General features: G+C 71.7%; 50 protein-coding genes and 4 pseudogenes. 35 read left to right on the forward strand and 19 right to left on the reverse strand.

The window, feature by feature from the left end; all coding sequences use genetic code 11:
* Window positions 1-411 precede the first annotated feature (411 nt).
* Window positions 412-618: pseudogene (locus tag ADK41_RS39915) on the forward strand (DnaB-like helicase C-terminal domain-containing protein); the annotation flags it as partial.
* Between the two features lie 21 nt (window positions 619-639).
* Here the strand turns inward: ADK41_RS39915 and ADK41_RS42575 are convergent.
* Both ADK41_RS42575 and ADK41_RS41825 read right to left on the reverse strand, forming a co-directional pair.
* Window positions 640-957 carry a hypothetical protein gene (locus ADK41_RS42575; RefSeq protein ID WP_030835603.1) on the reverse strand — a complete coding sequence of 106 codons (318 nt, stop codon included), beginning with the start codon at window positions 955-957 and terminating at the stop codon, window positions 640-642.
* 109 nt (window positions 958-1,066) lie between these two features.
* Window positions 1,067-1,243 (reverse strand): hypothetical protein, encoded by a 177-nt coding sequence (locus ADK41_RS41825; RefSeq protein ID WP_158717722.1) that lies wholly within the window; start codon window positions 1,241-1,243, stop codon window positions 1,067-1,069.
* Window positions 1,244-1,503: 260 nt separating this feature from the next.
* Here ADK41_RS41825 and ADK41_RS28160 point away from each other — a divergent pair, with 260 nt between their 5' ends.
* On the forward strand, window positions 1,504-1,695 hold the full coding sequence (locus ADK41_RS28160) for a hypothetical protein (RefSeq protein ID WP_030835600.1): 192 nt from the start codon (window positions 1,504-1,506) through the stop codon (window positions 1,693-1,695).
* Between the two features lie 15 nt (window positions 1,696-1,710).
* Here the strand turns inward: ADK41_RS28160 and ADK41_RS28165 are convergent, their stop codons facing one another.
* On the reverse strand, window positions 1,711-2,754 hold the full coding sequence (locus ADK41_RS28165) for a TIGR03571 family LLM class oxidoreductase (RefSeq protein WP_234319115.1): 1,044 nt from the start codon (window positions 2,752-2,754) through the stop codon (window positions 1,711-1,713).
* A 223-nt stretch (window positions 2,755-2,977) separates the two neighbouring features.
* Between ADK41_RS28165 and ADK41_RS28170 the strand changes: the two genes are divergently transcribed.
* From ADK41_RS28170 to ADK41_RS28230, 13 genes are all read left to right on the forward strand, one after another.
* Complete coding sequence (locus tag ADK41_RS28170) at window positions 2,978-4,198, forward strand: IS701 family transposase (protein ID WP_234319114.1); 1,221 nt, start codon at window positions 2,978-2,980, stop codon at window positions 4,196-4,198.
* Window positions 4,199-4,403: 205 nt separating this feature from the next.
* Window positions 4,404-6,038 (forward strand): carboxylesterase/lipase family protein, encoded by a 1,635-nt coding sequence (locus ADK41_RS28175; RefSeq protein ID WP_037805244.1) that lies wholly within the window; start codon window positions 4,404-4,406, stop codon window positions 6,036-6,038.
* Window positions 6,039-6,150: 112 nt separating this feature from the next.
* Window positions 6,151-7,320, forward strand: a complete 1,170-nt coding sequence (locus ADK41_RS28180) for a 3-deoxy-7-phosphoheptulonate synthase (protein WP_030835587.1) — start codon at window positions 6,151-6,153, stop codon at window positions 7,318-7,320.
* A 56-nt stretch (window positions 7,321-7,376) separates the two neighbouring features.
* Complete coding sequence (locus tag ADK41_RS28185) at window positions 7,377-8,159, forward strand: 2,3-dihydro-2,3-dihydroxybenzoate dehydrogenase (protein WP_030835585.1); 783 nt, start codon at window positions 7,377-7,379, stop codon at window positions 8,157-8,159.
* Window positions 8,160-8,284: 125 nt separating this feature from the next.
* Complete coding sequence (locus ADK41_RS28190) at window positions 8,285-8,908, forward strand: isochorismatase family protein (protein ID WP_030835582.1); 624 nt, start codon at window positions 8,285-8,287, stop codon at window positions 8,906-8,908.
* On the forward strand, window positions 8,905-10,827 hold the full coding sequence (locus ADK41_RS28195; RefSeq protein ID WP_030835579.1) for an anthranilate synthase family protein: 1,923 nt from the start codon (window positions 8,905-8,907) through the stop codon (window positions 10,825-10,827). Before ADK41_RS28190 ends, ADK41_RS28195 begins: the two co-directional genes overlap by 4 nt.
* A 163-nt stretch (window positions 10,828-10,990) precedes the next feature.
* Window positions 10,991-12,046, forward strand: a complete 1,056-nt coding sequence (locus ADK41_RS28200; RefSeq protein WP_234319113.1) for a 3-oxoacyl-ACP synthase III family protein — start codon at window positions 10,991-10,993, stop codon at window positions 12,044-12,046.
* A 10-nt stretch (window positions 12,047-12,056) separates the two neighbouring features.
* Entirely contained in the window at window positions 12,057-12,860 is an 804-nt protein-coding gene (locus ADK41_RS28205) for an arylamine N-acetyltransferase family protein (RefSeq protein WP_030835572.1), read from the forward strand.
* A 5-nt stretch (window positions 12,861-12,865) separates the two neighbouring features.
* Window positions 12,866-14,461 (forward strand): FAD-dependent oxidoreductase, encoded by a 1,596-nt coding sequence (locus ADK41_RS28210; protein ID WP_051843591.1) that lies wholly within the window; start codon window positions 12,866-12,868, stop codon window positions 14,459-14,461.
* Window positions 14,462-14,541: 80 nt separating this feature from the next.
* Entirely contained in the window at window positions 14,542-15,027 is a 486-nt protein-coding gene (locus ADK41_RS28215) for an RrF2 family transcriptional regulator (RefSeq protein ID WP_234319112.1), read from the forward strand.
* Between the two features lie 100 nt (window positions 15,028-15,127).
* Window positions 15,128-16,612, forward strand: coding sequence for an MFS transporter (locus ADK41_RS28220; protein WP_051843589.1), 1,485 nt, complete (start codon window positions 15,128-15,130; stop codon window positions 16,610-16,612).
* A gap of 230 nt (window positions 16,613-16,842) precedes the next feature.
* Window positions 16,843-17,211: a thioredoxin gene (gene trxA, locus ADK41_RS28225; protein ID WP_030835560.1), complete on the forward strand. Its 369-nt coding sequence runs from the start codon at window positions 16,843-16,845 to the stop codon at window positions 17,209-17,211.
* A 41-nt stretch (window positions 17,212-17,252) separates the two neighbouring features.
* Window positions 17,253-17,519, forward strand: a complete 267-nt coding sequence (locus tag ADK41_RS28230; protein ID WP_030835557.1) for a metal-sensitive transcriptional regulator — start codon at window positions 17,253-17,255, stop codon at window positions 17,517-17,519.
* 209 nt (window positions 17,520-17,728) lie between these two features.
* On the opposite strand, the gene ADK41_RS28235 is transcribed toward ADK41_RS28230, so the two are convergent.
* Window positions 17,729-18,124: a DUF302 domain-containing protein gene (locus tag ADK41_RS28235; protein WP_030835554.1), complete on the reverse strand. Its 396-nt coding sequence runs from the start codon at window positions 18,122-18,124 to the stop codon at window positions 17,729-17,731.
* Window positions 18,125-18,213: 89 nt separating this feature from the next.
* On the opposite strand from ADK41_RS28235, the gene ADK41_RS28240 reads away from it, so the two are divergent.
* A complete protein-coding gene (locus ADK41_RS28240; protein WP_051843587.1) occupies window positions 18,214-18,510 on the forward strand; it encodes a sulfite exporter TauE/SafE family protein in 297 nt (98 codons plus the stop codon).
* 34 nt (window positions 18,511-18,544) lie between these two features.
* On the opposite strand, the gene ADK41_RS28245 is transcribed toward ADK41_RS28240, so the two are convergent.
* A complete protein-coding gene (locus ADK41_RS28245) occupies window positions 18,545-18,823 on the reverse strand; it encodes a metal-sensitive transcriptional regulator (protein ID WP_030835551.1) in 279 nt (92 codons plus the stop codon).
* Window positions 18,824-19,292: 469 nt separating this feature from the next.
* Here ADK41_RS28245 and ADK41_RS43515 point away from each other — a divergent pair.
* Window positions 19,293-19,388, forward strand: a pseudogene (locus ADK41_RS43515) (DUF6192 family protein); the annotation flags it as partial.
* Between the two features lie 75 nt (window positions 19,389-19,463).
* On the opposite strand, the gene ADK41_RS28250 reads toward ADK41_RS43515, so the two are convergent.
* The 5 genes from ADK41_RS28250 to ADK41_RS28270 form a co-directional block, all read right to left on the reverse strand.
* Window positions 19,464-20,384: a nucleotidyl transferase AbiEii/AbiGii toxin family protein gene (locus tag ADK41_RS28250; RefSeq protein WP_030835548.1), complete on the reverse strand. Its 921-nt coding sequence runs from the start codon at window positions 20,382-20,384 to the stop codon at window positions 19,464-19,466.
* A gap of 40 nt (window positions 20,385-20,424) precedes the next feature.
* Window positions 20,425-21,495, reverse strand: coding sequence for a type IV toxin-antitoxin system AbiEi family antitoxin domain-containing protein (locus ADK41_RS28255; protein ID WP_051843585.1), 1,071 nt, complete (start codon window positions 21,493-21,495; stop codon window positions 20,425-20,427).
* Window positions 21,496-21,725: 230 nt separating this feature from the next.
* Window positions 21,726-22,949 carry a TolB family protein gene (locus ADK41_RS28260; protein WP_158717721.1) on the reverse strand — a complete coding sequence of 408 codons (1,224 nt, stop codon included), beginning with the start codon at window positions 22,947-22,949 and terminating at the stop codon, window positions 21,726-21,728.
* 172 nt (window positions 22,950-23,121) lie between these two features.
* Window positions 23,122-24,099, reverse strand: coding sequence for a serine hydrolase (locus ADK41_RS28265; protein WP_051843583.1), 978 nt, complete (start codon window positions 24,097-24,099; stop codon window positions 23,122-23,124).
* Window positions 24,096-24,998, reverse strand: a complete 903-nt coding sequence (locus tag ADK41_RS28270; protein WP_030835535.1) for a LysR family transcriptional regulator — start codon at window positions 24,996-24,998, stop codon at window positions 24,096-24,098. Before ADK41_RS28270 ends, ADK41_RS28265 begins: the two co-directional genes overlap by 4 nt.
* A 145-nt stretch (window positions 24,999-25,143) precedes the next feature.
* Between ADK41_RS28270 and bla the strand changes: the two genes are divergently transcribed.
* On the forward strand, window positions 25,144-26,085 hold the full coding sequence (gene bla / locus ADK41_RS28275) for a class A beta-lactamase (RefSeq protein ID WP_030835531.1): 942 nt from the start codon (window positions 25,144-25,146) through the stop codon (window positions 26,083-26,085).
* Window positions 26,086-26,184: 99 nt separating this feature from the next.
* Window positions 26,185-26,595 carry a VOC family protein gene (locus ADK41_RS28280; protein WP_030835528.1) on the forward strand — a complete coding sequence of 137 codons (411 nt, stop codon included), beginning with the start codon at window positions 26,185-26,187 and terminating at the stop codon, window positions 26,593-26,595.
* A 159-nt stretch (window positions 26,596-26,754) separates the two neighbouring features.
* Here the strand turns inward: ADK41_RS28280 and ADK41_RS28285 are convergent, their stop codons facing one another.
* Together ADK41_RS28285 and ADK41_RS28290 are read right to left on the reverse strand one after the other, a co-directional pair.
* On the reverse strand, window positions 26,755-27,393 hold the full coding sequence (locus ADK41_RS28285) for a response regulator transcription factor (RefSeq protein WP_037805247.1): 639 nt from the start codon (window positions 27,391-27,393) through the stop codon (window positions 26,755-26,757).
* Window positions 27,390-29,294: a sensor histidine kinase gene (locus ADK41_RS28290; RefSeq protein WP_234319116.1), complete on the reverse strand. Its 1,905-nt coding sequence runs from the start codon at window positions 29,292-29,294 to the stop codon at window positions 27,390-27,392. Before ADK41_RS28290 ends, ADK41_RS28285 begins: the two co-directional genes overlap by 4 nt.
* A gap of 344 nt (window positions 29,295-29,638) precedes the next feature.
* Between ADK41_RS28290 and ADK41_RS28295 the strand changes: the two genes are divergently transcribed.
* Window positions 29,639-30,100, forward strand: coding sequence for a hypothetical protein (locus ADK41_RS28295; RefSeq protein WP_158717720.1), 462 nt, complete (start codon window positions 29,639-29,641; stop codon window positions 30,098-30,100).
* 593 nt (window positions 30,101-30,693) lie between these two features.
* Here the strand turns inward: ADK41_RS28295 and ADK41_RS44120 are convergent.
* Window positions 30,694-30,984 (reverse strand): NUDIX hydrolase, encoded by a 291-nt coding sequence (locus ADK41_RS44120; protein ID WP_324604923.1) that lies wholly within the window; start codon window positions 30,982-30,984, stop codon window positions 30,694-30,696.
* 152 nt (window positions 30,985-31,136) lie between these two features.
* Between ADK41_RS44120 and ADK41_RS28305 the strand changes: the two genes are divergently transcribed.
* Window positions 31,137-31,520, forward strand: coding sequence for a hypothetical protein (locus ADK41_RS28305; RefSeq protein ID WP_234319109.1), 384 nt, complete (start codon window positions 31,137-31,139; stop codon window positions 31,518-31,520).
* Between the two features lie 146 nt (window positions 31,521-31,666).
* On the opposite strand, the gene ADK41_RS28310 is transcribed toward ADK41_RS28305, so the two are convergent.
* The gene (locus ADK41_RS28310; protein WP_030835511.1) at window positions 31,667-32,311 is read right to left on the reverse strand and encodes a dihydrofolate reductase family protein; all 645 of its coding nucleotides are present in this window, start codon (window positions 32,309-32,311) and stop codon (window positions 31,667-31,669) included.
* 396 nt (window positions 32,312-32,707) lie between these two features.
* On the opposite strand from ADK41_RS28310, the gene ADK41_RS28315 reads away from it, so the two are divergent.
* From ADK41_RS28315 to ADK41_RS42255, 6 genes are all read left to right on the forward strand, one after another.
* A complete protein-coding gene (locus tag ADK41_RS28315) occupies window positions 32,708-33,889 on the forward strand; it encodes an MFS transporter (protein ID WP_078662187.1) in 1,182 nt (393 codons plus the stop codon).
* Window positions 33,890-34,006: 117 nt separating this feature from the next.
* A complete protein-coding gene (locus tag ADK41_RS28320) occupies window positions 34,007-34,621 on the forward strand; it encodes an NAD(P)H-dependent oxidoreductase (RefSeq protein ID WP_030835505.1) in 615 nt (204 codons plus the stop codon).
* A 20-nt stretch (window positions 34,622-34,641) separates the two neighbouring features.
* On the forward strand, window positions 34,642-35,025 hold the full coding sequence (locus ADK41_RS28325; protein ID WP_037805242.1) for a YybH family protein: 384 nt from the start codon (window positions 34,642-34,644) through the stop codon (window positions 35,023-35,025).
* A 205-nt stretch (window positions 35,026-35,230) separates the two neighbouring features.
* Window positions 35,231-35,878, forward strand: coding sequence for an NAD(P)H-dependent oxidoreductase (locus ADK41_RS28330; RefSeq protein ID WP_030835502.1), 648 nt, complete (start codon window positions 35,231-35,233; stop codon window positions 35,876-35,878).
* 187 nt (window positions 35,879-36,065) lie between these two features.
* Window positions 36,066-37,694 carry a class I adenylate-forming enzyme family protein gene (locus ADK41_RS28335; protein ID WP_051843581.1) on the forward strand — a complete coding sequence of 543 codons (1,629 nt, stop codon included), beginning with the start codon at window positions 36,066-36,068 and terminating at the stop codon, window positions 37,692-37,694.
* 30 nt (window positions 37,695-37,724) lie between these two features.
* Entirely contained in the window at window positions 37,725-37,889 is a 165-nt protein-coding gene (locus ADK41_RS42255; protein WP_167353489.1) for a hypothetical protein, read from the forward strand.
* A gap of 225 nt (window positions 37,890-38,114) precedes the next feature.
* On the opposite strand, the gene ADK41_RS28340 is transcribed toward ADK41_RS42255, so the two are convergent.
* Window positions 38,115-38,612 (reverse strand): MarR family transcriptional regulator, encoded by a 498-nt coding sequence (locus tag ADK41_RS28340; RefSeq protein WP_030835495.1) that lies wholly within the window; start codon window positions 38,610-38,612, stop codon window positions 38,115-38,117.
* Window positions 38,609-39,253 (reverse strand): helix-turn-helix domain-containing protein, encoded by a 645-nt coding sequence (locus ADK41_RS28345; RefSeq protein ID WP_030835492.1) that lies wholly within the window; start codon window positions 39,251-39,253, stop codon window positions 38,609-38,611. The genes ADK41_RS28340 and ADK41_RS28345 overlap by 4 nt, the downstream gene beginning before the upstream one ends.
* Window positions 39,254-39,997: 744 nt before the next feature.
* On the opposite strand from ADK41_RS28345, the pseudogene ADK41_RS28350 reads away from it, so the two are divergent.
* From ADK41_RS28350 to ADK41_RS28370, 5 genes and pseudogenes are all read left to right on the forward strand, one after another.
* Window positions 39,998-40,670, forward strand: a pseudogene (locus ADK41_RS28350) (helix-turn-helix domain-containing protein).
* Window positions 40,667-42,004 (forward strand): MFS transporter, encoded by a 1,338-nt coding sequence (locus ADK41_RS28355; RefSeq protein ID WP_030835486.1) that lies wholly within the window; start codon window positions 40,667-40,669, stop codon window positions 42,002-42,004. The pseudogene ADK41_RS28350 and the gene ADK41_RS28355 overlap by 4 nt, the downstream one beginning before the upstream one ends.
* 213 nt (window positions 42,005-42,217) lie before the next feature.
* Window positions 42,218-42,802 carry an NADPH-dependent FMN reductase gene (locus tag ADK41_RS28360; RefSeq protein ID WP_030835483.1) on the forward strand — a complete coding sequence of 195 codons (585 nt, stop codon included), beginning with the start codon at window positions 42,218-42,220 and terminating at the stop codon, window positions 42,800-42,802.
* Between the two features lie 1,166 nt (window positions 42,803-43,968).
* Window positions 43,969-44,562, forward strand: coding sequence for an ArsR/SmtB family transcription factor (locus ADK41_RS28365; RefSeq protein WP_030835480.1), 594 nt, complete (start codon window positions 43,969-43,971; stop codon window positions 44,560-44,562).
* A 33-nt stretch (window positions 44,563-44,595) separates the two neighbouring features.
* Window positions 44,596-45,867, forward strand: a complete 1,272-nt coding sequence (locus ADK41_RS28370; protein ID WP_030835477.1) for an MFS transporter — start codon at window positions 44,596-44,598, stop codon at window positions 45,865-45,867.
* Between the two features lie 186 nt (window positions 45,868-46,053).
* Here ADK41_RS28370 and ADK41_RS28375 read toward each other — a convergent pair whose 3' ends face one another.
* The 3 genes from ADK41_RS28375 to ADK41_RS28385 form a co-directional block, all read right to left on the reverse strand.
* Complete coding sequence (locus tag ADK41_RS28375; protein WP_030835474.1) at window positions 46,054-47,121, reverse strand: alkene reductase; 1,068 nt, start codon at window positions 47,119-47,121, stop codon at window positions 46,054-46,056.
* A 73-nt stretch (window positions 47,122-47,194) separates the two neighbouring features.
* Window positions 47,195-47,845: a class I SAM-dependent methyltransferase gene (locus tag ADK41_RS28380; RefSeq protein WP_030835471.1), complete on the reverse strand. Its 651-nt coding sequence runs from the start codon at window positions 47,843-47,845 to the stop codon at window positions 47,195-47,197.
* 19 nt (window positions 47,846-47,864) lie between these two features.
* A complete protein-coding gene (locus ADK41_RS28385; RefSeq protein ID WP_037805239.1) occupies window positions 47,865-49,370 on the reverse strand; it encodes an MFS transporter in 1,506 nt (501 codons plus the stop codon).
* A 134-nt stretch (window positions 49,371-49,504) separates the two neighbouring features.
* Here ADK41_RS28385 and ADK41_RS28390 point away from each other — a divergent pair, with 134 nt between their 5' ends.
* The 3 genes and pseudogenes from ADK41_RS28390 to ADK41_RS28395 all read left to right on the forward strand — a co-directional run.
* Window positions 49,505-50,077 (forward strand): helix-turn-helix domain-containing protein, encoded by a 573-nt coding sequence (locus ADK41_RS28390; RefSeq protein ID WP_199821770.1) that lies wholly within the window; start codon window positions 49,505-49,507, stop codon window positions 50,075-50,077.
* 385 nt (window positions 50,078-50,462) lie between these two features.
* Window positions 50,463-50,591 (forward strand): annotated as a pseudogene (locus ADK41_RS44350) (endonuclease/exonuclease/phosphatase family protein); the annotation flags it as partial.
* A gap of 344 nt (window positions 50,592-50,935) precedes the next feature.
* Window positions 50,936-52,834: GDSL-type esterase/lipase family protein (locus tag ADK41_RS28395; protein ID WP_209438654.1), on the forward strand; the 1,899-nt coding region annotated here is incomplete at its 3' end.

The following is a 52,834-nucleotide window of genomic DNA, read 5'->3' on the forward strand; positions in this document are numbered from 1 at the left end:
AGAGCTGCCAGGTCAGCAGCCGCACGGCGTCGGAGGACAGCCGGGGGTGCCGGATCAGGTCGTGGGAGAACTGGGAGAAGCCGCGCGGGGGCGCGATATGGTGCCGGTACATCACGGTGGAGCTGGTGCCTTCCACTAGTGGTCCAGGCCCTCGCGAACGGGGTGCAAGCCGTCGCGGGGGCCGATTTGTTGCGACACTACCGCACGGAAAGTAGGCACACGTACGCGTTGAGTGAAGATCCCGCGGCTCACCCTTCGGCGGGCCGGAACCGGGTGAGGTGACGCTCCGTCCCGTGACCGGCGCCCTCGCCCTCTAGGCGGTGAGCCGTTTCCAACCTCAGCTTGACGTCGCGAGGTGAAGCGCGAGCACGGCCTTGACCAGGTCGGTGATGCGGGTGGTGCTGCGGCTAGCTGGACGACCTCCGCGAGTCCGGAGCCATCACGTTCGCCGCAGATACCATCCTGCTACTCCACCGGGAGGACGCCTGCACCCTGGACACCCCGCGGGCCGGCGAAGCCGATTTCTACGTGGCGAAACACCGACAGGGGCCCACGGCGGTGATCATCACCGCGTTCCAAGGCCACTACAGACGGTTCGTCGACATGCCGCAGACCTGACCTCCGCCTCTGTCCCAAGCCTCACCGGACGGGTTCGAGCAGATCCACCGTGGTCAGCCCGGTCTCGCCGTGGACGAGCTGGAGGGCGACTTCGGCGCGGGCAGCCAGGTCGAGGGGGTCAAGGTCCTCGGTGTAGGAGGCGTGGACGATGCGGTCGAGGCCAGCGCCGAGGAGCGGGGCGGCAGAGCGAAGGGACGCTTCGAGCGCGACACCGTGGGTGGCTCCGCCGTGGAGGATGATGTTGCGGGTCCGGTAGAGGCGGCGCATGGCGATGCGGAACGCCTTGGTGACGTCGTTGAGCTGGGATCGGCTAAGGTGGTTCCAGACTTGAAGGGGCACTCGCTTCGGCCACTGCCCCTCTTTTCTTTGGCTCGCACACCACCCGGTGGTGTGCGAGCCATTTTCTTTACACGCGATCAGCGCGCACGGCAGGGAAACGGCGGCACGGCTAGGCAACAGGGCAGGTGAGCGGGAGGACGCCTTCGGTCAGCCGACCGGCGAGGTGGGTGTGGGGGGCAGCGGCTTCCGTCAGCCAGTCCGCAGCGGTCAGGCCGTCGACCAGGGGACGCAGTTCGCCCTGGCCCACCGGCACCCAGATGACGAGGACTCCAGGGTCTGTCGTCAAATGATCTTCGTTTGGGGATCGTGGTCGGGTGATACGTCGCCATGAACTGTCCGGTACCGAGTGGGCAACAGCCTCCGTCCCCTGGTCCCGGGCTGGCGCATCGTATGTGACGACAGTTCCTGACAGGACGGCCGCCGCACGTTCCGCCGGACCAGGTCGTTGGCCGTGGCTTCACCGGGCCTGGACCGGACGGGTCCACTTTGGGCGAGGCGGTCCCGTCCGGACGCGCCGGTAAGGCACGGTCCAGGTGAGGAGGCGGAATGCGGCACGAAGAGCACGAGATGACACCGGCCCGCTGGCTGATGGTGCCCGCGGGGGTGGAGATCGACCTCGACCCGCCGTGCGGGTCCGCCCGGTCCGCGGGCCGGCACCCGGGCGAGGAGTACGCGGCACGGCACGCGGCCGTCTGCCGCCGCTGCGGCGCACCGCAGCCGTCGCGCAACGGGACCTGAGGCGGGGCCCGGGCCTCAGGCGGCGGAGACCGCCGGCGCCTGCGCGTACGTCGCGTGCGCGGGGAAGTGCGGCAGGACGTACTCGCCGAGCTCCCGCAGCACCTCGGCGGCCGGCCTGCGGCCGTGCCGGAGGTCGAGCACGACGTGGTGCACGCCGGTGTCCCGCAGCCCTTCGAGGTGGCTGCGCAGATAGCGCCGCCCGGTCCGGTAGCCGAGCGGGATGGCGCGGGGGCGGGCGTCGGGCCGGTCGACGAGGTCGAGGCGGAGCGTCTGCGCGAACGGTTTGCGGGGCTCGCCCGCGTCGTGGACCGCCTTCCGCCACAGCGCCGTGGTGCGGCACTGCTGGATCAGCGGGCGCGGCTCCATGAGCCAGCCGTCGGCGTGCTCGGCGATCCACGGCACGCTCTGCCGGCTGTGGCCCGTCACCAGGACCGGGACGCGGCCGCCGGACGGCTCGGACGGCCCGGGCGGCACGCCCGCGTCGCCGAAGGCGCCGTGGTGCGGGCCGGCGGCCGGGGAGTCCTCCGTCCACAGGCGGCGCAGGGTGGAGACGGCGGTGCGGAACAGCGCCCCGCTGTCGTCGCGGTCGGGCCCGTACGCGGGGAACTCCACGCTCCGGTCCCCGGCGGCCGCGCCGAGCACCAGGCGCCGTCCGCTGAGCAGGTCCAGGCGGGCGGCGGACTTCGCGGTGTCGACGGGACGGTGCGGCGGCAGCACGGTCGAGCCGGTGGCCAGGGCGATGCGCGAGGTGCGCGCCGCGATGTGGGTCAGCCAGGTCCAGGGGTCGTACGCCCGCCCGGTGTCGCCGAACGCCGGGGCCGGCGGCGGGATGTCACGCGCCCACAGGGCCGCGAACCCGGCGCGCTCGGCCTGGACGGCGCGTTCGGTCTGCCCGGCGGCGTCCATCCGGGCCGCCGGCCCGTCGTACGGCTCCAGGGGGAGGAACACGCCCAGGGTCAGGGCGCCGGGGCGGAACATGCGCGCGTATCCGGGGTGCGCCGCGAACCGTGAGTCGAAGCAGGACATACGGCCTCCGAGGAAGAATTCGCCCACTGCCACCGGTCTCCGTGCGTCAACGTAAGGGCCGCCTCCCTCCCCGCCTGCCGAAACCGCGCACCGTACCTGGCCGGTCCGCGCACCGCGCCGCCGTGCCCGCCCGCGCCCGCGTAGCCTCGAAACATCCTCTTGACCAGCACGTTTGCCACGCCTTGGTCTCGTCTTGGACGCCCCGTCCGAGGCTGCCTGAGCACGCAGTCGGGAACGAGTGGCGAGGTGGGACGGAATGCAGACCAGACTGCACAGGCGCACCATGCAGGACGAGCTGTTCCCCCCGGCACCGGGGGACTCCCCCGAGCGCGTCCTGGAGGAGCTGAGCACGGTGCTCTTCGAGTCCCTGCCGCGCAGCGACCAGCGGCGCCGGGGCGTGGAGTACGTACAGGGCCTGCTCGGTGTCGAGGGCCGCAAGTCGATACGGAACATCTCCTCGTTGTTCGGCGGTGAGGCGGCGGAGCAGAGCCTGCACCACTTCATCAGCGGTTCCACCTGGGACTGGAGTCCCGTGCGCCGCGCCCTCGCCCGTCATCTGGAGGAGCTCGTGCCGGCCCGTGCCTACGTGCTGCGGCCGATGGTGATCCCCAAGGCGGGCGACAGTTCGGTCGGTGTGGACCGTCGTTTCGACCCCGCCCGCGGCCAGATGACGAACGCGCAGCAGGCCGTCGGCGTGTGGGCGGTGTCGGACGAGCACAGCACTCCCGTCAACTGGCGTCTGCACCTGCCGGAGGCGTGGCTGGACGACGCCACCCGGCGCCGGCAGGCGTCGATCCCGGAGAGCGCCTCGGCCGAGACCATGGACCAGTGCTGTGTGGAGGCGTACTGCGGCACCGTCCGGGACTGGGGCCTGCCGGCCCGTCCGGCCGTCATGGACGCCCGCGAGGCCGACGTCGCGGGGGTCGTGGCCGGGCTGCGGGCCGTGGGGGCGCCGATGCTGCTGCGGGTCAGCGCCAACCTGCGGGTGGCCGCGGTCGACCCGGGTCTGCCCCGTACGACCGCCGAGACGGAGATGACGGCGCACCAGCTGATGCTGGTGGCGCGTCCGCTGCGCCAGCCGGTCATCCAGCGCGGGCCGGACGGCGGCGGTGTGCACGCGGGTCTGACCGCGGCCGTCAAGGTGCGGCTGCCCCAGCGCGCCTCCCGCCGGCCCTCCCGGCACGGCGGCCTGGTGCTCCTCGGCGTCGGCGAGAACGGCGGGCGCTGGCCGGGTGAGCTGTGGCTGACCAACATCACCGACCTGCATCCCGCCCAGTTGCTGCGGCTGATCCGGGCGACCCGGCGCGTGGAGCAGGACTTCGCGAGGATCGCCGAGCGGGTGGGCGTGAAGGACTTCTCCGGCCGCTCCTTCAACGGCTGGCACCGGCACGCCACCCTCGCCTCGGCCGCCCACGCCGTCGCGGTGCTGTCCGGTACGGCCGAGCCGGCGGCGGAGGTGGCCTCCGTGCCCGCGTGAGCGCGAGGAGCGGCGCAGTGTACGGACGGGTCAAGGCCCTGTCCGAAAATCATCGCCCGTTGTGTCAGCTCACCGACCGATCCGGCCGGTGAGCTGACGGACTCTGCGGGGCAGCTGACGGATTGCCGGAACGGCCTTTGGCGACCTCCGAAGCGGCGGAACAGGATCGGCGGACCGATCCGTCCGAGTGCCCGAGGAGTCCACCATGGCCAGCCAGTCGCAGGCCGCAGGCAAGCGTCCGGGTGTGTCCGCCGTCGTCGCGGGCCCGTCCCGCGCCGTGACCGGGAACCGGGTCGTGGTGCGCACGTCGGCCGGGCGGGTGGCCGGCGAACGCGCCGGCCGCGTCGCCGTCTTCCGCGGCGTCCCGTACGCCGCACCGCCGGTGGGCGCCCTGCGTTTCGCCTCCCCGCGGCCCCCCGTGCCCTGGTCCGGCGTGCGGGAGGCCGTGCGCTTCACCGACGTCTCCTTCCAGAGCGTCATCCCCAACCGGCCGGTGCCGCCCAGCGACGAGGACTCGCTGTACGCCAACGTCTGGACGCCCGACCCCGGCGGCAGCCGGCCGGTCCTGGTCTACGTCCACGGCGGCGGCTGGCAGGCCGGGGCCGGCAGTCTGCCCGCGTACGACGGGGCGCGGCTCGCGCACCGCGGCGACCTGGTCGTCGTCACCTTCAACTACCGCCTCGGCGTCCTCGGGTTCGGTCTGCACGAGGACCTGGCCGACCCGGAGACCGGGCACTTCGCCAACTGGGGGCTGCAGGACCAGGAGGCGCTGCTGCGCTGGGTGCACGCCAACGCCGCCGCCTTCGGCGGGGACCCGGGCAACATCACCGTGTGCGGCACCTCGGCGGGCGGCGCCACGGCCTGGCAGCTGGCGCTGCTGCCCGCTCTGCGCGGCCTGATCCGGCGCATCGTGTCGATCAGTCCCAGCCACGTCACGCCGCCCGCCACCGCCCTGACGCCCGAGGACTCCCGCACCGCCTACGAGGCCGTGGCCCGCCGTCTGGGCACCACCGTCGCCGGGTTGCGGGCCGTGCCGGCCGCCGCGCTCGTCGGGGCCTGGGACGAGGTCTTCGCCCCGCGGCCCGAGGACCGGATCGTGGGCAGCGGGCGCTGGTACCGCGGCCCGGTCGTGGACGGGCGCACCATGCCCGCCCACGACCACCGGATGCCGACGCCCGACGTGCCCGTGCTGTCGGTCCACACCAGCACCGAGGGCGCCTTCTACACCGGCCCGAGTTCCCCGCAGCCCGCGCCCGCCCCCCGTGACGACGCCGAGCTGGTGCGGGTCGTGCGCGAGGTGCTGGACCTGGGCCGGCCGGGCGCCGGTGACGACCTCGCGGCCGCCTGCGCCACCGCCTACCGGGCCGCGGCCCAGGACGCCGGTCTGCCGGCCGACCCGCTGTCCCTGTGGACCGAGGTCCTGGGGGACGCGTTCTTCCGGCACCAGATCGTCCGGTTCGCCGAGCGCCACGCCCGGCTCGGCACCAGCCCCCTGTACGCGATGGAGTTCGCCCACCCGGCGCTGCCGCCCCACTTCGGCACCCCGCACGAGGCGACCTCGCCGTTCCTGTTCGGCACCCACCGGCTGCCGCAGTTCGCCCCGGTCTTCGGCGACGGGCCCGTCGAGCGGCTGCTGTCCGACATCTTCGTCGACGCCGTGGCCGCCTTCGCCCGTACCTCCGCCCCCCACACCCCGAACACGGCCGACTGGCCGCCGTTCACCCCCGGAGCACCCAGCACGCTCGTCCTCGGCGGGCCCGGCATCGCCGAGGTCGCCCGCACCCCGAAGCTCGCCCAGCTCGGCTTCTGGGACACCGTCGGCTGGGAGCCCCGCCTCTGACCCGCCGTCACGCACGGCGCATGGACCGGTCTCTTTCCCGGGCCGGTCTCCCCACCACCCGCGCGCCCGTATGCGTGGGCGCACTGCCCACTTCTTGCGTCTGGAGAGATTCGTGGACAACTCGCTCGTCGATATCGAACTCAAGTTCGCTCCCCAGCAGCCGCCCTGGGACGACCCCGATCAGGTGCGCCGGGTCCGGTCGGACCTCGCGAGCCGTCCCCCGCTGGTGCGCGGTGACGACGTGCGCACCCTGCGCCGCCAGCTCGCCCGGGTCGCGGCCGGCGAGGCCCTGGTGGTGCAGGCCGGGGACTGTGCGGAGGACCCCAACGAGAGTTCCGCCGGGCACGTCGCCCGCAAGGCGGCCCTGCTCGACCTGCTGGCCGGCGCGCTCCGGCTGGTCGCCGGCAAGCCGGTGATCCGCGTGGGCCGCATCGCGGGACAGTTCACCAAGCCGCGTTCGCAGTCCACCGAGCAGGTCGGCGGTCTCGAACTGCCCGTCTACCGCGGCCACATGGTCAACGATCCCGATCCCACGCCCGAGGGCCGCCGGCCCGATCCGCTGCGCCTGCTGACCGGCTACATGGCGGCCGACGACATCATGAGCCACCTCGGCTGGAACGGATCGTCCGGGTCGGACCGCATCGACCCCGCGATGTGGACCAGCCACGAGGCCCTGCTGCTCGACTACGAGGTCCCGCTGCTGCGGAGCGAGGCGGACGGGACCCTGCTGGCCTCCACCCACTGGCCGTGGATCGGGGAGCGCACCCGGCAGCCGGACGGCGCGCACGTCGCCCTGCTGGCCGGCGTGACCAACCCCGTGGCCTGCAAGGTGGGCCCGCGCACCACCACGGACGAGGTGCTGGAGCTGTGCCGGCTGCTGGACCCGCGGCGCGAGGCGGGACGGCTCACCCTCATCGCCCGCATGGGCGCCGGCGCCGTCGCCGACGCCCTGCCCCCGCTGGTCGAGGCGGTGCGCGAGGCCGGTCACCCGGTGATCTGGCTGACCGACCCGCTGCACGCCAACACCGTGACCACCCCCGGCGGATTCAAGACCCGTTACGTGGAGGCGGCCGAGCGCGAGGTCGTCGCGTTCCACCAGGCGGTCGTGGACCACGGCGGCGTCGCCGGCGGTCTGCACCTGGAGGCGACCCCCGACGCCGTCCTGGAGTGCGCGGCGAACGAGACGGAGGCCGCCAGGATCGGCGACGCCTACGAGAGCTTCTGCGACCCGCGGCTCAACGCCGGCCAGGCCATCTCCGTCGTCTCCGCGTGGCACATATGAGCCGCCCCGGGCGTGGCGGTCCCCACCCGCACGGCAGTGAAGGAGGAAGGCACGACATGCAGCACACGAGCGAGAGCAGACTGGCCCTGGTCACCGGCGCCGCCGGCGGCATCGGCACGGCCGTGGCCCGCGTCCTGGGCGAACGGGGTGTCGCGGTGGCCGCGGTGGACCGCGACGCCGAGCAGCTCGACGAGGTGACCGAGAAGATGGGCGCGGACGGGCTGCCGGTGTCGCCCTTCGCCGCGGACGTCACCGACAGCGCCGCGGTCGAGACCGTCGTCGCGGAGATCGAACAGCGCCTCGGCCCGGTCGACTACCTCGTCAACGCCGCCGGAGTGCTGCGCCTCGGCGAGGTGAGCACCTTCAGCGACGACGACTGGAACAGCACCTTCGCCGTCAACACCACCGGCGTCTTCCACCTGTCGCGCTCCGTGGTGGGCCGCATGGTGGCGCGCGGCCGCGGAGCCGTCGTCACCGTCGCGTCCAACGCGGCCGTGACGCCCCGTTCGGGGATGGCGGCGTACGCGGCCTCCAAGGCGGCCGCGGAGATGTTCACCAAGAGCCTCGGCCTGGAGGTGGCCCGGCACGGCATCCGCTGCAACATCGTCGCGCCCGGCTCCACCGACACCCCGATGCTCAGCTCGATGTGGCAGGACGCGTCCGGTCCGCACGCCACCATCGCCGGGAGCCCGGAGGCGTTCCGGGTCGGCATCCCGCTGGGCAAGCTCGCCCGGCCCGCCGACGTCGCGCACGCCGTCGCCTTCCTGCTCTCCGACGAGGCCTCCCACATCACCCTGCACACCCTGACCGTCGACGGCGGGGCCGCCCTGGGCGCCTAGCGCCCGTCGCGCGCGGCCGGAGAAGGAACGCGGTCCGGTGGACCGCGGGCCCGCACCGGCCGCGCGGCTCCCCCGCGCCCCCTCGGGGCGCGGTCCGCACCGACGAGAAAGGACACCGAGCCCCGATGACCGGCCTCCCGCCCATCGAGTCCTACCCCCTGCCCACCTCGTCCGAGCTGCCGGCGAACACCGCCCCGTGGATCCCCGATCCCGCCCGCGCGGTGCTGCTCGTCCACGACATGCAGCGCTACTTCCTCCAGCCGTTCCCCGAGCCGCTGCGCGGCCAGCTCGTGCACAACGCCGCCCACCTGCGCGAACGCTGCGCCGACCTCGGCATCCCCGTCGCCTACACCGCCCAGCCCGGCGGCATGAGCACCCACCAGCGGGGCCTGCTCAAGGACTTCTGGGGGCCGGGCATGCGTCCGGCGCCCGCGGACCGCGCCGTGGTCGACGCCCTCGCCCCCCGCGACGGGGACTGGCTGGTCACCAAGTGGCGCTACAGCGCCTTCCACCACACCGACCTGCTCACCCGGATGCGTTTCCACCAGCGCGACCAGCTCATCGTCTGCGGGGTCTACGCCCACGTCGGCGTGCTGATCACCGCGGTGGAGGCGTTCAGCCACGACATCGAGACGTTCCTGGTCGCCGACGCCGTCGCCGACTTCGACGAGAGCCGCCACCGGATGGCCGTCGAGTACGCGGCCGCGCGCTGCGCGGTCGTCACCACCGCCAAGGAGGTCTTCGCATGACCGGCACCCGCGCCGGACGCCCCCACGAGGGCGGTCTGCTCGACGAGATCCTCGGCCCCACGCCACCGCCGTTCGCCCTGCTGCACCGCCCCGAGGCCACCGGCCCCGGCGTGCTCGACATCCTCGTCGGCGAGGTGTCGCACCCCGGGACCCTGGCCGGCATCCCGCTGCCCGAACCGTCCGGGGCCACCGGCGCCCCCCGGCACGAGGTGCTCGCCCTCGTCCCCTACCGGCAGATCGCCGAACGGGGCTTCACCGGCCACGACGACGGCACCCCGCTGGTGGCGCTGAGCGTCGCCCGGCAGGAGACCGCCCCGCTGGCCGCCGTACTGCAACGGCTGCCCGACGACCCCATCCGCACCACCGGAGCCCGCTTCGACGTCGACGACGACGCCTACGCCGAGACCGTCCGGCGGATCATCGCCGACGAGATCGGCACCGGCGAGGGCGCCAACTTCGTCATCAAGCGGACCTTCACCGTCGACATCTCCGACTACACCCCGCGCAGCGCCCTGACCTTCTTCAAACGGCTCCTGGAGAACGAGAAGAACGCGTACTGGACGTTCGTCGTGCACACCGGCGAGCGCACCCTGGTCGGCGCCACGCCCGAGCGGCACATCAGCGTGCACGACGGCACCGCGGTGATGAACCCGATCTCCGGCACCTACCGCTACCCGGCCACCGGCCCCACCCTCCCGGAGGTCATGGACTTCCTCGCCGACCGCAAGGAGGCCGACGAGCTGTACATGGTCGTCGACGAGGAACTGAAGATGATGGCCCGGATCTGCCCCGGGGGCGGCCGGGTGACGGGCCCCTTCCTCAAGGAGATGGCCCGGCTCGCGCACACCGAGTACTTCATCGAGGGCGAGACCGCCAGCGACCCGCGCGAGGTGCTGCGCGAGACCCTGTTCGCGCCGACGGTCACCGGCTCCCCGCTGGAGAGCGCCTGCCGGGTCATCGGCCGGTACGAGCAGCAGGGCCGCGGCTACTACAGCGGCGTCCTCGCCCTGATCGGCCGGGACGCCGAGGGCGGCTCGGCCCTGGACTCCGCGATCTGCATCCGCACCGCCGACATCGACGCGCGCGGCACGGTGCGCATCGGCGTCGGGGCCACCCTGGTGCGCCACTCCGACCCGCTGTCCGAGGTGGCCGAGACCCACGCCAAGGCCGCCGGGCTGCTCGCCGCCCTGGAGGGCGGGGGCGCGGCCCGCTTCGCGGCCCACCCCGAGGTGTGCCGGGCGCTCGAGGCCCGTAACGCGACCATCGCCGGGTTCTGGCTCGCGGACGGGGCGCGGCCCGCCGGGCGGGCGGCCCTGCCGGCGGGCCGCAGGGTCCTGGTGGTGGACGCCGAGGACACCTTCACCTCGATGATCGGGCACCAGCTGCGCTCCCTGGGCCTGGAGGTGACGGTCACGCGCTTCGACGAGCCGTACCGCGTCGAGGGCTACGACCTGGTGGTGATGGGCCCCGGCCCCGGTGACCCGCGCGACCTGGCCCACCCCAAGATCGCCCACCTGGACGGCACGATCGCGCGGCTGATCGAGGAACAACGGCCGTTCCTGGCCATCTGCCTCAGCCACCAGGTGCTCAGCCGCCGCCTCGGCCTGGACCTGGTGCGCCGGTCCGTGCCCAACCAGGGCGTCCAGCGGGACGTCGACCTGTTCGGGCGGCGCGAACGCGTCGGCTTCTACAACACGTTCGCGGCCTCGAGCGGCGAGGACAAGGTCGAGGCGGACGGGGTCGGCGTCGTCGAGATCGCCCGCGATCCCGACAGCAGGGAGGTCCACGCGATGCGCGGCACCCACTTCGCGTCGATGCAGTTCCACCCCGAGTCCGTGCTCACCCAGAACGGGGTCGCCATCACCGGCGAGCTGGTGCGCGGCCTGCTGAGCGGATCCCCGCTGGCGTCGGCCGCGTGACGCCCGGCGGCCGGCCCGGCGCGAGGGGCGCCGGGCCGGCCGCCATCTGACGTACTCCCCCGCGACCTGACGGGTTCGGCGCCCGGCCTTTGCCCGGGGCGGGGCGGGATCGGGAGCATCGGCCTGCGCGGAAAGGCCCGAACTCTGACGGAAGGGTCACACAATGATCACCACGGGCATGGCCCGGTCCGGCCGGACGAGCGCAGGCATCGCGATCCTGGGAACGGGGTCCTGCCTGCCCTCGCACGTCGTCGGCAACGACGAGGTGGGAGCCGCCGCCGGGGTCACCGACGAGTGGATCCGGCGCAAGACCGGGATACGCAACAGGCGCCGGGCCAAACCGGACGAGGCCACCTCGGACCTGGCGATCGCCGCGGGCCGGGCCGCGATGGAGGCCGCCGGCATCGTCGCCGCCGACCTCTCGCTGATCGTGGTCGCGACCTCCACCCCCGACCAGCCGCAGCCGCCGACCGCCAGCGTGGTCGCCGACGGCCTCGGCGCGGGCCACGGCGCCGCCGCGTTCGACGTCAACGCCGTCTGCAGCGGCTTCGTGTTCGCGCTGAACGCCGCCCAGCACGTCCTGGCGGGCTCCGACTCGCCGTACGCGCTGGTCATCGGCGCGGACGTGTACTCCCGCATCCTCGACCACGCCGACCGGCGCACCGCCATCCTCTTCGGCGACGGCGCCGGAGCGGTGGTGCTCGGCCCGGCCCGGCCCGGACGCGGCGTGCTGGCCGGACGGCTGGCCGGATTCGGCGCCGAACGCGACCTGATCGAGGTGCCGGCCGGGGGCAGCCGCCTGCCGGCGAGCGCCGAGACCCTCGCCGAGGGCCTGCACTACTTCACCATGAACGGGCGCGGGGTGCGCGACTTCGTGAACGCCACGGTCGCCCCGGCCATCACCGCCTTCGTCGAGGAGGCCGGCTTCACCACCCGCGACGTCGACCACTTCGTGCCGCACCAGGCCAACGGGCGGATGCTCGAGGACCTCTCGGCCACGATCGGCATCGTGGACGGCCACACCCGCTTCAGCTACGAGGACTTCGGCAACACCGGAGCCGCCTCGGTCCCCGTCACCCTCGACCGGGCGGCCCGCTCGGGAGAGCTCGACGACGGGGACCTCGTCCTGCTGGCCGCCTTCGGCGGCGGCATGGCGATGGGCCTGTCACTCCTGCGCTGGCAGCGCCCCCACCCCTCACTCAGCACCATGTACGCCTAAGGAGACGGTGATGTTGGACGGCATCATGGACGACTACCTGCGTCGGATCGGCGCGACGCGGCCCGAGCGCGCGGACCTCGAAGGGCTCCGCCACCTGATGGAGCGCCACCTCCTGTCGGTCCCCTTCGAGAACCTCGGCTACCACCTCGGCGAGGAGATCTTCATGGACGAACGCGTCCTGCAGAAGATCGTGCGCGACCACCGCGGCGGCGGCTGCTTCGAGGTGAACCCCGCCCTGTCGTTCCTGCTGACCTCGCTCGGCTACGAGGTCGACATCCTGCCGGGCTGGGTGCACCGCCCGGGCGGGGTCCTCGGCCCCTTCCTCGGCCACCTGGCGCTGCGCGTCAAGGCCGACGGCGAGGAGTGGCTGGTCGACGTCGGCTTCGGCCGCAACAGCCGCTTCCCGCTGAACCTGGCCTCGCGCGAGGTCCAGCACGACCCGCACGGCGACTACCAGCTGCACGACGTGAGCGACGGCGTCATCGACGTCCACCTCGCCGGCAAGCCCCTGTACCGGGTCGCCGACCGGCCGGTGACGATCGACGACTTCGCCCCCGCCCTGTGGTGGTACCGCACCTCGCCCGACTCGTCGTTCCTGCAGGGCCTGTTCTGCTCCATGCGCACCCCCGACGGCCTGATCACCCTCAAGGGCAACCGCCAGGTGAGCATGGTCGCCGGCGAGGAGCGCTCCAAGTTCGCCCTCGACGGCGGGCCGGAGACCCTGGAGGCCTACAAGAAGTACTTCGGCATCACCCTGGACCGCCTGCCCGACGAGCCCGCCGGGGGCGTCACCGCCGGCGTGCGGACGGATTGAGCACGATGACCGACAACACCACCCAAAATTCCGGGACCGCGGCCGGCACGTCCGACCTGGACGTGCTGGTCGTCGGCGCCGGACCCACCGGCCTGCTGACCGCCGTGGAACTGATGCGCCGCGGCATACGGGTGCGCGTCATCGACCGTGCCGAGAAGCCGTCGACCACCCCCAAGGCGCTGTCCGTGTGGCCCCGCGCCCTCGACATCCTGGAGGACGCGGGACTCGCCGACGGCGTCATGCGCGAGTCCGGCCTGGTCAACCGGCTCAGCTACTTCTCCGAACGCAAGCCGCTCGCCTCCTTCGCCCTGACCGAGGACACCGCCTGCCGGGTGCTGCCGCAGCACGTGACCGAGCGGCTGCTCGCCGAGCGCTTCGCCGGGCTCGGCGGCAAGGTGGAACGCGGGGTGCGGCTGCTGGCCCTGGAGGGCGTGGACTTCTCCGGCGACATCGGCGCGAGCGACGGCGTCACCGCCGTCGTGGAGCTGCCCGGCGGAGGCCTCGACCGCATCCGGGCGCCCTTCGTGGTCGGCGCCGACGGCGCCGGCAGTGCGGTGCGCGGCCAGCTCGGCATCGGCTTCCAGGGCAGCACGTACGAGATGTCCTTCGCGCTCGTGGACGCGCGGATCGAGGGCGAACTCCCGTCGGACGAGTGCCTGTTCTACCAGGCGCCCAGCGGCGCCCTGGTCGTCGTGCCGATGCCCGGCGGCGTCTACCGCTTCCTGTCCGTCATGCCGCAGGGCCGCCACGAGGTCTCCCTGGAGATGATGCGGGGGATCCTCGAGGAGCGCGGACCGCGCGGGGTGCGGCTGACCGAGGCCGTGTGGCAGGCGGTCTTCCGCGTGCACGCCCGGCACGCCTCCGACTTCAGCGTCGGACGCGTCTTCCTCGCCGGCGACGCCGCGCACGTGCACAGCCCGGCCGGCGGCCAGGGCATGAACAACGGCCTGCAGGACGCCCAGAACCTGGGCTGGAAGCTGGCCGCCGTGATCCGCGGCGAGTCACCGGCGTCGCTGCTCGCCGGCTACGGCGCCGAGCGCTCGGAGGCCACCCGCCAGATCGTGCGCGACACCGACCTGCAGACCCGTGCCTGGGTGGCGAACAGCCGGGCCAAGGTGCTCGCCCGGGACGCCGCCTTCAAACTGCTCGACCGCACCGGCGCCGTGTCGCGGTTCTACACCCCGGTGATGGCCGGACGGCGCCTGGCCTACCCGCCGGTGCGCGACACCCAGCTGCCCTCGGGGCTCGCCGGCTGCCGCGTGCGCAACCGGATACCGGGCGGGCTGAAGGACGGCGCCGTCTTCCCGCGGCGGCACGCCCTCGCGTACGGCATCAGCGGACCCGACGTCGACCCGCACGCCTGGACCCTGGTCCTCGCGCCGCCGTCGAAGGCCTGGCACGCGGAGGCCGGGCACGTCGTGGCCCGCCACGGCGAGGCGGTGCGCACCGTGGTGCTGCGGCGCCGCGAGAGCGCCTTCGCCACCGGCTGCCGCAGCGCCGGGTACTGGCTGGTGCGGCCGGACGGACACGTCGCGGCACACGGTCACGAGGCCGATCTCGGCCGTCTGGAGGCCGAGCTGAAACAGGTCCTGAACAGCTAGAACGGTTGTACGCGAGGCGACTTGACATTAAAAGAGGCGGGCCCTTCTGGCGGACATTGCCGATGCGTAATGTCCACAACATGAAGCTGCGAGAGGGCGTGGAGTGGGCGGTGCACTGCTGCATCAACCTGTCCTGGGTCTCGCCCGACAGGGCGGTGCCCGCCGCCCGGCTGGCCGAGTTCCACGGCCTGCCCGCCGCTTACCTGAACAAGCAGCTGAACGCACTGGGACGGGCCGGCCTCGTCTCGTCCCGCTCCGGACCCCGTGGCGGATTCCGTCTGGGCCGCGAACCGGAGGAGATCACCCTGATGGACGTGGCGGTGGCCATAGACGGTTCGGCACGGGCCTTCCTGTGCACGGGCATCCGCCACCAGGGCCCGGCCGGCGGCATCGCCGACCTGGCCGGCCACCGCACCCCCTGCACCGTGGCCCAGGCCTTCTCCCACGCAGAACTGGCCTGGCGGCACAACCTGGCGAGCCGGACGATCGCCGAGCTGGCGGACACGGTCCGGCGGGCCAACCCCGCGGCACCGGACCAGGTTCGCCGCTGGTTCGACCGGACCTGAACCGGAACCGAGAGCGCACCCCTGTAAGCGCCGGGGCCTCCCCGGCGGTGGCGCCCAGCGCGCCCGTCCCATCCATGACCCCGTAGTGAAAGGCACAGTCATGCCGTCTTCGGCCACAGGCGCCGCCACCGAGGCACCGCGTCGGCGCCCTGGACTCCTCCTGGCGCTGCTGGCGTTCGCCCAGCTGATCATCTCCATCGACTACAACATCGTCTACGTCGCCCTCCCCGAGATCGGCGACGGACTCGGCTTCTCCGCCCAGAACCTGCAGTGGGTGATCAGCGCCTACGCCGTCGCGTTCGGCGGGTTCCTGCTGCTCGGCGGCCGGGCCTGCGACCTGTGGGGCCCCCGCCGCATCTTCATCCTCGGCCTGTCCCTGTACGGCGTCTCCTCGATGCTCGGCGGTCTGGCCACCGACCCCTGGGTGCTGGTCGCGGCCCGCGCGGTGCAGGGCATCGGCGGCGCGTTCCTCTTCCCGGCCACGCTGACCCTGGTCTCCACCAAGTTCGCCGAGGGCAAGGAGCGCAACCGCGCCTTCGCCGTCTGGGGCACCGCCGGCGGTTCCGGCATGATCCTCGGCTCCCTCCTCGGCGGCGTCCTCACCGAGGCGTTCGGCTGGGAGTCCGTCTTCTACGTCAACGTCCCGCTGGCCGTCCTCGCCATCGCGGCCGCCCTCCCGCTGATCGCCCCCGACGCCAAGGGCGGCAGCCGCCGCTCCTTCGACCTGGCCGGTGCGCTGACCTCCACCGTCGGCACCACCTCCGTCGTCTTCGCCCTGGTCCAGGGTCCGGAGTCGGGCTGGGGCTCGGGTCTGATCATCGGCGCACTCGTCCTCGGCGCGGCCCTGCTGGCGGCCTTCGTCGTCATCGAGAAGCGCAGCAGCGACCCGCTGATGCCGCTGCGCCTGTTCCGCAACCGCAACCTGAGCACCGGCGCCGGCGTCACCTTCTTCTACATGGCGACCTTCGGCACCCTGCTCTACTTCCTGACCGTCTACTTCCAGGGCGTGCACGGCTACAGCGCGCTGGAGACGGGCCTGGCGTTCCTGGTCCCGATGGTCGCCATCGCCATCGGTGCCCAGACGGCCGGCCGCCTGGCCACGAAGTACGGCCTGCGCGCCATCATGATCGCCAGCCTGCTGGTGGGCCTCGTCGGCACCGTGATCCTGGGCCTGACCCTGGCCACCGACGGCTCCTACGTCGCGCTGATCCCCGGCATGGTCGTCATGGGTCTCGGCCAGGGCGCCGGCTACACGCTGATGTTCGGCGCCGCCACGGTCGGCATCGACCCGATGGAGCAGGGCATCGCCTCCGGCTGGGCCTCCACCACGCAGCAGATCGGTGGCGCGGTCGGCCTCGCCGTCCTGGTGGCCGTCGCCAACTCCGGCCTCGAGGGCCTCACCGGCGAGGCGCTGCGCTCCGCCACCACCGACGGCCTGCGCACCGCGGTGTACATCGCCGCAGCCGGCATCGCGCTGACCGTACTGGTCGCCCTCGGCCTGGAGAAGCCGAAGAAGCGGACCGTCTCCCAGGGCGGCGAGGCCACGGCCGCCGTCCCCGAGAAGCCGCAGGCCGCCCAGGTCTGACCCCCCACTCCGGCGCGCCCACCCGGACGCGCCGGTCGCCGGCCCCTCGCACCGACCATTCCCCCGCGGGTGCGGGGGTCCGGCATGTCCGCCGCCTGCCCCGGCGCGCCGGGGCAGCGGCATGCCGTGCCGTGCCATGCCGTCCGGGGAATGTCCCGCTCCCACACCGCGTTCATTACCCCAGGGGGTATAAAAAGCCACCACTCCGGTGAAACGGAAGGAACCGTCCCATGAGCACCGTCGCCCTGACCGCCGCGGACTTCGAGAACACCGTCACCGACAACGACATCGTCCTCGTCGACTTCTGGGCCGCCTGGTGCGGACCGTGCCGGATGTTCGCCCCCGTCTACGAGAAGGCCTCCGAGGTCCACACCGACATCGTCTTCGGCAAGGTCGACACCGAGGCCGAGCAGGCCCTCGCCGCCGCCGCGGACATCACCTCGATCCCCACCCTGATGGTCTTCCGGGAAGGCGTCCTGGTCTTCTCCCAGCCCGGCGCCCTGCCGCCCCGGGCCCTGGACCAGCTGATCACCGCCGTCCGCGAGCTCGACATGGACGAGGTGCGCGCCTCCCTCACCGCCCAGAGCCCCGGCCGGTGACCGCAGCCGGTCCCCGGCCCGCCCTTCGAGAGGAACACCCCATGGTCCAGCTCCCCGCCGACCAGGTGCGGTCGGCAGCCAACCGGCTCAAGCGCGCCCAGGGTCAGCTCGCCGGCGTCGTGCGCATGCTGGAGGAAGGACGCGACTGCGAGGACGTCGTCACCCAGCTCGCCGCGGTCAACCGCGCGCTGGACCGGGCCGGCTTCGCCATCGTCGCCAGCGGACTCAAGCAGTGCCTGACCCAGGAGGGCGGAGCCGAAAGCCTCGACACCCAGAAGATGGAGAAGCTCTTCCTCTCCCTCTCCTGACCTCTTTCCCGACGCTTCCGCCCCTCATCGGGGATCGGCTCCGACGGCGCCGCAGGAGGCGCCCGGAACCGGTTTCCCCGGCAGTCGCGGACCGTGCCGGTGTGCGGGCCGGCGAGAACCCGCGCCCCTCACGGCCCAAAGCCCGTGGACGGCCTCGTACGGCATGTCGAGGACCAGCCCTGTCCTCTCCCCCTCCCGGCCCGGGGAGGTCAGGCGGCGGAGAGGGCGTTCAGGGCCGCGTCCAGCCTGGCCGTGGCGTCGGCGGCGACCGGTTCCAGGGCGGGCAGGCCGGTGAGGGTGACCATGGTGCCCGGGTCGAGCGCCTGGACGAGGGTGTGGTCGCCGTCGCGGCGGACGACGACGTTGCAGGGCAGGAGCAGGCCGATGGAGCGGTCGGCCTCCAGGGCCTGGTGGGCGAGCGGCGGGTTGCAGGCGCCGAGGATCAGGTAGTCCTCCATGTCGTGGTCGAGCTTGGCCTTGAGGGTGGCCTTGACGTCGATCTCGGTGAGGACGCCGAAGCCCTGGTCGGCCAGGGCCCGGCGCACGGCGGTGACGGCGGCGTCGAAGTCGGTGCCGGTCAGGCGGACGGTGCGGTCGTAGGACACGGTGCGCTGCTCCTTCGGTGCGGAAGGCCTGCTTCCTCGCTACCCCGCCAGGTACCCGTCGCGGTGGACGCGATACCGGGCTGCCGGGCGTGGGCGGCGGCTTCCTGGCCGTGCCCGCCCTGGTCACCGCCCTGGTCTGCGAGACGCGGGCCGCCGTCGGCACCAGCCCGCCGGCCGTCACGGCCGGCTCCCCGGCCTCGCCCGCCACTCGCCCGAGCGCCGCCGTCTCCCTCGACCGGACGGTCGTCGGCCCCTTCGTCGCCGCCGCCCTCCTGGGCGACCGGGACGGCGAACGCCTCGCCGCGAAGGTCTCCGCACCCGCCCGCAACGGGTCTTCGCGCTCCTCCCGCCGGCCGTGGCCGCCTTCATGCTCGCCGACGCGGTGACGTGAGACGCCGCCTCAAGCCGGCGGGCCGGTGCTCAGGCCAGCGACAGGAACAGCTTCTCCAGCCGGGCGCGCATCCGGTCCCGGTCGCCGTCCATCTGCCCCTCCTGGGTCATGCAGTGCTGCAACCCCGTCGCGATGATCGCGAAACCGGCCCGGTCCAGCGCCCGGGAGACCGCCGCGAGCTGCGTGATCACGTCCTCGCAGTCCCGCCCCTCCTCGATCATCCTGATGATCCCCGCGATCTGGCCCTGCGCCCGGCGCAGCCGGTTGAGCACGCTCTTCAGCTCCTCGGCCGCCATGTCCAGTTCCACGCATCCTCCTTCATTGATACCCCAAGGGGTATTCTAGTCCGTTCAGTGCTTCTCCCGGACGAAAAGACGAAAAGCAACCTCACGCACAGCAGCACCCCCGTCGTCATCGATCCCGCCCCGGCCGCCGAGCGCCTGAGAACCTACGCCGCGAGCGCGCCGCGACCGCCGCCAGTCCCAGGGAACGGACCGGCCCCACCGATTCTGTGGAAGCTTCGACGGGTGATTCGCCTGGACGTGAGCATGATCCAGGCGTGCGGCCGTTCGGCAACCCGGCGTCAGACAGGACGATGAAGCCGGGGACGCTCTTCGGTCGGCTGGCGGTGAGGGGCGGTACGTCATCCGACTGCGGAGCGCCCTTCCGCCAGGAGCGACGCCGACGGCCCGGCCGTAAGTACCTGTTCTCGATCCTCGGTTTTGAGTAGCTTTGGGTCTTGGCCCGACTGGGTGTCCGAGGGCGCCGGCAAGGCTGCGGGTCCGCGCCGCCCTCGACTGGATCGAGACGGCCGTCGACACCGGCAAGGTCGACGGCGACGGCGAACCGGCCCGCCTCCCGCAAGGCGAATAGGGCGGTGCTGCGCGCCTCGGAGCGCAGATCGGCGGCGGCCCGACGTGTGCGTGCTCGGACTGCCGGGTCGGTGGGTCAGGTCCATGACCTCTGGTGAGGGATCCACGTGCCATGTGCTGTTCCGCTGAGCACGGGGTTGAGGAAAGCTCCGGCCGCCGCGGCCGCTTCGGCAAAGCTGCTGCAACCCTGTAGACCGAGAACGATGGCGGCTTGCCGGGGATATCCGTCGTGCCAGTCGGGGCCGGGGGCCTTGAACACGACGGGAGGTACGACGCGGATGCCGAGGCTGCGCCGACGGTCCACTTCGCGATGGAGGGCTCGACAGGCGGCTGGACCGGGTACGGTCTCCTGCTGGCTGATCAGGAGGAGGTCGGCCAGGTCACGGTAACGGTTGGATCCGTGTTCGCCGTTTTGACCGTGCCGCTCGTACATGGCGCAGATCTTGTCCGCTAGATGGTCGATGACGGGGTAGAGGCGGACCTCAGGCCAGTCGACAGGCCACTCGATGTCGACGGCGGACTTCAAAGTGCGGACCTCGGGAGTGCCGGCCAAGGTGCGGCCGACGACGAGATCGACTTTGATGGTGGCGACGTTGGCCGATCCGAGGAAGACCTGGAAGTACTGCGCCCCGCCGCGCCCTTCGTCACTGTGACCGAGGAACTTGCCGGCGACGTACCGCAGGTGGTCGCCGAGGTCAAGGGAGGCTGCCTCGACGACGAATTCCCTGGCTTCCTCGGCGCTGCGGTCCGGATCGGCACACTGCAGGTCGATGTCCTGACTGAGCCGGGCGGCCCCCCGGTAACGGACGAGCAGTGCCTGGCCACCCTTGATGAGCCAGCCGTCGGGTTCCTTGATGAAAACGCGAGCGGCCAGACGGTTGAAGTAGAAGATCTTCATGAGATCGGAGACGCTCATGCCGGTCTTCTTCGACATGTTCTTCGCGGACTGCGTCAGTGCTGCTCGGAACGCTGACGGACTCGCATAGCTCTTGGCCACGTACGACTTGCTCCCCAACTACTCCCTGGAACAGCCGACTTTATACAGGATCATGCCTGCACCTCCTCTCTTTTGACTTATTGCCGTCTGGCGCGGAATCGTCCCCCGAGTCGGGTTCCTCCATGCTGCCCGAATCTTCCGCTTCCGGGTGCTGTGGCGCGCGTGGGAACGCTTCCGCGGCTCCGGAGGAGGACATGGCGTCCTTGAGCGCTCCGGCAAAGGGCGACAGTGTCTCCCGCTGGGGCTGGAGAGCGCGCAACGCAGGAGAGAGTCCGGGCATGGCCTTTCCGAGTGGCGCCAAGGTCTCGGACTGCTGCGCGGCGATGTTCCGGAACAGGGAAGCGTACGCCTCTCCCCTCAGGACTTCCAGGAAGGGCTTCACCGCATCGGCGGCATGGATCTGAGCGTCGAGGTACCGCGCCAGCGCCACTCCGGCGCGGGCGACTTCCTGGGAGCAAAGGGACCGCCCTGCCTGGCCCACCAGATGCTCGATGAGTTCGTGACCCGTGGCCGCTGCGGGCAGGCCGTACTTGTGGGCATACGGCTGGACCGCGTCTGCCAGCACGCCGATGTCCACGAGGTCGCGGCGCTCCGCGTCGGCGATCACACCGCCGACATGGCCACCGTCGGTCCTGGCGCGCAGGAGATCGACGACGGTGCGCGTCGCGGTGGTCACCGGCAGACCGTCGACAATGGTGATGTCCTCGGCGTCCGGGCAAGCGGTGCGCAGCCGGACGAACGGTTCGGTGGTCGTGCGGCGGCGCGGCACACTGATCTCCACGTCCGGGGCGGGAATGTCGCCGAGGCCGTGCACCTGGCAGGCGGAAGCGTGGGAGACGACACCCGAGTCCTGGCCACCCAGGGGGCGCTCCCACGCGGGAACGCCGGGCTGCAGGCGCAGCCAGGCCACCTTGATCTCCAAGTGTCGGGGCAGGCCGGCAGCCGCCAGGGCATAGACACCACGGCCCACGTTCTCCAGCAGGCCGACTTCCGTCAGCCGCATGAGCTGGACGCCCCCGACGCCCAGACTCCTGGCTTGCGCGGAGGTCACCAGCCCCCACTGATCGGCGGCCATGCCCGACAACGTCGCCAGCTGCTCAGCACGATCCATACAGAGAAGATTACCCACTAGTGCAGAGTTTTTTACATTCAGGGCGTAACAAACACTGCGCTTAATCCAACGACCTGTAACTTTCTCTGCCCATCTGGACGAATGCTCCCTTCGGCGGGTGAGGGAGGCATCGGCCGGAGCACGAAGGACTCCGGCCGACCTCTTCGCTGTGCCGGCGCACCGGTACGGCTCGGGCGCGATGCCTCGTACGTCCTCGTGCCACGGGTGCCTCAGGGCGCGGGCGGAAGGGTCCGCGCGAAGACGTCCCAGGTGCGGTTGGTGTCGCCGGGAACGATGTCGGAGTCGAGCGATTCGAAGACGAACGTGCCGCCGTCGCCGGTCATCGCCACCCGCCCGGGATAGCCGGTGGCCGGACCGCCGTCCTTCGTGACGGTCACGAGCCGCCCCTGACCCGTCTCCCGGTCCCACTGGAAGAGCGGCGGAAGCGGCCCCGTGTTCGGGCCGGCGACGCCCGCCATGAAGAGCACGAAACGACCGTCGGCGCTGAGCGAGCCGTAGCTGGTGGGTTGGCTGAACGGGATCGGCCGGGTGGTACCGGTCGACAGCTCGCGGAGGAAGGTGGTCGACTTCTGGTCGTTCGCCGTCACCGTACTTCCGTCGGAGCGGTGGAAGAGCACCAGGCTGCCGTCCGCGCTCAACGACAGCCCGCTCACGGCCCGCTCCGGCGTCGATCCGTCCTGCGAGACGTCCACCGTCTGCCGTTCGCCGGTGCTCCGGTCGAGGAGGTAGGCGTGGCCCTTCCCGGGGCCCTTGGGGAAGTACCTGACGTCGGTGTACGCGATGCGCTGCCCGTCGTCGCTGATGACGGGGTTGCCCGCGTAGTACGTCTCGGTCGCGGTGTTGGGGTGGCTCACCCACTCCGTCGTGCCGTCCAGCAGGTCGCGTACGTACACCCGCGAGCCCTCGGCCGCCGTCACCCCCGAGGGGCGGCTCTGGGTGAACACGACGTGGCGGCCGGAGCCGCTGATGCGGGCGCCGGACGGGGAGCCGCCGGTGAACTCACCGAGGTCGAGGTCCACCCGCCGGGTGAGGCCCGTCGGCAGGTCGCGCACGTACAGGCCGTTGGACGACCTGAACAGCATCCGGTCCCCCGAGGCGCTGAAGTCGTACACGTCCGCCGGGGCGCCGTCGAGGGTCACCCGCTCCAGCGTGCCTTCGTGCAGGTCGCGCAGGTACGTCTGAAGACCGGACGGGACCGGGTCGGAGGGCACGAGGTTCGTCGCCCGCGAGACGAAGGCGATGTAGCGGCCGTTCCTGCTGATCACCGAGTTGAACGACGTGTCGTCGCTCTGCGTCCCGTCGACGCCCACACTGATCCGTGTCGTCGCCGTCCCACCGTCCCCGGTGTCGGCGCCCGCCGTCCCCATCGGCAGCAGCGCCGCCAGCAGACCGGCCCCCAACGCGCCCGCCACCGCGGGTGAAAGTCTTCGCACGTCCCCTCCCGGACATCCGTGGCCCCCGCCCCCTGCGGAGGCACTCCGCGATACAAACGCAGCGGGCCCGACGCGGGCAATCGGTTCGATGACGTACAACCCTGGGCGCGCTTCGGGCGTCAGGGCCGCCGGGTTCCCGGTGACCAGGACCAGGGGGCGTGTTCGGCGGTGATCAAGGAGGCCCGCACGAGGCCCTTGGTCCGGGTCCCTGAACCCCTCTCGAGCGGAGTTCGTCACGCAGGCGCCGGGCCACCTGACCCATGAGGGCGTCGGCGCCCGGCTGCCTGCCGGCGGCCACCCGTGACTCGGTCAGGACGGCCACGGCATAGGTCTGGCCGTCGGCGTGTTCGACGACGCCGACCTCGTGGCGCAGGTTGAGCAGCATGCCCGTCTTGGACGACCACGTGGAGGCGTCGGAGTCGAAGTCCGGGGCGAGGCGGTTGCGCACGAGGTTGTCGGCCATGAGGCCGCGCACCCGTGCCGCGACGTCGGGGTGGATCGCCGGGGGCTCGGCGCCCCCGGTACCGGGCCGCGACCGCCAGAGTGCCTGCAGGAGGTCGACGAAGGCCCGCGCCGTCCCGGTGTTGGCGCGTGAGATGTCGAGTTGCGGCACCCGGTGGCCGCGCCCGGGGGTGCCGGCGTCGATCGCGAGGGCGTGCGCGAGGTGTACGTCCGCCGGGTCGAAACGCTCCACCGGGGTCTCCGCCAGCTCGCGCATGGTGTGCCGGACGGCGATGCCGCGCAGCCCGAACTCGTGCAGGAACGCCCCGACCCGGGCGGGCGGGGTGAGTGCGAAGAGGGCGTCGGCGGCGCTGTTGTCGCTGATGCAGGTGCTGAGGTAGAGCAGGTCCTCCACGGCGACGTGGGCGGCGTGCCGGAACCGGCTGAGGCCGGTCGGGCCGGGGGTGGTGATCCGCCCGGGCGGCACCACGATCACCGCGGCGCCGTCGAGTTCCCCGCGCCGGATGCGTTCCAGTGTCACCAGGGCGAGCGGGATCTTCACGAGGGACGCGACGGGCAACTCGATGTCGGGGTCGATACCGATCTCGTCGCCCGTCTCCAGGTCCCGGACGAGGAACGAGCCGTACAGCCCGCCGTCGCGCAGCGTCCGGCGGAGCTCCCCGAGCAGCCTCTCGGTGCCCGTGGTCATGCGGCCGCCTCCGGGTGCTCCGTGGCGCCGAGGCACCGGGCGATGCCGCATGCGCAGGCCTGGCGCAGGCGGATCGCGTCGGCGTCCGACTCGTCCGCCACGGCCAGGGAGAAACCTCGTGCGAAGCCGGGACCGAGCTCGCCGACAGGTCGCCAGTGGAGGCGGAGTTCGCGGGCCTGCGCGGCCGAGCACAGCAGTGCGTCGCCCCTGCTCAGCACGTCCGCCGCGGCGGCGGCCACGGCGGGTGCGACGGCCAGTTGGGCCGGGCGCAGCCCGACGGCGTCGCGCAGGCGGACGAGACGGTCCCGGACGTGCGGCACGTCGTCCTCCGGCTGGAGCAGCACGCGCCGCGGCCGCCGGTCGCGGTCGGTCCGGCCGGGGCGCAGGCTGTCCAGGTAGACCGGCCCTCGCGGATCGTCCGCGACCGCCAGTCCCAGCGGCACCGTCCAGGCCGCCCCGGTGGGGGCCACCGCGAGCAGCGCCGCACGCACCTGCCGGGACGTGACGAGGTCGGAGCGCTCCGCGGGCCCCGCGGGACACGGGTCGAGGAGGACTCCGTGGCCGTGCGCCTCCGCGATGAGGCGGGCGAGGGCTCCGGTGGGACAGATGGCGGGAACGGCGAGCCGCAGTGGCCGGCGCCGCACGGCCTCCGCCTCGTTCTCGAACCGATCGGCCGACTGCACGAGCTGCCTCGCCGACGGCAGCATGTCCCGGCCGAACGGCGTCAGCGTCACCGCCCGCGACGACCGGTCCAGCAGCCGCTCGCCCAGGCGCTGCTCCAACGCGGCGACGCGGCGGCTCACGACGGACTGGGCCGTGCGGACCGCTGCCGCGCCCACCGTGAAACTGCCGTGCTCACTCACACTGACGAACGCGCGGCATGCCGCAACAAGATCCACGCGTCCTACTATGCCAAAACGGCATGGAGCCGAACGTCCGCGTCTTGGACCTCGGCGGCCCACCGGCCGGAGAGTGGTCGCCGTCCAGGGCTTTCCCCGGACTCGCACGGTCCGTTTGTCCTTCAACGGCTTGGAGTTCCATTCCATGACGTACTCGCTTCGCATCCGCCGGGGCGCCGCCTGGGCGGTGGCCGGCTCACTCGCGCTCGTCGCCCTTCCGGCATGCGGTCAGCAGACCGCGTCCGGGCCCGGCGCACCGGCCGCCTCGAAGCGGTCGGCATCGCCGGCCGCGGCCACGAAACCCACCGCTCCCGAGTTCCGGGCACTGGAGCGGGAGTTCGACGCGCGGCTCGGCGTCTACGCCCTGGACACCGGCACGGGCCGGTCGGTCGGCTACCGGGCGGACGACCGGTTCGCGTACGCCTCCACGTTCAAGGCGCTGGCGGCGGGCGCCGTCCTCCGGAAGCACGGAACGGGCGGCATCGACAAGGTGGTCACGTACGCGCGGGGCGACCTGGTCGCGTACTCGCCGGTGACCGAGAACTTCGTCGGGACCGGCATGAGTCTGCGGGATCTGTGTGCCGCCGCTCTCTGGTACAGCGACAACACGGCGGTCAACCTGCTCCTCGACGAACTCGGCGGCCCCGACGGCCTGGAGAAGGTGCTGGAGGAGTTCGGCGACGACGTCACCGAGATGGACCGGTACGAGCCGGAGCTGAACGACGCCGCACCGGGCGACATCCGCGACACGAGCACACCGCGCGCGATGGCGGAGAGCCTGCGGGCGTTCCTGCTCGGCGACGCCCTGAAGCGGGACGAACGTGAGCTCCTCCGGCAGTGGATGACGACGAACACGACCGGCCGGACGCTCATCAGGGCGGGTGTTCCCGACGGCTGGGACGTGGCCGACAAGAGCGGCTCCGCCGGATACGGGGGCCGCAACGACATCGCCGTGGTGTGGCCGGAGGACGGCGGCAACCCCGTCGTCATGGCGGTCATGTCCACCCGCGGCAAGGAGGGCGCCGACCGCCGCGACGCCCTGGTCGCCAAGGCCGCCACCGTGGCGGCCGACGCCCTGGGCCGCTAGCACACGGTCACTCGCTCTCCTAAGCTCGCTGCCACCCGTGGCCCCGGACACGGCCGCCGGCTCACGCCGGGCCCGCCCTCATCAGCAGGAGGTACGACCATGCCGGCCGACGCCGCAGCCCACATCCGCCTGGCCCGGCCCTCGCGTGACCTCCGGGCAGCGGAACGCTTCTGGGTCTCGGGCCTCGGCCTCGACGTCCTGTACCGGCACGCGGCGGACGGCGCCCCGGGAGAGAGCTCGCTCCTCATGGTCGGCTGGCCCGATGCCGGCTGGCATCTGGAACTCGTCCACGATCCCGCGGCTCCCCTGGAGCCGCGGCCGACCCCCGAGGACCTCCTGGTCGTCTACCTCGGCGAACCGGTGCCCGACTCCCTGGTGGGGCGGCTCGAGCGGCACGGCGGGAAGCGCGTACCGGCTCACAACCCGTACTGGGACACCTGGGGCGTGACGCTCCAGGACCCCGACGGCTATCTGCTGGTGCTGTCCCACCGCACCTGGTCCAACGCGTAGACGTCGCGAACGTGCTGGTCACAGCCGTTCGCTGAGGGCCGCGACGGGAACGGTCACTTCGTTTCGAGGGCAGGAGACCCTGCGGGGTGCTCGGCTCGACGGCACCGGAGAGAAAGCGGGGCGCTTCCGGTGCAACTGTTCCAGGAGGCCGGCGGGTGGTCAGACCCGAAGGTAGGTGATCACGGCCTGGACCCGCCGGTGGTACTGGGTGTCGGGCTCCAGCCCGAACTTGGTGAAGATGCTGCGGATGTGGGTCTCCAGCGTCTTGCCGCTGATGGCCAGACACCGGGTGATGGCCTCGTTGGAGCGGCCCTCGGCCATGACGGCGAGCACCTCCCGCTCGCGGTCTGTGAGCTCGTCGACGGCGCTGTCGGACCGTTTGCGGCCGAGCAGCCGGGCGACCACCTGTGAGTCGATGACGGACTCTCCCGCCGCCACCCGCACCAGGGCGTCGTGCAGTTCACCGAAGTCGGCGACGCGTTCCTTCAGCAGGTAGCCGAACCCGCGGGGGGAGGCGGCGAGTGCGCGCAGCGGGCCGCCGGTCTCCACGTACTGCGAGAGCAGGAGCACCCCGACGCCTGGGAAGCGCTCCCGAAGACCGGCCGCCGCCCTGATGCCCTCGTCGGTGTGGGACGGGGGCATGCGGATGTCCAGCATGACCACCTCGGGGGCCCGGTCGGCGACCATCTGCGGCAGGCCCTCGCAGTCGCCGGTCTCGCCGACGACCTCGATGCCGGCCTCGGTGAGCAGTTTCACCAGCCCTTCTCTGAGGAGGGCGGAGTCCTCTGCCACGATCACGCGCACGGCAGCTCCGCCCTGACCCGGGTGCCGCCCTCTGGGCCGTCACAGACCCGCAGCACCCCGCCCGCCGCTGCCAACCGGTCGGCGAGCAGGCTCAGTCCGGTGCCGCCGGCGGGGTCCGCGCCGCCGGTACCGTCGTCGGTGACCTCGACGACCAGCAGTGCGCCCTCCCTCCGCACGGAGATCCGCACCCGTTCGGCACGGGCGTGCTTGACGGTGTTCGACAGTGCCTCGCAGACGGTGAAGTAGGCGGCGGACTCGATGAACGGCGGGTACCGGCCGGGCTCGGCGGTCACCTCGGCAGGCAGGGGGGACCGTTCCGCGACCGCGGTGACGGCGGGGCCGATGCCCTCGCGTGTCAGCAGGGCCGGATGGATGCCCTGGGCGAGCTCCCGGAGGTCCTCCAGTGCCTGGCGCAGGGTCTTCTCGGCCTCGACGACCGCCCGGCGCAGCGCCGCGTCCTCCTCCCCGGTCCTGTCGTCCCTCCCGTCGCCCCGCACGAGGAGTGAACCCGCCCGGCGCAGCGTCATCAGGGCCAGGACGAGACGGGTCTGCGCCCCGTCGTGCAGGTTCCGTTCCAGTTCCCGCCGCTGGTCGTCGGCGGCCCGCAGCAACCGGGAACGGACCTCGGCGGTCCGCTCCTCCCTCGCCCGGATCTCCGCGCGCAGCCGCACGGCGCGCAGACACAGTCGTACGGCGGCACCGGCGGCGGCCAGTAGTTCGGGTTCGTCGTCGAGGGCGGAGTCGTGCACGAGGACCGCGGAGTGGGGATCCTCGTCCGCCGTGTCACCCACCGGGGTGACGCTCCGTCCGGTTTCGCCGAGGGCCGGCGGGAACAGCGGACGACCGTAGGGGTCGATGTAGGCGGGTGGGACGGCGTCGAGGACCTCGATGCCGTCCCACCCGCGCGTCTCGTCCGTGTCCCCGGAGCCTCCGGAACCCGCGGCGCTTCCTCCTTCGGTCCGCAGCCCCAGTTGCGCCGACGGGTCGCCGAGCGCGCGGGCCAGGGCCTCCTGCAGGCGCCGCAGACCGGGGCCGGCGGCTGCCTCGGTGACCAGATCGGCGATGGCGGCGCGACGTAGCCGCATCCGCAGCAGCCCGGCCAGGAAAGCGAAGGGGACGGCGATCTGACTCAGGTCGGAGGGCAGGGCCAGGGCGGTCGCGGCGGGGCCCAGCGCACCGGGCGCCAGAACGTAGAGCATTTCCCAGCCGATGAACGCGACGGCCACGGCGACCGCGATCCAGGCGGGTATCAGCGCACGCCGGCGCGCCGGTCCGCCGCCGCGCCAGCGGCTCACGAGCCGGGTGACGCAGAGCAGGGTGAGCACCACGCCCAGCCACCGGTAGCCGAGGTCGACAGCGGCGAAGAGGCCCGGGTCGGAGTGGAGCAGTAGCGCGTTCGGACCACAAGTGCGGCAGTTGAGGTAACTGGCCGTGCCGACGGCCGCCGGATCGTAGAGGAGCGTACGGATCAGTCCGCCCACGCCGACGAGAAGGTAACCGGCGGAGACGACGCGCCGGTCCGTGACCGTCGTCAGGCGCCCTTCGGGGTAGGCCAGGAGGAGGTGGGCGAGAACAGCCAGATTCAGTGCCTCCGTCCAGGCCCCGACGGCGAAGAGGCCCGGCACGGCCGTTCCCTGCAGATTGCCCAGGAACCAGGTCAGTCCCTCGGCGAGCATCAGCGGGCCGGTGCCGTTGCCCGGTCTGCGCCACCAGGCGACGAGTCCGGCAGCGGCGTAGGACCAGCCCACGGTCAGGTCCCGCAGCACATCGGTCCAGGAGGCCCCTGCTCTCCCATAGGCCCAGGCTCCGCAGCACCCCGTCGCCAGAGCCGCCACCACCCCGGTGGGCAGCCGCCACCCATGCCGCTCCGCCGGCGTCACGGCCGCCGCTGTCACCGCTGCCAACGCCCTCCCCCGCACACGCCGTCCAAAGCTCCGCGCCCCGCTCCGGACGATGACAGGGCGACCATACGAACCCGAGCGTCGGCACGCCAGCGGAAGCGGAAGCATCCGGACACCGGTGCCGTGAGATCCCGGCGACGGCCGCACTGCGCGACGGACGGCCGGATGCGTCGCGTCCGGTGGCCGGTTCCAGCCTCAGGGCCTGCCCCGATGTCCGCCTGGGCGGTGGTGCGTACGTTGTGCCCGTCGCGATGACCCGGGGTCGTACCCGGGCCCGGTACGGGTCCGGAAACCGAACGGGGCATCGATCGTCCCGCACGTACGAAGGGAGACAGCGCGTGAAACGCCTTCTGTTGGGGGCCGCCGTGGCCGGCCTCGTCCTCGCAGCCTCTGTTCCCGCACAGGCCCACGACACAGACGACTGGATCAGGACCAGCGGCTGGAGCGGCCTGTCCAACAGCCGTGCCACGGGCTGGGTCAGCTATCCCACCAACAGCGAACAAGCCGACGGGTGGGGCAGGGTCGACTGGAGCGGCGGGAACGTCGAGGTCCACGCCGGCGCCAGGGATCTGGTCAACGACGGCTGGTGCGCCGTCACCGAGGTGCGCTACAAGGTCAAGACCGGCGGTTCCTGGTCCGACCACTGGCACTACCGCTCGCCGGCGGTGGACTGCGACATCAACGACGGCCAGGTGATCTCGTCCTACTACAAGTCCCGGTACCCGACGAAGGACGTCCACTTCCGGGTCTGCCTCGGCTGGAGGGACGGCACGACCTTCCAGTGTTCGAACTGGGGTTGAGCACGGGTCGGCGGGGTCGGGGGTGCCGACAGCCGGTCCGGTCCGGCCGAGGGCGTTCGTTCCCACTGCGCCCGGGTCACCGGCTCCGTCGACGACGGCGCCCGGGTGGCTGCGACGTCATTGCCGACGTCGCAGCCACCCGCACCGGACCGGTGACATGGATCTGCCGGGCTGCGGCAGCCGGGGAAGGTGTCCCGTGCTGCACGCGGCCGCAGCCGCTCACCCGCTCCCGTCGTGATACGGCTGCCCCACCGGGTCACGTCGACCGCGTGCCGCTTGCCCTTGTCACCGGCATGGCGGCCCGGCCGGTACGCCCGTACGAGCAGACCGGCGCCGGCGGATCCGCGCGGACAAGCCCTGGGCAGGTGCTGCGCAGGTGGCGGATGCGTAGGCGAGGGCCCGCCGCTGCCGGATCAGCGTGCACCCATGTCACGGAGCGACTCCCCAGGGCATTCCACTGCGGGACGCTGCTCTGCCAGGAGCAGCGCCAGCGGACCGGCCGGGAGGAGGAAGCGGCCTTCGTGCACGGCCCGGAGCGCGTCGTTCATCGGCCACCACATGAGCCTGAAGCCCTTTTCGGACTCGGTGAGTTGCTACGGGCCGAGCGTCAGGTCCCGGGCCTCGAAGAGGTGGACGCGCGCGGGGGAGGCCGGCGTGATCGCGTGGGAGCCGAGGGAGCGCCACTTCCGGGCGGTGACGCCTGCTTCCTCGCGGAGTTCACGGCGGGCGCACTCCAGCGGGGTCTCCCCCTCTTCCCGGCGGCCTCCGGGAAGGAACAGGTACTCACCTCCGTGAGCGGGAAAGTCGGCGCTCAGCAGGGCCACAAGGCCGTCCGCGTCGCGCGCCACGACCACGGAGGCGTCACGCGTCGTTCCCTCGCTCATGCGGAGCGAGCATAGGGGCCGGCCCCGGCTACCTCGACCGTAGCGGGGTTCTCAGGCAGTGCTCGGGGCAGCGGCAGGGCTGTGGGGAACACGAGTCGGGCAGTCGTTCCTGCGCCAGGGGACTGTCTCCTGGATCCGTCCGTGAGAGCGTCGTGCTTGTGATCGAGTCCTGGGTGATCAATGACGACAGCCCTGCCCCCGTGTCGTCCGAAGCGGTGCGGGAGGCCCTCCGGGCGAGGATCGACAGCGGGCGGCTTGAGACGTGGCTGACCAGTTCGTCCGGACGATCACTGGCCTTCGTGACGCATACCGAGCGCGCGATGGTGATGCCGCTCGGGGAAGAAGGCGATCCCGGCGAGCACGCCGTGGATCCGGAGGCCACGGGACTGAGCGGCGGGTTCGTCCTCTCCAACGGGCAGGACGACGCGTACCCGGATGAGGACACCGTCCCCGTCGATGAGGCGTTCGGGCTCGTGGAGCACCTCGTCGGCACGGGGTTCTGGCCGGCGGACGCGCACTGGGTGGGTGATCGCTGACAAGGGCTGTCACCGGGCCCGGACGAGGAGGGCGGCGGGGCGGAGCGCGGCCTGGCCGGACGAACCCGAAGACGCCCACCACCACGCCCGTCCGTGAGGGGCGGACCGCCCCTCACGGACGCCGCCCGAACTCGAGTGGGCCTCCGTCACCTTCGCCAGAAGAGGTGGTGGGTCACGCCGCTCGGGCTGGGCACGACCTCCAGGTGGAACCGGTCGAGCAGTTCGTCGGGGGACTCCCACAGGCGCAGTCCGGATCCGAGCTTCACCGGTGAGACCGCCACGTGCAGGGTGTCGACGAGGCCGGCGTCGAGGAACTGCCGGATGGTGGTGACCCCGCCGCCGAGCCGGACGTCCTTGCCCCGCGCCGCTTGCCGCGCCCGCTCGAGGACCGCGGCCGGGTCGCCGCCGACGAAGTGGAACGTGGTGTCGGAGAGCGTGAACGAAGGACGCTCGTGGTGGGTCATGACGAACACCGGTGTGTGGAACGGCGGCTCCTCCCCCCACCAGCCGCGCCACTCGTGGTCGTGCCAGGGCCCGCGCTGGGGCCCGAACTTGTTGCGGCCCATGATCTCGGCGCCGATGTCGCGCGCGAAGTCCCGGGTGAAGTAGTCGTCGAGGCCCCGGCTGCCCCCGGGGTCCGTGCGCATGGGCCAGCTCGCCGTGGCGCCGGCCCACGCGAACAGCCGCTCGGGACGGTCGAGGCCGAACGGCTGCTCGAGGCTCTGGTGCTCACCGGCGCCGATGCCGTCGCTCGAGACGTTGAAGTTCATGACTCTCAGCAGTTGATCCATGCGTGTCCTCGTCGGTTCTGTCGTGCGTCCTGCGGCGGGGCGCCGCACATCATGACGTCGAACGGGACACGGCCGGATCGACAGTGGCCCACGACTTTTTTCCGAGGCGCGTCGGGCGGCGGCTCCGTCGGCGGTCTGGCCGTCGCGGACGGGGACGGCATCGAGGTGTCCGGGGCGACCGCCGCGGCCACTCACTCGCGTCGCACCGGGCCTCACCGCCCGGGCGACCGGGCGACCGGGCGACCGGGCGGACCCGTGCGGTCGGAGCACCGGCGCGCTCGGGAGTGGCCTGGAACCGGGGGTCGGGCAGCCTGTCTCCGGCCTTCCGAGGCGGGACTTGACGGATAGCCGGGCGGACGGTTGCCGGGGCCGCGAGAACCCTCCGAGGGTAGGTGTATGTCGAAATCATCGGTCGCCGAGGCACCGCCCTCGGTGACGCCGGGGACCGCACCGCTCGTCGCGACCGTCGCCACCGTGTCCGTCATGGGCGTGCTCGTGGTCGGCCAGATGTACGTCACCATCCCGCTCATGCCCGAACTCGCCGGCGCCTGGGGCGTGTCGACCGGAGCGGCGGCGGCCTCGACCACCGCGTTCGCCTTCGCCCACGCGGTGGGCTCGCTGCTCAGCGGGCCGCTGTCCACCCGCTGGGGGCGGCGCACCGTGATGGTGGCCAGCGTCCTCGCCACGGCCCTCGTCACCGCCCTGCTGCCCCTGGCGGGCTCCCTGACCGACGGGGTCGTCCTGCGCGCCCTGCAGGGCCTGTTCGCGGGCTCGTTCATCCCCATGGCGTACGCCTACATCAACGCGCGCGTCGCCCCGCACCGCGCCTCCCTGGCCCTGACGGTGGTCTCCGCCTGCATGGGGGCCACGGTCGTGATCGGCCAGGTCGAGGCGCAGCTGGTGGCGGCGTGGTTCGGCTGGGTGTGGACGTTCTGGGGGACCGTGCCGCTGCTGCTGGCGGGGGCCGTCGTCTCCTGGCGGGTGCTGCTGCCCGAGGAGCGGCAGATCGGGGGCGGCCTCTCCGGCGTGAAGACCGCCCTGAACCCCCGGATCATCCCGCTGTACCTGGTCATCCTGGTCGGCGCGGGCAGCCTCACCGCCCTCTACACCGGAGTCCAGCTGTACGGGCCCGACGCGGTGACGGACGGCGGCGGGCCGCTGCTCGCGCTGCGCGCCAGCGCCCTGCCGGCGCTGCTGGGCGCCGCCCTGGTCGCCCCCTTCCTGGCCCGTTTCCCCGCCTCCCGCCGCGCCACCGGAGCGCTCCTGGTGACCGTCGCCGCGCTGCTGGCCGCCGCCCTCGGCGGGAACGACGCCGTCGCGCTCGGGGCCGCCCTGTTCGCGTTCATGGCGGGCTTCTCCACGCTCGGCCCCGCGCTCATCCAGTCGGTCGGCGCCCGGGCCGGGGCGGCGGCCCAGACCACCGCGATCGCCCTGTACGGCTTCACGCTCAACGTGGGGGCCGGGGCGGGCGCCCAACTCGCGGCCTTCTTCAACGAGTTCTCCTCACTGGCGCTGTTCCTGGCGCTGGTCCTGGCGGTCGCCGTCTGCGGCGTCGTACGCGGCGGGCGTACGACCTGACGCACTCGCGGGCCCTTCGTTGCCGCGCCCCCGCCCGGCGCAGAACGATGTGGCCGGCGGCCGCACATTCCACCGCCCACGTACTCATGACCCCGTACGCCCAGGGAGCGCCCGACCATGACCAACGTCGCCGTCATCTACTACTCGTCCACCGGTTCCACCCACCAGCTCGCCCAGGCGGCCGCGGACGCCGCCGCCGCGGAGGGCGCCGAGGTGCGGCTGCGCCGGGTACCCGAACTCGCGGCCACCGGACGGCCCGGCTCCCAGGAGCACGCCGACAAGGTGGCGGACATACCCGAGGCGACGCCGGACGACCTGGACTGGGCCGACGCGGTCCTGCTCGGCTCGCCCGTCCACTTCGGGCTGGCCGCCCCGCAGCTGATGCAGTTCATCAACACGTCCTCGCCGCTGTCGATCCAGGGCAAGCTGCTCAACAAGGCCGTCTCCGCCTTCGCCTCCGGTTCCGCCGAGCACGGCGGCCAGGTGACGACGATCCTGGCGCTGCACAACGCGATCTGCCACTGGGGTTCGGTCATCGTCGCCACCGGCTCCGCCGACCCGGTGCTGTACGAGAAGAACAACGGCAACCCGTACGGCGCGAGCACCGTGACCGGCAACCGCACCGGCTTCATCCACGACGAGAACGTCGGCGCCATCGCCTACCAGACCCGCCGCACCATCCAGGTCGCCGCGGCGCTGAAGGCCGCCGCCGCCGCTCCGGCCGCCGCCTGACCCGAGGGGAGAGAGACATCATGGCAGTCAGCGACCCGGCCCGGTTGCCCTCGGTCTTCGTGGAGGCCTTCAACGCCAAGGACCTCGACGCCATCGACCGGCTCTTCGAACCGGAGGCGGTGCGGGTGCTGCAACCGGGCGTGGTGGTGACCGGCGACGGCCGCCGCCGGGCGACCAGCAGCTTCCTCGCCCTGGGCGTCCCGATCGAGATCAGCCTCCGGCACACGTACGTCTACGACGACACGGCCCTGCTGATCGGCGACTTCGTCATCGACGGCACCAAGTCCGACGGGGAGCACATCCACCTCGAGGGCACCGCCACCGACGTGGCCCGGCGCGGCTCCGACGGCCTCTGGCGCTACATCATCGACAACCCGCCGGGCGTCGAGGTGGGCGGGGAGTAGCCCGCCGCCCCGCCCCCCTTGCTGCCGGCCCGTCGCCCGGCCGCCGCGCGCGGCCGGGAAACCGGTCGACCGGCCGGAAAGGGAAGGGACTTGACGGACTATTGAATTCCGGTGGCCGGCCCGCCGTGCCCGCGACACCATGGAGCGCGAACCCGTAGCCGAAAGACGGCTCGAGCACTCCATCCGATGAGGGAGCAGTACAGGCATGACCAATGTCGCCATCGTCTACTATTCGGCCACCGGAAACATCCACAAGCTGGCTGTCGCCGCCGCCGAGGCGGCGGAGAAGGCCGGGGCCGAGGTAAGGCTGCGGCGGGTCGCCGAAATCACCGACGAGCCGCTCGCGCCCAATTACCGGGAATGGACCCAGGCGAACAACGAGCACGCGGCCGCCGCCGGCGAGGTGCAGGTGGCCGCCATCGACGACCTGGACTGGGCCGACGCCGTCGTCTGGGGCACGCCGGGCCGCTACGGCCTGCTGGCCGGACCGCTCAAGCACTTCATCGACCAGACCTTCGAACTGCACGCGCGGCGCGGCCTGATGAACAAGGCGATGTCCGCGTTCACCTCGACGGGAACCCCGCACGGCGGCCAGGAGTCCACGATCCTGTCCCTGAGCAACGTCTTCTACCACTGGGGGGCCGTCATCGTGCCGCCCGGCGTCACCGACGACATCCTGCTCACGCCGAGCAACGGCAACCCCTACGGGGTCAGCGCCACCTCGGGCCTGCAGGCCATCCCGGGCCACCTCGCGCAGAACGTCACCGACGACAACCTCGCCGCCGTCGGCTACCAGACCGTGCGCACGATGCGGGTGGCCGAAGCGCTCAAGCAGGGGCTGAAGAAGGGCTGACCCCCTTTTCCCGATCCCGTGTGCCGCACACGGCCGGCCGGACCGCGCTCTTCGCGCGGCCCGGCCTTTTCTTTTCCCTGCGATATGACACATTGACGCCCCTTCCCTTTTTCATGACGCATTCACATGGGAGATTTTCCGGAGGAATTCCCATTTTCGCGTGTCGGTCCTCGGAGGAAGAGTCCTGATGTTCAAGGTGCCGAAAAGCAAGAAGTTCCTCTACCTCGGAGTCGTCTCCGAGCGTGCCGCGCAGAAGTACGGCGACACCCCGATCACGCTCGACCACGACATGGAGGCCTTCCCGGAGGTGGGCCAGAAGCTGACCGTCCGGGAGTTCGCCCAGCTCGTGGCCGACACCGCCAACCGGCTGTGGGCCGCGGGCGTGCGCCCCAGCGAGCACGTGGCCGTGTACAAGACGTCGAGCTTCGACATCACGGTGCTGGCCTGCGCGGTGGCCCGGATCGGCGCGGTGCCGGCGATGCTCTCCCCGCACCTGGACGGCGAGACGATCGGCAAGCTGCTGGAGCGGCTCGAGCGTCCCACCCTGCTCACCGACGAGGCGAAGCTGAGCGGTTCGCTGGCCGGCCTGCCGCTGCGCGAGCTGACCGAGCGGGTCCTCAGCGCGACGGGCCCCCACCCGGACGCCGTCGCGCTCGCGGACCTGGCGGGCGCGCCGGAGCGCAGGCCGGTGCTGCTCGACCCCGACCAGCCGGCCCTGATGACGCACACCTCCGGGACCACCGGCGTGCCCAAGCTGGTGGTGCACTCGGCCCGTTCGCTGGGCGCCCGCGGCAACTGGCAGGACAAGGTCGTCTCCTTCATCCGCAAGCGGGAGACGGTCGCCATGCACGTGTCGTACGTGCACTCGCGGATGTACCTGGGCCTGGCCGTGCTGCAGACGCGCGGCATGCCGATGGTCTTCATGGACGACGGCAGCCCGGCGCACGTCGCCGACATACTGGTCCGCCACCGCCCGGGCGTCCTGGAGACCCACCCCAACTCCTTCCTGGAGTGGGAGGAGATGCTCGAGGACCCGCGCCGGCCGATCTCCAACGTCAAGTACTTCAACAGCACCTTCGACGCGATCCACCCGAGCACGATGCACAAGTTCCTGCACGCCTCGGACCGCCGCAGCCCGGTGTTCCTCCAGGTGTACGGGCAGAGCGAGTGCGGTCCGCTGGCCGGCCGCACCTACCGGCGCCGCAACGCCCTGAAGGCCGACGGCCGCTGCCAGGGCTACCCCACGCCCGGCATGACCAAGTACCGGCTGGTGTCCCGGGGCGGCGCCCGGCCGACGAAGGAGAACCCCGGCTACATCGACGTCGCCACGGCCGGCCGCGCGCTGACGTACTACGGCGAGCAGGAGCGCTTCGACAAGCAGGTCATCGGCGAGTGGTGGCGGGGCGGGGACGTCGGCTACCGCACCAAGTGGGGCTGCCTGCACCTGCTCGACCGGGAGGTCGACGTCATCCCGGGCATCGACTCCACCCTGGAGATCGAGGACGCGGTGCTGCACAAGCTGGACGAGCTGACCGAGCTGGTCATCGTGCCCGGCCCGGACAAGCGGCCCGTACCGGTGGTGTGCACCCGCGGCGACAAGCCGCTCGACCCGGAGCGCTGGAAGGCCGCCGTCGCCGGCGGGCCCGCCCTGGGCACGCCCGTCCAGCGCCGGCTGTCCGACCTGCCGCGCACGGCCACCGCGAAGATCCGGCGGCTGGAGCTGGCCCGGCAGCTGGCCGAGACCCTCACGTCCGGAGAGACGGCCGACGAGCCGCAGAGCACTCCCCCGGTGGGGGCCGGAGCCGCCGCACGCTGAACCACCCGACCGGCAGAAGGGAGAGAGCGGATGGCAGCACAACGGACGCCCGAGCGGCCTGCGCAGGGCACGGGGTGGGGCCCGTTGCCCCCGGATCCGGGGTTCCTGGAGGTCTGGGCGAGGTCCGCTCCGATCCGCCTGGCCGGTTACGAGGAGGACCTCGCCGAACCCCACATCCTGCAGAGCGTCGACTGACCGGCCCCCTGACGGCCCGTCGGCTGCCGTGTCCGCCCTACGTGGGGCGGACACGGCAGCGGTGCGTCCGGCCCCGGGAATCAGCGGACCGTGAGGCCGTCCGGGGTGAGGTGGGGCAGCCGCTCCGTCTTTCGGCGGGCGAGCCGGGGCCGCTAGACTTGGGCCCGATACCAGACACATGTAGGGCCCCGCAGCTGCGGGGCCCTACATGGTTTTACCGGCAGACTACGGACGAGTGCGCCGACGCCGGTGGGCCGCCAGATCGGTGGGCGGCATCGCCGGGGCCTGGCGCTCCTCGGTTTTCCGCCTCAGCTCTCTCTGATGGGCGGCGAGGGCACGCTGGTAGCGCTCCTCGAAGTCGTGGACGTCGAGGTATTCGTCCGGGCTGAGCTGCCGGACTGCGTCGTCGGCTTCAGCAGGCGTGGGGAAGGCGGCAATCTGAGGGTGCAGCGAGTAGACGCCACCGTTGCTCTGGACCTTGGTGACCATGCGGGCGAACTGAAGGTGCTGGAGCGCGCCCCCCACCGCCGAGCGCTTCAAGCCGACTGCCTCGGCGATTTCCTTCTGCGTGATGACGATGCGGCCGCCCGGTTCCTGGACTCCCAACAGGAAGAACAGGACCCGGAGCGCGGGGCCGGGCACGCTGGGCATGAACGCGAACACGTTGGGCGAGAGCCACGTGTCCAGCACGGCCGCGTGCTCTTCAACCGGCTGAGCTGTCATCTTCCCTCCGTCTTCGGCCGCCGCGGTTCTCCGGGCAGTATGAGCTGTTTGAACTCGGCGGGGATCGCGGGATCCTCGTCGAAGCCCTCGATCAACTCCAGTTGGTCGACCTTCCTCGTCGCAGGCTTCCGGTGGGCGGGACGGCCCGGTTCGTGGACTTCGATGGTGCCACCCCGGAGCGACGCCTGCGGGTTGAGCTGGTAGACACCGCGGTTGACCATGTGCACCAGGCCCAGGGCGCACACCCGCCTCATCGCCCGGTTGACGTGCACGCGGTTCAGTTGCAGGCCGGCGGCGATCTCGCGCTGTGTCGCCCTGATGGTGCCGCCGGGTTCCTGTGTCCCCATCAGGTAGAGGAGGACCCGGAGGGCTGCGATGTCATCGTGGAAATAGGCAGCCATCCATTTGAGAACCTCCAGGCTGTCCATGCTGAAGCTGCCGCCGAGGAACCCCGTGCTCGTGGGGTTCCTCTCGACGATCGCCCTGTGCCCCTCGGGCAGTTTGACGACGTTGGCCGGCTTCGCCGTCGGCCGGCGAGAGCGACGGTAGTTGCTGGGGGCCGGTGCGTTTCGCTGCGACGGTGCAGGGACCCCATCAGGTGCCCGATGGCGTCGCGGGTCCTCGGAGGCTTGTGCTGACATGCGGTCATACACTCCTCATGATCGATACCAGACGAGGAGCACCCTACTATCGGGCGCCACTATATGTGGCACGCGTGCCATACATAGTGGCACTGAGTGCGTTGAAGGTAGCCCGTGAGGTACGTTCACGAACTTCCGATTGTCATGTCTGCATACCAACTCTCTCCGTGATTCATGGAGATGCTCTCGAGGCTCGCCGGAGGAGCGCGCAACTATATGTGGCACCAGGACCCCTGACGCAACCTCACGGGCTACACCAAAGGCCCTGTGTGTAGCCTCTGACGTACGTTACTCACGGGAAACAAGGGCCTTGACCTGCGATTTTTCGAGGCTCCTGTTCTTATAACGTGCGCGCGCGTGATACCTGATCCTCAGCTCCACCGCAAGTGCCGGCAGCAGCCCGCAGAGTCCAGTGACATCAGGGCCTTCGCCGGCCTCTGGACCCTGCCGCCTGTGACGCTCGCCGACGCGAAGCCGTCTATGGGACCTGCCCTCTGACCCCCTGTTGGGCCTGAGCCACGGAAAGTCAGCCACGGCGGAGGGGAAGCCGAACGACCAGGCGCGCGTATGTCTCCAGCAACCATGCCCCAGGAGCAACCACGCCTCCCTTCAATCTGCACCCCGATGCGCCCGCAGAAAGCCAGGAAGGCTCACATGTGACGAGCTCGTGGTGGACAGGCTGCGGACTAGCCAAACCGCAAAGAGTTCTTCGCAAAGAACTCTTTGCGGTTTATCGTGTGCCGTATGACTGATGCAGTGGAGAGGCCGGGCGGCCCGAACGGTGAAGAGGACTCGGTTGTCCTGGATACCAAAGGGCTGCGTGCCCTGGCGCATCCGGTGCGCGTGCAGTTGGTCGGGCTGCTGCGGAAGTACGGCCCGTCGACGGCCACCCGCCTCGCGGAGCGGCGAGCGGCTCGGTGTGAATTCCGGTACGGCCAGCTATCACCTCCGGCAGCTCGGTGCGGCGGGTTTCGTCGAGGAGGACACCGAGCGCGGCAACGCGCGGGAGCGCTGGTGGCGTTCGATACATCAGATGACGGAGCTCAACGATCGGGAGCTGGCCGACCGGGAGCCCGAGGCCGCGCTGACGTATCTGCAGTCCGTCGCCGCCACCTACACCCTGCGCACCCAGCAGACGCTGAACGAGCTGCAGACGATGCCCCGCGCGTGGCACAGCACCTTTGACATGAGCGACTGGGCCCTGCGGCTCACACCAGAAGAAGCCGTCGCCCTGCGGCAGGAACTGCGGGCCGTCATCGCCCGCTACCGAAAAGACACGCCCGAGGCGGCGGCGAGTGCCCCGAAGGGGTCCGAGCGGGTCGGTGTCATCACGCACATCCTGCCTGAGCTGGATACACCTGCCCCGCCGGAGGGGCACACCGGTCCTGAGACAGCGACGGGAACGGAGGCGCCATGACGGAGGACGCCCCGGGCGTTGACGAAATATCCGGCAGGCGGTCCTTACGGCCGCTGGGCGGGGTGCTGGCGGCCATGGCCGTGTCGCTGACCGGCACGCGGATCTCCGTCGTGGCGCTGCCCTGGTTCGTCCTCGTCACTACCGGCAGCGCCACTCAGACCGGACTGGTCGCCTTCTGCGAGATGGCTCCCTACGTGCTGGTCAAGGCGCTCACCGGACCGCTGGTGGACCGGATCGGCCCGCGGGCCGTCTCCTGGACCACCGATCTGGCCAGCGCGACCGCCGCCGCCGCAGTGCCCCTGCTGCACGCCCTGCACCTGCTCTCCTTTCCGCTCCTGCTGGCCCTGGTCGCCCTGATCGGCGCGGCCCGCGGCCCCGGCGACCTGGCCAAGGAGGTGATGGTCCCGGAGGCGGCCGAGCGTGGCCGGGTGCCGCTGGAACGGGCCACCGGTCTGGCCGGCGTGATCGAGCGGCTGGCCTCCACCGTCGGCCTGGCGGTCGGCGGATCCCTGGTGGCGCTACTCGGTCCCCTGACCGCCCTCGCCGCCAACGCGGCCTGCTTCGCCCTCGGATCGGTGATCGTCAAACTCGCGCTGCCTCGCGGCACGGGGCACGCGGTCGAGGAAGCCCCCTCGCCCGCCGGGGGAACCGGACCGGGCTACTGGCAGCGGTTCGGCGAAGGCTTCACCTTCCTGCGCGGCGATCCGCTCCTGCTCACCGTCATCGTCATGGTCGGCATCACCAACCTGCTGGACGCGGCGATCACCTCGGTGCTCGTACCCGTCTGGGCCAGGGAGTCCGGCAACGGACCGGCCACGATCGGTTTAATGGGCAGCGTCATGGGGGCCGCGGCGGTCGGCGGGAGCCTGATCGCCGCAGTGGTCGCACACCGACTGCGGCGCCGGCTGGTGTTCTTCACGGGGTTCCTCCTGGCCGGGGCACCGAGGTTCCTGATCCTCGCCTTCGACGCCCCGACGGAGGCGGTACTGGCCGTCTTCGCCCTCAGCGGGTTCGGCGCCGGCTTCGTCAACCCGGTGCTGGGAGCCGTCCTCGTCGAACGGACACCACGTCGGATGCTGGGCCGGGTCAACGCCCTCGGCGACTCGCTGGCCTGGGCCGGCATCCCTCTCGGCGGGCTGCTCGCCGGGGCGGCGGTGACCGCCGCCGGACTCGTGCCGGTACTGCTCGCCTGCGGCGCCGCGTACCTCCTCACCACGAATCTGGCCGGCCTGCGGCCGGAGTGGCGCGAGATGGACCGTACACGTGGGCGGAGCGCCACGAAGCCGCGCTCCGAGGAAGACGCCTCACAAGACAGTGCGAATACAGCAGCATGACGTCCACGGGAGGAAGGCGGACCATCTGGTTTCCTCCCCCGCCCGCTTCCCCTCCTGACCTCGCCCACGCTCAGATGACTGCTGGTCGGCGGCGTCCGTCGTATGCCCCCCGGAGGCTGGTGTCCCATCGGATTTTTCGATACGACTTGGAAACCAGCATGCGGGTTTGTTCTTCTGGTGGTGGAGGAAATGAACCGCCGTGAAAGGGCTGACATGTCGAGTGACCGCATCCGCGTGGCCGTGATCCTGTCGAGTGTGCGCAAGGGCCGGTTCGGGCCCACGATCGCGAACTGGTTCGTCGGCACCGCCGACGGACGCGACGACATCGAGGTCGACCTGGTCGACCTGGCGGACTTCCCGCTGCCGACCGCCCTGACCGACGAGCCGTCGCCCGAGGTCGCCGAACTGCTCGCGGCGTTCTCCGCCCGGCTGTCGGCGGCGGACGGCTTCGTCGTGGTGACGCCGGAGTACAACCACAGCTTCCCCGCCGCGCTGAAGGCCGCCGCGGACTGGACCCAGTACGAGTGGCACGCCAAGCCCGTCGGCTTCGTCGGCTACGGCGGCCTCGCCGGCGGCCTGCGCGCCGTCCAGCAGCTGCGGCACATCTTCAACGAGCTGCACGCCGTCCCGGTCCGCGACGCCATCAGCTTCCACGGCCCCTGGGCGCAGTTCGACGCCGAGGGCAACCTGACCGACCCCACGAACGCCGAGGCGGCCGCCAAGGTCCTCTGGGACAAGCTGAGCTGGTGGGCGCTGGCCACCAAGGAGGCCAAGACCCGCCGCCCGTACGACAACTGACCTGAACCGACTTACGCGGGACAACCCCGCACCCCACCGGCCGCACCCACCACCCCCGGGCGGCGGCCGGGCCACGACCTGCACCGGCCGACCCCGCGCCGCGCCCACCCGGCGCCGGCGGGGCGGCACCGCACCACCCCCAGGACCGCGGACCCGCGTCCACCCCCGACGCGGCTCCGCGAGGAAGACCCTGCCGAGGCACACCGGTTTCCTCCATGTCCGGCTCGGCAGGGTCTGGACCGTGTGTGCCGGCGCACCGAACGAGGGTGCGTGCGCCGGCACACCGGAACAGCGGGGCCCGGCACGCCGGGGCGGTTCGTGCCGGGCCCCTGTCCCGTTTCCGCCGCAGTACCGAACGCTCGGACCCCCGGTCGGCGACTCGTCGGAAGACGCTGCCGGTTCGTGGCCGGTCAGGCCTCGCAGCGCCGGACGGACACGGCCCTCCGCAGCCGGGACCGCGTTCGCGCGGACACCGGTCCCACCGGCTCTCCACGGGCCGGGGGCCCAGGAACACCGCGACGGGAGCCGGCGCCAGGGATCCGTCGGCGCCGGTGAACGGCCGACGGGCCACCGGCGGCGGGGACGCGGAGCGCACCCCGTCCAGCCCTTGCGGACCACACCTTCCAGCGGGAAGACCTCGCCGAGCGGCAGGCATCAGCAGGGCTCCTCTCTGCGAGTCCCCTCTGACCTGCCGTCATCCCTTCCCGCCTCCCGGGGAACCTCACTGGTCCCCCGCTCCAGGAATGTCCGGGGGCAGACACCCCCCCGTCCGGAGCCGTCACCGCGGGCGCACTGATCCACGATGCTCCGCCGCGTGGACCTCCTCGGCGGAGCCCGAGTGTCGGTGAACGATCGTCTGCCGGCGCTCGGCACCGTGATCACGAACCCACGGATGGGCGGTGTCAGCGCCTTGGGCCGGGAATCAACGTCGGTGAACGGTCCCGTCGATGGATTCCGACACCTGCTCATCGGCTCCCCCGGCGGAGGCGATCGCCGAGGTCACCGGTCTGCTTGTGCCTGGAGACACTCGGCACCGACCTCGTCGGCGGCGGTCGAGTCGAGCTCGACCGGCTGTCTCCCTCCCCCGCGCACGAAACCGGGCTGCCCGGCCGCCCAACTCTGAAGCGATTATTGCGAAGTTTTCGCTTCACATCTACGGTGAGCGCATGCGACCGAAGCACGAGCCCGAGCAGATCACCGACCTCTCACGGTTGAGGGCGTTCATGAACCCGCTGCGGATGCGGCTCTACCGGCTGCTGTACGCCGCGGGCACCGCGACCGCCTCCCAGCTCGCCGAGCACGTCGACGAGACGCCCTCGCTGGTCAGCTACCACTTGCGCAAGCTGGCCGAGCACGGCTTCGTGAGCCAGGCGAGCGGCCGGGGCACCGACGGCCGCGAGCGGTGGTGGCAGGTGACGTCCGAAGAGGGCTGGGGCTTCCGCGAGTCGGACTTCGCGGACACGCCCGAGGGCGCCGCCGCCGTCGGCGCGGTGTCCCGGGGGATCTTCGACACCCGCGTCGCCCAGTACCGCACGTATCTCGACCAGAGGTCCGCCTGGGGGAAGGCGTGGACCGACGCGGCCTTCAGCTCCGAATGGCTGCTCGACCTCACTCCGGACGAACTCGCCGAGATGAGCCGCGAGTTCGAGGCGCTGGCCCGGCGTTGGCGGGAGCGCGGCAGTGCCGCCAAGGCGGCCGACGACACCCAGGACCGCGAGCACGTGTCCGTGCACCTCTACGGCTTTCCCTTCCGGCCCTGACCCGGCCGACTCCCCGACGTACTGGAGCCCACCTTGGCCGCCCCGGAGACAGTCCTGCCCGAACACGCCGCCGCACCGGCCCACCGCGACGGCAACGTCCTGCGCTGGCTCACCGCCTACACCGTCTCCCTCATCGGCGACAGCGTGTACTTCGTCGCCCTGGCCTGGTCCGCGCAGAAGGCCGCCGGTCCCACCGAGGTCGGCCTCGTCATGGCCGCCGGGGCGGTACCGCGGGCGTTGCTCATGCTCGGTGGGGGCGTGGTGGCCGACCGGTTCGACCCCCGCCGGGTGATCCTCGGCAGTGACACGCTGCGCTGCCTCCTCATCCTGGCCGTGGCCGCCGGTGTCGCGCTGACGGCTCCGGCCCTGTGGATCCTGGTCGCGGTGGCGCTCGTCTTCGGCGCCGTCGACGCACTGTTCGTACCCGCCGTCGGTGCTCTCCCGCCCCGGATCACCACCCCCGACCAGCTGGCCCGGGTCACCGGCATGCGCTCGCTGTCGATGCGCCTCAGCCAGATCGCGGGCCCGCCGATCGGCGGCCTGGCCATGGGACTGGGCGGACCCGCGGCCGCCTTCACCGTCGCCGGACTGCTCATCGCCCTCTCCCTGCCGCTCCTGCTGACGACACGGATACGGCCCCTCGGGACGTCCGACGCGAAGCGGCCGGAGCCCGGCACCGTGCGGCGGGACCTGCTCGACGGCCTGCGCTACATCCGCCGCCACCGCCTCATCGGCCCGCTCGTCGCCGTCGGCGCCGTCTGCGAACTCGGCCTCGTCAGCACTCTCAACGTCGGCTTGGTGCTCCTCAACGCCGAACGCGGCTGGGGCCCTTCCGGCTACGGCTGGATCATCGGCGGCTTCGGCGCTGGAGCCGCGGCCGGCGCCGCGCTGCTCGCGGTCGCCGGCCGGCTGCCGCGGGCCGGCCTGGTGATGGCCGGGACGCTGCTCGTGGCCTGCGTGGGCGCGGCCTCGATCGCGCTGGCGCCCACCCTGTGGCTCGCCGTGCTGCTGGCCGTGGTCGTCGGACTGTGCGCGGGTGTCTTCGGCAGCCTGGACAGCACCCTCATCCAGACCGCGGCGGACCCGGCCTATCTGGGCCGGGTCACCTCCGTCGTCATGCTCACCATGGTCGGTCTCGCCCCCCTCGGCTATCCGCTGGTCGGCGCCGCCATCGGAGCCTGGGGCGCCGCCCCGGTGTTCGCCGCCTGCGGCGGCTTCGCCGGCCTGGGCGTGGCCGTCGCCCTGGCCTCCGACGCGGTGCGGCACGCCGAACTTCCGCGGCGGCGGCCGGGCGTGACGATCTGAGCGCCCGCCCGTGCCCCAAGGGCCGGCCCGAGGCGGCGCCTTCGGCCGATCGCCGTACGTCTTCGGCTCCGAGTCGGTGCGGGGTGACGGGGGCGCCCGTCGCGAGGAGTACCCGGGTTTCCGGTCGGGTGATGGTCGGCCGGATTCCAAGGAGGCGAGGGTGACTGCGTTGGCCCCGGGCCCTGGTCACAGGGGCGGGTAGTCGGTGTAGCCGCGGTGGTCGCCGCCGTAGAACGTGTTCACGTCGGGCTGGTTCAGGGGTGCCTGGGTCCGCCAGCGCTGCACGAGGTCGGGGTTCGCGATGAAGGCGCGGCCGACGGCGACGAGGTCGGCCTGGTCGCCGTCGAGCAGTGACTGGGCGATGGCGGCGTCGGTGACCGGGTCCCAGCCGTTGCTGATGATGCGAGGGCCGGCGAAGCGGTGGGAGAGATCCTCGATGAGGGGCGTGGTGGGGTCTCCGATGGTGTGCAGGTAGGCCAGGCCCATGGCGGAGAGGGCGTCCACGAGCGTGCGGTAGGTGGCGGCGGTGTCGTCCGCGTCGTCCTCGATGGCGCCGTGGAGGTTGATGGCGGGTGAGATGCGGATGCCGACGCGTTCGCCGCCGATTGCGTCGGAGACGGCCTGGGCGACCTCGATGACGAAGCGGGCGCGTGCCTTCGGGGTGCCGCCGTAGGAGTCGGTGCGCCGGTTGGTGTGGGGGGCGAGGAACTGGTGGAGCAGGTAGCCGTTGGCGGCGTGGAGCTCGATGCCGTCGAGTCCGGCGTCGACGGCGGCCCGTGCGGCGTGGGCGTATTCGTCGATGACGAGGGGGATTTCGTCGGTGTCCAGTGCGCGGGGGACGGGGTGGGGCTGGGGGCCGGTGGCGGTGAACATCTCGCCGGGGGCGGCGATGGCGCTGGGGGCGACGGTTTCGGCGTGGTGCTTGTTGTCGGGATGTGAGACGCGTCCGGCGTGCATGATCTGCGCGACGATGCGCCCGCCGTGCTGGTGGACAGCGTCGGCGACGGTGCGCCAGGCGGCGATCTGGGCGGGGGTGTGCAGGCCGGGTGAGTTCATGTACCCCTGGCCCACGGTGCTGGGCTGCACGCCTTCGGTGATGATCAGCCCGGCGGTGGCTCGCTGGCCGTAGTAGGTGGCCATGAGGTCGGTCGGTACGCCGTCGGGGGTGGCGCGGTTGCGGGTCATGGGTGCCATGACGATGCGGTTGTTCAGGGTCCACTTGCCGACGGTCACCGGCTCGAAGAGGTCTGCCATGGGGGGGCTCCTGAAGGGAATGAGGCTGGGCGCGTCGTGACGAGGGCCGGCCGGGGTGCGGTGCGGTGGGTTCTCAGATGCGCCGGACGGCGACAACGGTGTCGGTCACGGTTGCTTTCCGGCCGTCCGGGCCGGTCGCCTCGCGCTCGGGGGATGCCAGGCGGGCGGCAGTGAACCGATCGGGGTCGAGGGCGAGTTCGTCGAAGATCTCCTGTGGGCGGGGGAAGCGGGTGTCGGGGTCGGTGTTCCAGGCCCAGGGGCGCACCGAGCCGTGGTCGACGACGAGGAGGAGCCCGCCGGGGGTGAGGGCGTGGGCGGCCTGGCGCAAGATGTCGGCGCGGGGGAGGTCGTAGGGGGTCTGGAGGTACTGGGCGGACACGAGGTCGAACGTCCCGGTGGGGAAGGTCGCGGCGAGGTCGTGCTGCTGAGTGGACACGCGGGCGGTGACGCCTGCGCGGGCTGCGTGCTGTGTGAGGCGCTGCAGTGCGGTGGGGGCGATGTCGACGGCGGTGACGTGCCAGCCGTGGGTCGCGAGCCAGACGGTGTCGCCGCCTTCGCCGCAGCCCAGGTCCAGGGCCCGTCCGGGCGGGGTGAACTGTGCGGCGGTTTCGGCGAGCACCGGGTTGGGGTCGCCCTTCCACACGGCGTCCTTGCCGCGGTAGAGGTTCTCCCAGAACCGTGCCGCCTCGGCAGGGGCCTGAGCTCCTCGGGTGGAGTCGTTCATCGGGGTGGCGCCTTTCCGGTCAGTGGGTGGGGGCGAGGGCGGTGGGCTGTGCTTCTGTGGGGGTTTTGGATGTTTTCACCAGAAGGGTCAAGGCGAGGGCGGCTGCGGCCAGGAGGGCGCCGGCGACGATGAACGCGATGCGGTAGCCGTGCAGGAAGCCCTGAAGCCGCAGGGCGCGGGATGCTTCGCCGCCGGCCGGGGTGCGGGGGGTGAGGTAGCCGGTGACGGCAGCAAGGTAGAGGGTGTTGAGGAGTGCCGGGCCGAGGGCCGCGCCGATCTGCTGGCTGGTGGTGAGTGCGGCGCCGGCCACTCCGGCGTCGCGCGGATCGACGCCGGACAGCGCGACGTCGGGGCCTGCCAGGAAGAACAGGCCCACGCCCGCACTCACGAGGATCTGGGTCGGCAGGACCTCCCCGGTGTAGCCGGAGGCACTGTCCAGGCGGGTGAGCCAGAGCAGTCCTGCGGTGGCCAGGGCGGTGCCGGCGACCATCAGGGGCTTGGGGCCGAAGCGGATGACCAGGGGCGCACCGAGTGTGGTGGTGGCGATGATCCCGGCGCTGAAGGGCAGGAAGGCGATGCCGGCCTGCAGCGGGGTGCAGTGCAGGTTGACCTGGAGGAAGTACGTCATGAAGAGGTTCATGCCGAACATGCCGGCGCCGATGAGGAGGTTGGCCAGGAACACTCCGGCCCGGTTGCGTTCCATGACTACCCGCAGCGGCAGCAGGGGGTGGGCGGTGCGGCGTTCCACGAGCACGAACGCGGTCAGCAGCAGGACGGCGGCCGCCAGGAGGATCACGGTGACGGGAGCCGTCCAGCCTCCGCCGTCGGCGGCCTGGGTGAAGCCGTAGACGAGGGCGACCAGCCCACCGGTCACCAGCAAAGTGCCGGGAAGGTCGTAGCGCCGGTCGCCCGCGGCGCGGCTCTCCCGGACGAAGCGGCAGGCGGCGAGAGCGACGGTCAGGGCGATGGGGACGTTGATGTACATGCACCAGCGCCAGCCCGCGTACTCGGTGAGGACGCCGCCCAGGAGAAGTCCGACGGCTCCTCCGCCGCCCTGGAACGCGCCGAAGATCCCGAATGCCTTGGCGCGTTCTCTCGGGTCGGTGAAGGCAACGGTGATGAGGGAGAGCGCCGCGGGCGCCAGGAGTGCGGCGAAGACGCCTTGCAGGGCGCGTGCGGTGAACAGGGTGCCCGGGTCGGGTGCCAGACCGCCGAGCATGGAGGCTGCCGCGAAGCCCAGCAGCCCGATGGTGAGGATGCGTTTGCGTCCGGCGAAGTCGGCGATGCGCCCGCCGAGGAGCAGCAGTCCTCCAAAGGCGAGTGCGTAGGCGGTGATCATCCACTGGCGGTTCGCGTCGCCCATCGCGAGGTCCCTCTGCGCCTGCGGCAGCGCGATGTTCACGATGGACACATCGAGCACGACCATGAGGGTGGCGACCGACGCCACGATCAGCGTCGTCCACCGGCGCGGATCCGGCGCATCCGCATCCGGGACCTTCCCGGCGGTGCGAGCGGGAGTGGGCATCGGCAGCTCTCCTGAGCGATAAGGGGCGGGATTGCCTCAGTGGGCAACGAGGTGCATGGCTCACGTCGCCAGGAGAGTGCGTCCAGGCCCCGAAAAGTTGCAATCCTTCATGCCGTTTCAGCAAGATGCGGCGCATGGATGAATTCGAGAACGTGCTGGCCGGCGTCGGACCCCGGCTGCGGGACCTGCGCCGCCGGCACGCCCTCACGCTGGCCGCGCTGGCCGAACTCACCGGGATCTCGGAGAGCACGCTCTCCCGCCTGGAGGGCGGAGGCCGCAAACCCAACCTGGAACTCCTCCTGCCCCTGGCCCGGGCCTACAACGTCCCGCTCGACGAGCTCGTCGGCGCTCCGGAGACGGGCGATCCCCGCCTCCATCTGCGCCCCGTCACGCGCGACGGCATGACGTACGTGCCGCTGACCCGCAGGCCGGGCGGCCTGCACGCGCACAAACTCGTCATCAGCCCCACCGCCGGCGAGCCCGAGCTCCGGACGCACGAGGGCTATGAATGGATCTACGTCCTCAACGGCAGGTTCCGCCTTCACCTGGGCGACCGCATCCTGGTCATGGCGCCGGGGGAAGTCGCGGAATTCGACACCCACGTCCCGCACTGGTTGGGCCCCGACAACGACCAGCCGGTGGAGCTGCTGGTCATCTTCGGCAAACAGGGCGAACGCGCCCACCTGCGCGCCCGCCCCACCTCCTGACGCCCTCACGCCCGGGCGCACGCCCTCCCGTCACCGGCCGGATTCCTCGTCAGCGATGCCGCTCCTCTTGCCGAACCGGCAAGGGAGAGCCGACCGCCGGTCGTCACCGACGGCATGCCGCACACCGCCCTCCGCCGCCGTGCGAACGGCGAGACACCCGAGGAGACCCGGCCAGACCTGCTCATCCCCACCGGCCGCCACAAGAGGCACAGTCACAGCCTCCCCACCGGTCGCCGGGCGCTGACCGAGTACGGGAAGGCCCGGGCGTACCCGGAGCCCGTCGAGACGGCGCACGCAGACTTCGCCGCCCCCAGCAGCGCGACACACCCCCACGGAGTCACTCAGCGCTCCATGTCTGTTCGTCGTAGCCACACGAGAACAGGGCCTGCAGGGCACGGTGGGCCTCTGGTCGGAGTTCCCCCTGTCCGGCGTACGCAGGGTCGACAGCAAGCCGGAGGCGGTCGGTGAGGGCCGGGACCGTGGCCTGCGGACGACGGCGCGTACGCCCCGGGGCCGAGGTCGCGGTCCACGGGGTCCGTCCCCCGTGCGAGCTACGTGGAAGTGTCCTCCGCAGGGGGACGAGCGCGAGCCGCCGCATCCGTAGCTTGGGTCCGATACACCCTCACACACATTCATGATCACGACAGCCGCGCCCATACCGGCGCACCGCCCCATGAGCCACCGGTCCACCAGCCACCGGCCGGCACGGACATCGGAACCACCGCTGTGGTGACCGTGCGACAGCGTTCCGGCCGTGGGTGATCGCGTCTCCGGTATGCGCGCCGCTCAGAAGGAGGAAGAGCAGTGCGCAGCAACCTGTGTCAAGCGATCCTGACGAGAAGGAGATCTTCGGGAGGTGTGTCCCTCCTGGTGCTGATTCTCTCGGTGGCGCTGGTACTCGCCGGGTCCGCGCTGCCCGGTGTCACTCAGGAAGCCGCCGCGGCGGAGTCCGGAGGGTGCTCGGCCCATGCCACGTCCTTCGCCACCACGCCGGTGGGGGAGGGTGTCGCCGCCCTGCGGCTCGGTTGCGCCCGGGACGCCGGCGGCCTTCGCCCGTTGGCGAGTGGTGACGACGACCTGGTGGCGGCTCTTGACTTCAATCCCGGGGCCCAGCCGGATCTGCTGCACCAGCAGATGCGGGACATGGTCGGCGCCATCCGCGGGGACCAGGCCGACGGGATGTCGCTCAGCAGAGCCCTCACGCTGAACGCCGACAGGAACAGCGTGGGTTACTACCAGGAGCAGGAGGACGGCGTCAGTTACGACGGCAGCGTCCATGCCGTCGGTGACAGCCTGGTGATCGTGGTGCCGGCCGGCGACGTCAGCGCTGCGGGCTTCTGGGACGGCTTCTGGAAGAAGTTCGTCACGGGCCTGCTCTCCACCGCCACCGCTGTCGCGGCCACCGCACTGTGCCTGGCCGCCTTCGCTCCGGGCGCTGCTGCCGCCGCACCGGTCTGCGGCGCCGTGGCGGGAGCCCTGTCGGGGGGCGTCAGCGAGTTGTTGAGTGCCGCCCTGGACGGCAAGCCGATCGACGGGGAGGCATGGGGCGCCGCCCTGGGCACCGCCATGTGGTCGGCGCTCGCCGGCGGCTTCCTCGGTGCGTTCGTGTCGTTCGCGTCGGAGAGTGCCGCCTCCCTGATCGCCAACGCGCAAAGGACGTTGCGTGGTTGGGCGGTGAAGCTCGGGAACTGGGCGAACCCGCTCGGCTATGTGGCCGACGTCCTCAACGGCAACGCCGTCAACCGTCTGCTCGAGACCATCCAGCGGCTGAACCGCGGGGTGGGCGCCTCCGACGCACACCTGCGCATCATGCCGCTGGGTGACTCGATCACGTACGGCACGGGCAGTTCGAGCGGAGCCGGGTACCGGTCGACGCTGTACGTCCACCTGAACCAGCAGGACAGGAAGGTGGAGTACGTCGGCTCGCAGCGCTCGGGACCGGCCCTTTCACCCGTCGCCAACGAGGGCCACCCCGGCTGGCTGATCAAGGACATCGCCGGCATCGCGGACTCCGTCCTGACGACGTACCGGCCCAACGTGGTGCTGTTGCACATCGGCACCAACGACATGAGCAACAACGTCGATCCGGGGGGCGCGCCGGCCAGACTCGGCAGCCTGATCGACCAGATCCTGCGGTACGACCCCGGGGTCACCCTGCTGGTCTCGACCATCGTGCCGTCCTCGTTCCCGGGGACCGCGGAACGGATCGCCACGTACAACGCGGCGATCCCGGGTGTCGTGGAGGCCCGGCGGGCGGCCGGCAAGAACGTCTGGCTGGTCGACATGGACGCGGTCACCACCGCCGATCTGGCCGACGGCCTGCACCCCAACGACCGCGGCTACCAGAAGATGGCGGGAGCGTTCTACGACGGACTCGTGAGCGCGGGCCAGGCCGGCCGGATCGAGGCGCCCGACGACGGTGGCGCCCCGGGTGGAGGCCCCGTCAAGGGCTGGATCCCGCAGGAGACCATCGCGTCCGGAACGTTCAGCGGAGGCACCAGTACCGTGGTGTACGCCGACCTCGACGGCGACGGCAGAGCCGACTACCTGAAGGTCAACGCCGACAGCTCCGTGCAGGCGTGGATCAACGGCGGACCCAACCCCAAGGAGCCGGTCGGCAGCGACTGGCTGTGGTACCCGCAGCAGACCGTCGCCGGCGGCGTCGGCGCGGCGGGCAGCACCATCCGCTTCGCCGACCTCAACGGCGACGGCAGAGCCGACTACCTGAAGGTCAACGCCGACAGCTCGGTCCAGGCG

Origin of the sequence: Streptomyces caelestis, from assembly GCF_001279005.1 — a bacterium.
Classification (GTDB): Bacteria; Actinomycetota; Actinomycetes; order Streptomycetales; family Streptomycetaceae; genus Streptomyces; species Streptomyces heliomycini.

Coding starts and splice junctions, on each gene's coding strand:
- ADK41_RS28185 (WP_030835585.1), top strand. CDS start 7,377: ATGCAGCACACGAGCGAGAGCAGACTGGCCCTGGTCACCGGCGCCGCC.
- ADK41_RS28255 (WP_051843585.1), bottom strand. CDS start 21,495: ATGGATCGTGCTGAGCAGCTGGCGACGTTGTCGGGCATGGCCGCCGAT.
- ADK41_RS42255 (WP_167353489.1), top strand. CDS start 37,725: ATGGCAGCACAACGGACGCCCGAGCGGCCTGCGCAGGGCACGGGGTGG.
- ADK41_RS28390 (WP_199821770.1), top strand. CDS start 49,505: ATGGATGAATTCGAGAACGTGCTGGCCGGCGTCGGACCCCGGCTGCGG.
- ADK41_RS28375 (WP_030835474.1), bottom strand. CDS start 47,121: ATGGCAGACCTCTTCGAGCCGGTGACCGTCGGCAAGTGGACCCTGAAC.
- trxA (WP_030835560.1), top strand. CDS start 16,843: ATGAGCACCGTCGCCCTGACCGCCGCGGACTTCGAGAACACCGTCACC.
- ADK41_RS28195 (WP_030835579.1), top strand. CDS start 8,905: ATGACCGGCACCCGCGCCGGACGCCCCCACGAGGGCGGTCTGCTCGAC.
- ADK41_RS28320 (WP_030835505.1), top strand. CDS start 34,007: ATGACCAACGTCGCCGTCATCTACTACTCGTCCACCGGTTCCACCCAC.
- ADK41_RS28205 (WP_030835572.1), top strand. CDS start 12,057: ATGTTGGACGGCATCATGGACGACTACCTGCGTCGGATCGGCGCGACG.
- ADK41_RS28335 (WP_051843581.1), top strand. CDS start 36,066: ATGTTCAAGGTGCCGAAAAGCAAGAAGTTCCTCTACCTCGGAGTCGTC.
- ADK41_RS28345 (WP_030835492.1), bottom strand. CDS start 39,253: ATGTCAGCACAAGCCTCCGAGGACCCGCGACGCCATCGGGCACCTGAT.
- ADK41_RS28310 (WP_030835511.1), bottom strand. CDS start 32,311: ATGGATCAACTGCTGAGAGTCATGAACTTCAACGTCTCGAGCGACGGC.
- ADK41_RS28380 (WP_030835471.1), bottom strand. CDS start 47,845: ATGAACGACTCCACCCGAGGAGCTCAGGCCCCTGCCGAGGCGGCACGG.
- ADK41_RS28315 (WP_078662187.1), top strand. CDS start 32,708: ATGTCGAAATCATCGGTCGCCGAGGCACCGCCCTCGGTGACGCCGGGG.
- ADK41_RS28210 (WP_051843591.1), top strand. CDS start 12,866: ATGACCGACAACACCACCCAAAATTCCGGGACCGCGGCCGGCACGTCC.
- ADK41_RS28170 (WP_234319114.1), top strand. CDS start 2,978: ATGCAGACCAGACTGCACAGGCGCACCATGCAGGACGAGCTGTTCCCC.
- ADK41_RS28360 (WP_030835483.1), top strand. CDS start 42,218: ATGTCGAGTGACCGCATCCGCGTGGCCGTGATCCTGTCGAGTGTGCGC.
- ADK41_RS28220 (WP_051843589.1), top strand. CDS start 15,128: ATGCCGTCTTCGGCCACAGGCGCCGCCACCGAGGCACCGCGTCGGCGC.
- ADK41_RS28355 (WP_030835486.1), top strand. CDS start 40,667: ATGACGGAGGACGCCCCGGGCGTTGACGAAATATCCGGCAGGCGGTCC.
- ADK41_RS44120 (WP_324604923.1), bottom strand. CDS start 30,984: ATGAGCGAGGGAACGACGCGTGACGCCTCCGTGGTCGTGGCGCGCGAC.
- ADK41_RS28330 (WP_030835502.1), top strand. CDS start 35,231: ATGACCAATGTCGCCATCGTCTACTATTCGGCCACCGGAAACATCCAC.
- ADK41_RS28280 (WP_030835528.1), top strand. CDS start 26,185: ATGCCGGCCGACGCCGCAGCCCACATCCGCCTGGCCCGGCCCTCGCGT.
- ADK41_RS28215 (WP_234319112.1), top strand. CDS start 14,542: ATGAAGCTGCGAGAGGGCGTGGAGTGGGCGGTGCACTGCTGCATCAAC.
- ADK41_RS28365 (WP_030835480.1), top strand. CDS start 43,969: ATGCGACCGAAGCACGAGCCCGAGCAGATCACCGACCTCTCACGGTTG.
- ADK41_RS28230 (WP_030835557.1), top strand. CDS start 17,253: ATGGTCCAGCTCCCCGCCGACCAGGTGCGGTCGGCAGCCAACCGGCTC.
- ADK41_RS28265 (WP_051843583.1), bottom strand. CDS start 24,099: ATGACCACGGGCACCGAGAGGCTGCTCGGGGAGCTCCGCCGGACGCTG.
- bla (WP_030835531.1), top strand. CDS start 25,144: ATGACGTACTCGCTTCGCATCCGCCGGGGCGCCGCCTGGGCGGTGGCC.
- ADK41_RS28175 (WP_037805244.1), top strand. CDS start 4,404: ATGGCCAGCCAGTCGCAGGCCGCAGGCAAGCGTCCGGGTGTGTCCGCC.
- ADK41_RS28385 (WP_037805239.1), bottom strand. CDS start 49,370: ATGCCCACTCCCGCTCGCACCGCCGGGAAGGTCCCGGATGCGGATGCG.
- ADK41_RS28190 (WP_030835582.1), top strand. CDS start 8,285: ATGACCGGCCTCCCGCCCATCGAGTCCTACCCCCTGCCCACCTCGTCC.
- ADK41_RS28200 (WP_234319113.1), top strand. CDS start 10,991: ATGATCACCACGGGCATGGCCCGGTCCGGCCGGACGAGCGCAGGCATC.
- ADK41_RS28325 (WP_037805242.1), top strand. CDS start 34,642: ATGGCAGTCAGCGACCCGGCCCGGTTGCCCTCGGTCTTCGTGGAGGCC.
- ADK41_RS28340 (WP_030835495.1), bottom strand. CDS start 38,612: ATGACAGCTCAGCCGGTTGAAGAGCACGCGGCCGTGCTGGACACGTGG.
- ADK41_RS28160 (WP_030835600.1), top strand. CDS start 1,504: ATGCGGCACGAAGAGCACGAGATGACACCGGCCCGCTGGCTGATGGTG.